The organism is Halococcus agarilyticus (genome assembly GCF_000334895.1).
In the GTDB taxonomy this organism is placed as follows: Archaea; Halobacteriota; Halobacteria; order Halobacteriales; family Halococcaceae; genus Halococcus; species Halococcus agarilyticus.
This window is the reverse complement of record NZ_BAFM01000003.1, coordinates 165,005-221,756: the sequence shown is the minus strand read 5'-3', so window position 1 is coordinate 221,756 and position 56,752 is coordinate 165,005. Positions and strand designations below refer to the sequence as shown.

At 66.9% G+C, this 56,752-nt stretch carries 50 protein-coding genes, 1 tRNA gene and 1 pseudogene (2 of these 52 cut by a window edge); 24 read left to right on the top strand and 28 right to left on the bottom strand.

Annotated elements, in window-relative coordinates:
• Both TX76_RS04070 and TX76_RS04065 read right to left on the bottom strand, forming a co-directional pair.
• Positions 1-1,902, bottom strand: the 5' portion of a protein-coding gene (locus tag TX76_RS04070; protein WP_049899414.1) for an ATP-dependent helicase. Its footprint begins 867 nt before the window's first position; only the first 1,902 of its 2,769 coding nucleotides appear in the window; it begins with the start codon at positions 1,900-1,902; the stop codon falls past the left edge of the window.
• Between the two features lie 80 nt (positions 1,903-1,982).
• On the bottom strand, positions 1,983-3,491 hold the full coding sequence (locus tag TX76_RS04065) for a hypothetical protein (protein ID WP_049899349.1): 1,509 nt from the start codon (positions 3,489-3,491) through the stop codon (positions 1,983-1,985).
• 97 nt (positions 3,492-3,588) lie between these two features.
• Between TX76_RS04065 and TX76_RS04060 the strand changes: the two genes are divergently transcribed.
• Positions 3,589-4,380, top strand: coding sequence for an MBL fold metallo-hydrolase (locus TX76_RS04060; protein WP_049899347.1), 792 nt, complete (start codon positions 3,589-3,591; stop codon positions 4,378-4,380).
• Positions 4,381-4,390: 10 nt separating this feature from the next.
• On the opposite strand, the gene TX76_RS04055 is transcribed toward TX76_RS04060, so the two are convergent.
• Both TX76_RS04055 and TX76_RS04050 read right to left on the bottom strand, forming a co-directional pair.
• On the bottom strand, positions 4,391-5,461 hold the full coding sequence (locus TX76_RS04055) for an mRNA surveillance protein pelota (protein ID WP_049899345.1): 1,071 nt from the start codon (positions 5,459-5,461) through the stop codon (positions 4,391-4,393).
• A gap of 114 nt (positions 5,462-5,575) precedes the next feature.
• A complete protein-coding gene (locus TX76_RS04050; RefSeq protein ID WP_049899344.1) occupies positions 5,576-6,289 on the bottom strand; it encodes a DUF4013 domain-containing protein in 714 nt (237 codons plus the stop codon).
• 200 nt (positions 6,290-6,489) lie between these two features.
• Here TX76_RS04050 and TX76_RS18260 point away from each other — a divergent pair, with 200 nt between their 5' ends.
• Positions 6,490-7,011: a zinc ribbon domain-containing protein gene (locus TX76_RS18260; protein ID WP_228842297.1), complete on the top strand. Its 522-nt coding sequence runs from the start codon at positions 6,490-6,492 to the stop codon at positions 7,009-7,011.
• Entirely contained in the window at positions 7,001-7,741 is a 741-nt protein-coding gene (locus tag TX76_RS04040; protein ID WP_049899342.1) for an SHOCT domain-containing protein, read from the top strand. The genes TX76_RS18260 and TX76_RS04040 overlap by 11 nt, the downstream gene beginning before the upstream one ends.
• A gap of 28 nt (positions 7,742-7,769) precedes the next feature.
• On the opposite strand, the gene rqcH is transcribed toward TX76_RS04040, so the two are convergent.
• The 6 genes from rqcH to TX76_RS04010 all read right to left on the bottom strand — a co-directional run bounded on the left by rqcH (position 7,770) and on the right by TX76_RS04010 (position 16,150).
• Positions 7,770-9,872, bottom strand: a complete 2,103-nt coding sequence (rqcH, locus tag TX76_RS04035) for a ribosome rescue protein RqcH (RefSeq protein ID WP_049899340.1) — start codon at positions 9,870-9,872, stop codon at positions 7,770-7,772.
• 77 nt (positions 9,873-9,949) lie between these two features.
• A complete protein-coding gene (locus tag TX76_RS04030) occupies positions 9,950-10,312 on the bottom strand; it encodes a DUF4383 domain-containing protein (RefSeq protein ID WP_228842296.1) in 363 nt (120 codons plus the stop codon).
• 228 nt (positions 10,313-10,540) lie between these two features.
• Positions 10,541-11,602 (bottom strand): NAD(P)/FAD-dependent oxidoreductase, encoded by a 1,062-nt coding sequence (locus TX76_RS04025; protein WP_049899336.1) that lies wholly within the window; start codon positions 11,600-11,602, stop codon positions 10,541-10,543.
• A gap of 343 nt (positions 11,603-11,945) precedes the next feature.
• Complete coding sequence (locus TX76_RS04020) at positions 11,946-13,598, bottom strand: tRNA uridine(34) 5-carboxymethylaminomethyl modification radical SAM/GNAT enzyme Elp3 (protein WP_049899334.1); 1,653 nt, start codon at positions 13,596-13,598, stop codon at positions 11,946-11,948.
• A gap of 87 nt (positions 13,599-13,685) precedes the next feature.
• A complete protein-coding gene (locus tag TX76_RS04015) occupies positions 13,686-15,209 on the bottom strand; it encodes a glutamate--cysteine ligase family protein (protein ID WP_049899332.1) in 1,524 nt (507 codons plus the stop codon).
• A 152-nt stretch (positions 15,210-15,361) separates the two neighbouring features.
• On the bottom strand, positions 15,362-16,150 hold the full coding sequence (locus TX76_RS04010) for a PAS domain S-box protein (RefSeq protein WP_049899330.1): 789 nt from the start codon (positions 16,148-16,150) through the stop codon (positions 15,362-15,364).
• Between the two features lie 150 nt (positions 16,151-16,300).
• On the opposite strand from TX76_RS04010, the gene TX76_RS04005 reads away from it, so the two are divergent.
• The gene (locus tag TX76_RS04005) at positions 16,301-17,293 is read left to right on the top strand and encodes a hypothetical protein (protein ID WP_049899328.1); all 993 of its coding nucleotides are present in this window, start codon (positions 16,301-16,303) and stop codon (positions 17,291-17,293) included.
• On the opposite strand, the gene TX76_RS04000 is transcribed toward TX76_RS04005, so the two are convergent.
• Positions 17,290-18,393: a DNA topoisomerase IV subunit A gene (locus TX76_RS04000; protein WP_049899327.1), complete on the bottom strand. Its 1,104-nt coding sequence runs from the start codon at positions 18,391-18,393 to the stop codon at positions 17,290-17,292. The genes TX76_RS04005 and TX76_RS04000 overlap by 4 nt on opposite strands.
• A gap of 22 nt (positions 18,394-18,415) precedes the next feature.
• Positions 18,416-20,815 carry a DNA topoisomerase VI subunit B gene (locus TX76_RS03995; protein ID WP_049899325.1) on the bottom strand — a complete coding sequence of 800 codons (2,400 nt, stop codon included), beginning with the start codon at positions 20,813-20,815 and terminating at the stop codon, positions 18,416-18,418.
• A gap of 199 nt (positions 20,816-21,014) precedes the next feature.
• On the opposite strand from TX76_RS03995, the gene gyrB reads away from it, so the two are divergent.
• The 3 genes from gyrB to glmM all read left to right on the top strand — a co-directional run bounded on the left by gyrB (position 21,015) and on the right by glmM (position 27,488).
• Positions 21,015-22,943: a DNA topoisomerase (ATP-hydrolyzing) subunit B gene (gyrB, locus tag TX76_RS03990; RefSeq protein WP_049899323.1), complete on the top strand. Its 1,929-nt coding sequence runs from the start codon at positions 21,015-21,017 to the stop codon at positions 22,941-22,943.
• A 331-nt stretch (positions 22,944-23,274) separates the two neighbouring features.
• Entirely contained in the window at positions 23,275-25,728 is a 2,454-nt protein-coding gene (gyrA, locus tag TX76_RS03985; RefSeq protein WP_195155990.1) for a DNA gyrase subunit A, read from the top strand.
• A gap of 395 nt (positions 25,729-26,123) precedes the next feature.
• Complete coding sequence (gene glmM / locus TX76_RS03980; RefSeq protein WP_049899321.1) at positions 26,124-27,488, top strand: phosphoglucosamine mutase; 1,365 nt, start codon at positions 26,124-26,126, stop codon at positions 27,486-27,488.
• Between the two features lie 39 nt (positions 27,489-27,527).
• On the opposite strand, the gene TX76_RS03975 is transcribed toward glmM, so the two are convergent.
• Both TX76_RS03975 and hisI read right to left on the bottom strand, forming a co-directional pair.
• Positions 27,528-28,661, bottom strand: a complete 1,134-nt coding sequence (locus tag TX76_RS03975) for a DUF7118 family protein (protein ID WP_049899319.1) — start codon at positions 28,659-28,661, stop codon at positions 27,528-27,530.
• Positions 28,654-29,037 carry a phosphoribosyl-AMP cyclohydrolase gene (hisI, locus tag TX76_RS03970; protein WP_049899317.1) on the bottom strand — a complete coding sequence of 128 codons (384 nt, stop codon included), beginning with the start codon at positions 29,035-29,037 and terminating at the stop codon, positions 28,654-28,656. Before hisI ends, TX76_RS03975 begins: the two co-directional genes overlap by 8 nt.
• A gap of 270 nt (positions 29,038-29,307) precedes the next feature.
• On the opposite strand from hisI, the gene TX76_RS03965 reads away from it, so the two are divergent.
• Positions 29,308-30,453, top strand: coding sequence for an inorganic phosphate transporter (locus tag TX76_RS03965; protein ID WP_049899407.1), 1,146 nt, complete (start codon positions 29,308-29,310; stop codon positions 30,451-30,453).
• A 40-nt stretch (positions 30,454-30,493) separates the two neighbouring features.
• On the opposite strand, the gene TX76_RS03960 is transcribed toward TX76_RS03965, so the two are convergent.
• Both TX76_RS03960 and TX76_RS03955 read right to left on the bottom strand, forming a co-directional pair.
• Positions 30,494-32,341, bottom strand: a complete 1,848-nt coding sequence (locus tag TX76_RS03960) for a carbon starvation CstA family protein (RefSeq protein WP_049899315.1) — start codon at positions 32,339-32,341, stop codon at positions 30,494-30,496.
• Between the two features lie 522 nt (positions 32,342-32,863).
• Positions 32,864-32,935: transfer RNA gene (locus TX76_RS03955), tRNA-His, on the bottom strand.
• A gap of 119 nt (positions 32,936-33,054) precedes the next feature.
• Between TX76_RS03955 and TX76_RS03950 the strand changes: the two genes are divergently transcribed.
• On the top strand, positions 33,055-33,507 hold the full coding sequence (locus TX76_RS03950; protein ID WP_049899313.1) for a DUF5814 domain-containing protein: 453 nt from the start codon (positions 33,055-33,057) through the stop codon (positions 33,505-33,507).
• On the opposite strand, the gene TX76_RS03945 is transcribed toward TX76_RS03950, so the two are convergent.
• The 5 genes and pseudogenes from TX76_RS03945 to TX76_RS03930 all read right to left on the bottom strand — a co-directional run bounded on the left by TX76_RS03945 (position 33,504) and on the right by TX76_RS03930 (position 36,521).
• Complete coding sequence (locus TX76_RS03945) at positions 33,504-33,920, bottom strand: CopG family transcriptional regulator (protein ID WP_049899311.1); 417 nt, start codon at positions 33,918-33,920, stop codon at positions 33,504-33,506. The two genes, TX76_RS03950 and TX76_RS03945, sit on opposite strands and share 4 nt — an antisense overlap.
• A 96-nt stretch (positions 33,921-34,016) precedes the next feature.
• Positions 34,017-34,610: an RPA family protein gene (locus TX76_RS03940; RefSeq protein WP_049899309.1), complete on the bottom strand. Its 594-nt coding sequence runs from the start codon at positions 34,608-34,610 to the stop codon at positions 34,017-34,019.
• Positions 34,610-35,515 (bottom strand): replication protein A, encoded by a 906-nt coding sequence (locus tag TX76_RS03935; RefSeq protein ID WP_228842301.1) that lies wholly within the window; start codon positions 35,513-35,515, stop codon positions 34,610-34,612. The genes TX76_RS03940 and TX76_RS03935 overlap by 1 nt, the downstream gene beginning before the upstream one ends.
• 150 nt (positions 35,516-35,665) lie before the next feature.
• A pseudogene (locus TX76_RS18625) lies at positions 35,666-35,848 on the bottom strand (replication protein A); the annotation flags it as partial.
• Between the two features lie 103 nt (positions 35,849-35,951).
• Entirely contained in the window at positions 35,952-36,521 is a 570-nt protein-coding gene (locus TX76_RS03930; RefSeq protein ID WP_049899405.1) for a GNAT family N-acetyltransferase, read from the bottom strand.
• Between the two features lie 214 nt (positions 36,522-36,735).
• Between TX76_RS03930 and TX76_RS03925 the strand changes: the two genes are divergently transcribed.
• A complete protein-coding gene (locus TX76_RS03925; RefSeq protein ID WP_049899305.1) occupies positions 36,736-37,008 on the top strand; it encodes a DUF7091 family protein in 273 nt (90 codons plus the stop codon).
• A 36-nt stretch (positions 37,009-37,044) separates the two neighbouring features.
• On the opposite strand, the gene TX76_RS03920 is transcribed toward TX76_RS03925, so the two are convergent.
• Both TX76_RS03920 and ilvD read right to left on the bottom strand, forming a co-directional pair.
• Entirely contained in the window at positions 37,045-37,515 is a 471-nt protein-coding gene (locus tag TX76_RS03920) for a TRAM domain-containing protein (protein ID WP_049899303.1), read from the bottom strand.
• A gap of 344 nt (positions 37,516-37,859) precedes the next feature.
• On the bottom strand, positions 37,860-39,626 hold the full coding sequence (gene ilvD, locus TX76_RS03915) for a dihydroxy-acid dehydratase (protein ID WP_049899301.1): 1,767 nt from the start codon (positions 39,624-39,626) through the stop codon (positions 37,860-37,862).
• A 240-nt stretch (positions 39,627-39,866) separates the two neighbouring features.
• Between ilvD and TX76_RS03910 the strand changes: the two genes are divergently transcribed.
• Together TX76_RS03910 and TX76_RS03905 are read left to right on the top strand one after the other, a co-directional pair.
• Positions 39,867-40,832 carry a glycosyltransferase gene (locus tag TX76_RS03910; RefSeq protein WP_049899298.1) on the top strand — a complete coding sequence of 322 codons (966 nt, stop codon included), beginning with the start codon at positions 39,867-39,869 and terminating at the stop codon, positions 40,830-40,832.
• A gap of 31 nt (positions 40,833-40,863) precedes the next feature.
• Positions 40,864-41,838, top strand: a complete 975-nt coding sequence (locus TX76_RS03905) for a beta-ribofuranosylaminobenzene 5'-phosphate synthase family protein (RefSeq protein ID WP_049899296.1) — start codon at positions 40,864-40,866, stop codon at positions 41,836-41,838.
• A gap of 41 nt (positions 41,839-41,879) precedes the next feature.
• Here TX76_RS03905 and TX76_RS03900 read toward each other — a convergent pair whose 3' ends face one another.
• Complete coding sequence (locus tag TX76_RS03900) at positions 41,880-42,362, bottom strand: YciE/YciF ferroxidase family protein (protein WP_049899294.1); 483 nt, start codon at positions 42,360-42,362, stop codon at positions 41,880-41,882.
• 303 nt (positions 42,363-42,665) lie between these two features.
• Between TX76_RS03900 and TX76_RS03895 the strand changes: the two genes are divergently transcribed.
• From TX76_RS03895 to TX76_RS03860, 8 genes are all read left to right on the top strand, one after another.
• A complete protein-coding gene (locus TX76_RS03895; RefSeq protein ID WP_049899292.1) occupies positions 42,666-43,451 on the top strand; it encodes a YihY/virulence factor BrkB family protein in 786 nt (261 codons plus the stop codon).
• Positions 43,452-43,543: 92 nt separating this feature from the next.
• A complete protein-coding gene (locus TX76_RS03890) occupies positions 43,544-44,863 on the top strand; it encodes an aminotransferase family protein (RefSeq protein ID WP_049899290.1) in 1,320 nt (439 codons plus the stop codon).
• The gene (locus tag TX76_RS03885) at positions 44,847-45,866 is read left to right on the top strand and encodes an ornithine cyclodeaminase family protein (protein ID WP_049899288.1); all 1,020 of its coding nucleotides are present in this window, start codon (positions 44,847-44,849) and stop codon (positions 45,864-45,866) included. The genes TX76_RS03890 and TX76_RS03885 overlap by 17 nt, the downstream gene beginning before the upstream one ends.
• Before the next feature lie 249 nt (positions 45,867-46,115).
• Positions 46,116-47,345, top strand: a complete 1,230-nt coding sequence (locus tag TX76_RS03880) for a Zn-dependent hydrolase (protein WP_049899286.1) — start codon at positions 46,116-46,118, stop codon at positions 47,343-47,345.
• A 125-nt stretch (positions 47,346-47,470) separates the two neighbouring features.
• Entirely contained in the window at positions 47,471-47,746 is a 276-nt protein-coding gene (locus TX76_RS03875) for a hypothetical protein (RefSeq protein WP_049899284.1), read from the top strand.
• Entirely contained in the window at positions 47,746-49,293 is a 1,548-nt protein-coding gene (locus TX76_RS03870) for a sodium:solute symporter family protein (RefSeq protein ID WP_049899282.1), read from the top strand. Before TX76_RS03875 ends, TX76_RS03870 begins: the two co-directional genes overlap by 1 nt.
• Positions 49,294-49,632: 339 nt before the next feature.
• Positions 49,633-51,078: an amidase gene (locus tag TX76_RS03865; RefSeq protein WP_049899281.1), complete on the top strand. Its 1,446-nt coding sequence runs from the start codon at positions 49,633-49,635 to the stop codon at positions 51,076-51,078.
• 88 nt (positions 51,079-51,166) lie between these two features.
• Entirely contained in the window at positions 51,167-52,261 is a 1,095-nt protein-coding gene (locus TX76_RS03860; RefSeq protein WP_049899279.1) for an arginase family protein, read from the top strand.
• A 50-nt stretch (positions 52,262-52,311) separates the two neighbouring features.
• Here the strand turns inward: TX76_RS03860 and TX76_RS03855 are convergent, their stop codons facing one another.
• A complete protein-coding gene (locus tag TX76_RS03855) occupies positions 52,312-52,809 on the bottom strand; it encodes an Lrp/AsnC family transcriptional regulator (RefSeq protein ID WP_049899403.1) in 498 nt (165 codons plus the stop codon).
• Between the two features lie 231 nt (positions 52,810-53,040).
• Between TX76_RS03855 and TX76_RS03850 the strand changes: the two genes are divergently transcribed.
• The 3 genes from TX76_RS03850 (at position 53,041) to TX76_RS17465 (ending at position 53,779) form a co-directional block, all read left to right on the top strand.
• The gene (locus TX76_RS03850) at positions 53,041-53,361 is read left to right on the top strand and encodes a transcription factor S (RefSeq protein ID WP_049899277.1); all 321 of its coding nucleotides are present in this window, start codon (positions 53,041-53,043) and stop codon (positions 53,359-53,361) included.
• 104 nt (positions 53,362-53,465) lie between these two features.
• Positions 53,466-53,633, top strand: coding sequence for a hypothetical protein (locus TX76_RS17470; protein WP_154018993.1), 168 nt, complete (start codon positions 53,466-53,468; stop codon positions 53,631-53,633).
• On the top strand, positions 53,630-53,779 hold the full coding sequence (locus TX76_RS17465) for a hypothetical protein (protein ID WP_154018992.1): 150 nt from the start codon (positions 53,630-53,632) through the stop codon (positions 53,777-53,779). Before TX76_RS17470 ends, TX76_RS17465 begins: the two co-directional genes overlap by 4 nt.
• Positions 53,780-53,896: 117 nt before the next feature.
• Here the strand turns inward: TX76_RS17465 and TX76_RS03845 are convergent, their stop codons facing one another.
• Positions 53,897-54,712 (bottom strand): aldo/keto reductase, encoded by an 816-nt coding sequence (locus TX76_RS03845; RefSeq protein ID WP_049899275.1) that lies wholly within the window; start codon positions 54,710-54,712, stop codon positions 53,897-53,899.
• A gap of 162 nt (positions 54,713-54,874) precedes the next feature.
• On the opposite strand from TX76_RS03845, the gene TX76_RS03840 reads away from it, so the two are divergent.
• Positions 54,875-55,381, top strand: a complete 507-nt coding sequence (locus TX76_RS03840) for a YkgJ family cysteine cluster protein (RefSeq protein WP_154018990.1) — start codon at positions 54,875-54,877, stop codon at positions 55,379-55,381.
• 54 nt (positions 55,382-55,435) lie between these two features.
• On the opposite strand, the gene TX76_RS03835 is transcribed toward TX76_RS03840, so the two are convergent.
• Positions 55,436-55,912 (bottom strand): redoxin domain-containing protein, encoded by a 477-nt coding sequence (locus TX76_RS03835; RefSeq protein ID WP_049899271.1) that lies wholly within the window; start codon positions 55,910-55,912, stop codon positions 55,436-55,438.
• Between the two features lie 206 nt (positions 55,913-56,118).
• Positions 56,119-56,752: the 3' portion of a helix-turn-helix domain-containing protein gene (locus TX76_RS03830; RefSeq protein WP_049899269.1), read on the bottom strand. 11 nt of this gene lie beyond the right edge of the window; only the last 634 of its 645 coding nucleotides appear in the window; its start codon lies beyond the right edge, outside the window; its stop codon occupies positions 56,119-56,121.

The window sequence follows — 56,752 nt, the reverse complement described above, 5'->3', positions numbered from 1 at the left end:
GCGACCGAGATCGTAGGAGAGGGGGAGACGCTCGGCGAACCACGAGGGAACCGTGGGCCGTGCGCCAGTCGGATCGACGTACACCTTCGAGCCACGTCGGTAGCGGTACTCGTACCGGCTTCCACCGAGCACGAACACGTCGCCGGTGTCGAGCGTATCGAGGTAGTTCTCGTCGAGCTGGCCCACCCGCTCGTCGTCGCCGCGAACCACGACGTCACACGAGAAGCTGTCGGGGATCGTCCCGATGTTGGTCATGTAGATCACCCGCGCGAGCCGGCCGCGTTTACCGATCAGCGGCTCGCCTACCGGGAAGTCGGCGTAGTGATGCTCGCCGTCCGGCGAATCGTTCGTGTCCCGCCAGATCTTCGCGTAGACGTTGCGATCCTCCATTCCGGCGTACCCGGCGGTGAGGTAGCGCATCAGCGTCTCCCACTCCTCGTCGGTGTAGTTTCGATACGGGTACGCACGCCCGAGGATTCCTCGAATCTCGTCTTCGGGTCGCGGTCCGGCGATCGCCATCCCGTACACCTGCTGGGCCGCGACGTCGTGGGCGCGCTCCGGTACAAAGACCCGGTCGACGAAGTTCTGTTCGGCCTTCCGGAGCATCACGGCACACTCCACGAGCTCGTCCCGATCGAGCGCGAACACCCGCCCTTTGACCTCGCGGCCGAGTCGGTGGCCCGCGCGACCGACGCGCTGGAGGAGGGCGGCGACCGACTTGGGCGAGCCGACCTGAACGACGAGATCGACGTGAGGCATGTCGATGCCGAGTTCGAGGCTGGTGGAGGTCGTGACCACCGAGAGGTCGCCGGCTTTGAGCCCTGCCTCGACCGCCTGGCGACGCTCGGCCGACAGGCTGCCGTGGTGACAGCCCGAGTCCGACTCGTCGTAGCCGTACCCCTCGCGGAGGGTGTGAAGGACGCGCTCGGCCCCCGATCGGGTGTTGGTGAACACCAGCGTGTTGGTGTGCTCGTCGATCAGTCCGTCGAGCGCGTCGTAAAAGCGGCCCTGGACCTCGCCGCGGGGCGTGTCGATGAGGTCGTCGGTCGGACACCGGAGTTCGAGGTCGAACTCCCGGGCGAACCGTGCGTCGACGATCTCGTACTCGCGACTCTCGCCGCTCGCCCGTCGACCGACGAGGAACTCCGCGATGGTGTCGAGCGGCTCGACGGTCGCCGAACAGCCGATCCGCGTCGGCGATCCCTCGGCGAGCGCTTCGAGACGCTCCAACGAAACCGCGAGGTGAGTGCCGCGTTTTCCCCCCGCGATGCTGTGGATCTCGTCGACGATCACGTACTCGACAGTCGCAAGTTTCTCCCGGAACTTCGGCGCGTCGAGCAGAATGGCGAGCGTCTCGGGGGTGGTGTTTAGGATGTGCGGGGTTTCGTCGAGCATCCGCTGGCGGTCGGTGCTGCTGGTGTCGCCGTGGCGGATCGCGTGGCGAACCTCGCACTCTTCGCCGCGAGCTTCGAGCCGCTGGGTGATCGCCGAAAGCGGCACGTCGAGGTTGCGGTGGATGTCGTTGGCGAGCGATTTGAGGGGTGAGACGTAGAGACAGTACACCGAGTTGTCGAGACCGTCGTCGCCTCCTCCGTTCGGGGCTTCGCCAGCTCGCTCACGGCGGAACAGATCATCGAGGATCGCGGTGAAGCTCGCGAGCGTCTTCCCCGATCCCGTGGGCGCGCAGACGAGCGCGTTCCGGCCCTCGTGGATGTGGGGGATCGCCTCCTTCTGCGGTGGCGTAAAGAACCCCCCGTTCTCGGGGACGAACGCGCCGAACTGCTCGACCCACCACTTCCGTACGACGGGATCGAGCGAATCGAGCACGTCGCCGTCGGTGATATCGACCGTCTCGGGGTCGAAATCGGCGTCGACCTCGGCCAACAGCTCGCGCCCGTCCATCGACTCTCCCTCGAACCCGCGACGGGAAGTGGGTTCGGCCACCGGAGCGAAAGTGAACCCCTCCTGACGATGGGTGGCCGTCAGCTGCGGTTGCGTTCGACGATCGTCCCGTCGGTGCCGACCGCGACGTCCGGACGATCAGGCCCACCGGCACCGACGAGAACACCCCGGAGATCGGCGTCGGTCGACGTCTCGACAGACGTCCATCCGCCGTCGGCACGCTCGAAGACCCCTCCGGCGTCGCCGGCCGCGAGACCCGTCTCGTTCGTGAGGTCGATGGCCCGAAGCGCGGTTTCACCGGCGCGGAGCGTCGTCCAGACCGAGCCGTCGTAGCGAAAGACCGTGCCGTCGCCACCCGCCACGACGAGTTCGGTGTCGGTGGCCGCGAGCGCGGCGAAGTCGGTGTTCGCGTCATCGATCCCGATCGTCTCGTAGCTCGCGCCGTCGGTCGTCGCGTAGACGCCCTGGCTGCTGTCACAGGCGTACCCGGTGTCGGCGTCGAACGCGAGATCGGTGATGCTGGAGCCGCTGCCTGGTTTGTGGATCTCGCCCCAGTCGACCTCGCCGTCGTCGTACGCCCCCTGAAGCATTTCGCCGGAGCCGTTCGCGAGGTGGACGTGCTCCTCGCCCGCCCGTCCGACGACCGCGACCGCGGTCCACGTGCTCGTTTGGTCTTTCGGCGCGGAGTGGTCGGTGAGACGGTCCTCCTCGACGTCGTAGCGCCCGAGCGCGCCGCCGTCGCCCGCGAACCACACGACCTGGCCGTCGTCGGTGGCGTCGATACCGCGGAGCGACTCCCCGTCGGCGCTCGGCCCGTCTTCGAGCGCGAGTTCCCAGCCATCGGTCCCGCGGGCGAGCACGACGCCGTTCTCGCCGACCGCGAACGCGCCACCGTGGGTCGCGACGACGCCCGTGAGAGGGTCGTCGGTCGGAGACTCGACTGTGTGCCAGCCATCGCCTGCCTCGTCACCCTCCGAGTCGATGTCGTCCGCGAGCGTTCCCGTATCCTCCGGCGGTTCCGCCGGATCACCATCGGAACCGGCGTCGTCCTCGGGTTCCGGGTCGGCTTCGGTCGTTGGCGACGCTTCGTCGTCCCCGCCGATGTCGCGGTTCGCACCGGTCTCGGCGTCGGCCGACGACGGATCGACGCCCTCGTGCTCGTCGTCGGGATCGTTTCCCGTGGCTGATTCGGTCGGCTGGGACGCTCCCGAGACGCTCTGGCTCTCCGACGGCTCCGTGGATTCGGAGAGCTCTGTCGTTTTTTCGGATCCCGTCGATGCTGCCGTCGTCGATCGCTCCGATCCCGGCGACGAGCGTTCGCGTTCTCGCTCACGCCCGTCAGTGCCCCGGTTCTCGTGGTCTTCGTCACCGACGACCGAGGGAACGCGCTCGCCTTCGCCCGTGAAGTAGAGGAACACCGGCGGGAGGACGTAGACCGCGATCGCCAGCACCACGAACCGCGGGTCGTAGACGGAGGCGAGCAAGCCGAACGCCGTGAGCGCCGCCGCGCTCGCCGCGTGGACGCCGGAGCGAGCGTACTCCCGGTAGTACGCGAAGAAGCCGCGGGACTCGGCCGACGAGGGACTCATTGGCGGACGATGGGCCGTTGACGCTCATGAGGGTTCGGCTTGAAAGCGACGACTCGCGGCGAACAACGCTTTTCACCGCCCCTCCCCCGGTTTCGCCATGCGCGTGACCTTCCTCGGAACCGGCGCGGCGATGCCGACCGGCCGGCGAGCGCAGACCGGACTTCTCGTCGAATCTAGTGACGACCGTGTGCTCGTCGACTGTGGCAGCGGCGTCCTCAACGCGCTCGCGCGGACCGACGCGGGCTACGAGGACGTCTCGACGGTGTTGCTGACCCACCACCACCTCGATCACGTCGCCGATCTCCTGCCCCTGATGAAAGCACGGTGGCTCGCTGGCGAGGAGCATCTCGAAGTCGTCGGTCCCCAGGGAACCAAGGAGCTCCTCGACGGCCTGCTCTCGGTCCACGAGTACATGGACGGTCGGATCGACCTCCGGGTGCGCGAGATCGGCCCCGAGTCGTACTCGCTCGCGAGGTTTTCGGTCGACGCGACCGAGACCCGTCACTCGATGTACTGTCTCGCCTATCGGTTCACGCACGAAAGCGGGGCCGAAGGCGAGAGCACGGAGGACCGTGACGGCGATCCGCCGACCTTTACGTTCGGAGCCGACAGCGAGGCGTTCGAGGGGCTGGCGAACTTCGCCGACGGCTCCGCGGTACTCGCTCACGACTGCTCGTTTCCCGACGAGGTCGACGTTTCGAACCACCCGACCCCGAGCCAGTTGGGTGAGACGCTCGCCGACTCGGGGGCCGAATTCGGCCGGGTCTACCTCACCCATCTCTATCCGCACACCGAGGGTCGCCACGAGGAGATGCTCGAATCCGTCGGCGAGCGCTACGACGGCGACGTTCGATTCGCGCGCGACGGGCTGACCGTCGAGATCGAGTGACTCGCCGAACTCACTCCAGCCGATACCGCAACAGCGCCGCGATTCCGCCCAGCGCATCCAACTGATCGCCGGGCGCGAACTCGCTCGAAAAGACCGTAACGGAACCGCCCTGCTGTTCGACCGACTCGATGACGTCGTTCACGTCAATCGTCCACTCACCCTCGCCCGAACGCTCCTCGCGGAGCCGATCGTCGAGCACCAGTAGCTCCTCGATCGCGCCGTAGTCGGCGGCCTCGGCGACCGCCTCGATGCCGTAGGTCGCTGCGCCGTCCTGAGCGATCCGTGAGGTGAGTTCGTCGATTCTCTCGGCTTCCTCGGCGATCCGGGTCTCGGCCTGGACCTCCTCGACCGCGCCGCGTTTGAGCACCTCGTGAACGCCGCGGTCACCGATCGCGCTGGTGTCGACGGTCGCGCCGAGCGTGGCCGCGACGTCTGGATCGTTCTCCTCGATGTACTTCCGGGCGTCTTCCTTCGTGAAGCCCGGCCCCGCCAACAGGATGGCGTCGACATCGAGATGGCCGAGTGCGCTCGCGAGCTCCCCGAACAGTTCGGACCGTTCGCGGGCGTACTCGCCCTTTCCGGTGGGGCCGGTGATGGAGGCGTATTCCTCGGTCCCGTACTGCGCGACGGTGTGGATCGAGGCCGCGCCCTCCTCGACGGTGGCGATCGCGACGTCGGCGTTCTCGGTGGCCTCGACGGCCTCCTCGATGCGCTCGCGCTGGTCGGGCTGCCAGATCTTCTCGATCTCGATCTCCTCGCGCTCCTCGACATTGAGAGTGTGGTGGTGGCCCACCTGGTCCTCGCGCGAGGCCGACTCGATGGTGCCCGACACCCGGAGCCGGTTGGCGAACTTGTGGAACTCGCTGTCGTCAGCGGCGATGGTCACCGACATGGGTTCGCGCTCGCCGCCGGTGTCGCGCATCCGGTCGTCGTCGCGCTGGATACGTCTGGTAGTATCGCCGGAAACGAGATCGCCGGGTTCGAGCACGTAGGAGAGATGCCAGAGGTCGTCGAGGCTCTCGGGCACGAGCGTCCAGCGCTCGCGTTCGCCCTCGACGCGGGTGCGGCCGTCGATGCGCATAGTACGAGTGAACGCTCGGGGGGTAAGTGCGCTGTCGTTCTCGGGCTGGCGTCCGATTCGAGTCGGGAACGTCGATTCGGTCGAAAAACGAGTGGTGGGGGTGGTTCGGGGTACTCAGACCGCGGGCTGTTCGTCGGTGACCTCGCGGGTCTCGACGGGTCGGAGGTTCCTCCATGTGCGGCCGATGAGGTAGTACGCCGCCACCGTGGCGTAGAAGCTCACGAACAGGCCCGGCACCGCGCCGAGGATCGGGATCACGGCGTTGAACGCCCCGGCGACGATCCCGCCGAGAACGATCACGCCGAGTGCGAGGAGCCAGCCGGTCGCGTACGCTCCACTGAACAGGACCGGGCGGAGCGTCCCGAAGTCGAATCCGGCGGCGAACGTCCCGCGCTCGGCGAAGTTCGCCGTCGCGGCGGGGATGACGTACCACGCCGCGAGCCCGAGGACGAACGTGATCGCCAGGCTCACGAGGAGGCCGACGATACCCGCGCCGAGCGCGGCCGAGCCGCCGTCGACGGAGCCACCGGTGGCGATGGCGACCACGGAGCCGCCGATCAGCACCGCGCCGACGACGAGGGGCACGAGCCCGTAGACGAGCGCGATGACGGTGGCTTTCAGGCCCTCGATCCCCATCCGTCCCCAGTCGTCGAAGACCGGTGCGGTCTCGTCGCCCGCGGCGGTCCGCCGGAGAACGCGGACGAAGTACCCGTTCACGAAGAGGACGGGGACGAGGAGGAAGCCGAACACGGACAGCAGTCCCCCGATGAGGACGGTGACGAGCGCGTCGTCGCTGTTTCTGAGGTAGTTGAGTGCGTCGCTGATCATTGGTGTCTCCGAGACCGCTACTCGCCGCTGGCGGTGGGATCTCTACCCGTAGATACGATCGGCGAGGAGATATACGTATCGGTGGCTTCGGGCTCTGAGAAGCCACTTTTCGATAGCCCACTCGGACCGCTGAGGCCACGGGACACAGAAAGGCGAAACAAGAGTTATGCCGGTGCGAACTGATTCACGGATGACAGCCGATGGACGGCACAACGAACTCGAACGCCGATCGCTCACTCGCGTCGGACGGCGGTGAGCCGGGAGCCGATGTGGGTGAGTCGACCCTCGAAGCGGACGCGACGAACGAGCGATCGCGAGAGGCTGCGCCGGGCGAACGATCGATCGATGGGGCGACAACGAAACAACCACTCGGCTCGGACGAAGTTTACTGTTGGAGCTGTGGCGTCCCGATCAAATCGGCGGCGGAGATCTGCCCGGAGTGTGGCGTCAGACAGCGCCCGCCACCGTCGACCAGTCAGGAGAAAAGCCCCGGTCTCGCGGCGCTCGCCTCGGCAGTCTGGACCGGAGCCGGCCAGATCTACAACGGCGAGATCGGCAAGGGCATCGGGCTGATGGTGCTCATGTTTTTCTCCGTGCTCGCGATGTTCGTCCTGATCGGACTCCTCACCACGCCGCTCATCTGGGGGTACAGCATCTACGACGCCTACCGCACCGCAGAACGAACCAACCAGGAATCAACCCAGTCGGCCCATGAGTTCTGAACGCGAACGCAACCCCGACGAAGTGTTCTGCCGCCACTGTGGCGAGGCGATCAAGGTGCGGGCGGAGGTCTGCCCGCACTGTGGCGTCCGCAACGAGCAGTACAACCGCTCGATGGGTGGCACGATCGATTCAACCGACAGGTTCGGCCGGCCGTCGAACTCGACGACCCGCACGACCGGCGGCACCGGCCTGGAGTCGAACGTCGCGGCCGCACTCTCGTACGTTCTCGGATTCGTCTCCGGGATCGTGCTCTACCTGATTGAGGACGACGATCGGTTCGTTCGATTTCACGCCGCACAAAGCATCGCGGTCTTCGGTGGGCTCGCCGTCGCGGATCTCGTGGCGAGTGTGGCGTTCGTCGCCGTCGGTTTGGATCCGATCGCCGGGTTGCTGAACGGGCTCCTCTCGCTGGTGACGATCGGGCTCTGGGCGTTCCTGATCCTCACGGCCTACCAGGGTAAAACCAACCGAATCCCGGTCGCAGCCGACGTCGCCGACGAGCTCGTTTCCAGCTCCGGTGGTGCGAGTCGAACGCCATCGAGCAGTCGGTCCGTGGGAACGGAGAAAGACACGGCTGAAACGGACGCGCTGGCGGCGCTTCGCGAGCGCTACGCCCGTGGGGAGATCGGCGAGGCGGAGTTCGAACGCCGGCTCGAACGCCTGCTCGAAAGCGAAGGCGTCGAAGGGAACCACTGGCGCGAGCCGGCCGAGACCGAACGATCGCGCTGAGTCCTAGCGACGGCGCGCCCCTCGCCAGTCACTCCTCGACCGTCCGGCTGCCACCGGGTGGCAGGAACTCAGCGATCAGGTCCGGACTCGCGACCTTCCGGACGAACGACGTGTCCGCGAACCGTTCGCGGAACTCCCGATAGAGGCGCTTCGCGGCGTCGTTCTGGGCGTACTGGCCCGGCTCGACGGCGATCGACGTTTCGGCGCGCGGCTCGATCGCCGCCGGCGGTCCACCGATCACGCGGGTCTCGGGCTCGCAGACGATCCCGATCGCGACGCCCACGGGGGTGTCCTCGAAGTACGTGCGATCGCCCCGCACCGCGAACCCTCCCTTTTCGAGGTATTCGCCGCTCTCGGGCGTCTTCGAGACCTGATCCGGGCTCGCCATGTACGCGTCGCCAGCGAACCGTCCGTTCTTCCAGACCGACGAGTACGAGACCGCGAACTGGGCAGTCTCTTCGAGCGTCGATTCGGGGAAGTCGATCTCTTTCGTGGGCTCGCTCGGTCCCGTCGCCTTCAACACCGTGACCGGGCCGCCGCGGGCCTGGGTGTGGAAGAAGCGATCGCCGCGTTCGAGGTACTTCTTCACGAGATCCTCGTTCTGATCGGCGTTGCGCCCGCCGAGCACGAGGAAGTCGTCGCTCGTGCGGCACCACCGGAACCGCTCGTACCACTGCTCGTTCTGTCTGACCGGGATCGATCGACGGGTGAGCCAGTCGATGTTCTCCTGCTCCTCGTCGGTGTCGCCCGATTCGGTCTCTCCCTCGTCGTCGGATTCCCACTGGTCGCGGCGGCGTTCGAGCGCTTCGAGCTCTTCGCGAGTCTCGGCGACTGCCTCCTCCGCGCCCTCCTTCTTGCCCACGACGCGCTTTGCCTCCTTGTAGAGGCGGTCCGCGTTCTGCTCGACGCCGTTTCGTGGATCGAGTTCGACCGACCGACCGTCGATTTTCACAGTTACAGTCCCCTCGCTCGGCGTGACGCCCGAAACGGCCTCAGCCGCCGCGATCCCGCGATCGGCCCCCTCCGCAAATCGGTCCTCGATGTCCTCCCAGCCGGTGCCCTGCTCGCGTGCGTTTCGGACGGTCGAGAGGATCTCGTCGACGAGATCGTAGTGGGCGTACAGCGACTCGGCCTTCGCGCGCTCCGTGTCGGCCTGGTCCTCGAAGTCCTCGATCGCGTTCTCCTGCTGTTGGATGATCCGTTCTTGCCGTTCGATGTCGTCCTCGAAATCGGGACGCTCCCGGCCACCGCCCTCCTCGTCCTCGGTGGTGTCGAGCGCCACGAAGTACGCGTCGAGCGCCGCGGTGAACGAGTCGAATCCGTCACTACTGAGGTCGGCGCGTTCCTCCAGCGGGAACGGCGTCACGTCCACAGGTTGGTCGTCCTCATGATAGAGTCGGGGCTCGAACGCGCCGCTCGACAGCTGGTCGGCGAGGCGCTCGGTCGCCTCGTAGAGCGCCGAAAACTCCGCCTCGTCCGCGTCCTCGATCGCAAGTTCCTTCTCGACGCCCGCGCGGGTACACAGCTCCTCGGCGTACAGCCCGCCGAAGTTGAGCTGGGTGGCGAGCGTCCGCACGAGGTCGGTGTTCGACTCGACCATCCGCGCGGCGAACCCGTCACGATCGACCGCGAACGGATCGAAGCGTGAGGAGGGAAACTCGTAGGTCGCGCCGGGCGCGACCGTCCGCGACTGGAGGCGAACGGTGTTGAGGCAGTCGACCACCTCGTCGTTCGCGTCGAGCACCGCGACGTTGCCCTCGCCGAACAGTTCGGCGACGATCGTCGTGTTCTGGTCCTCGCGCTCGAACTCGAACGTGAGCACGCGATCGAAGCCGAACTGCGAGACGCCCGCGAAGTCAGCGCCGGAGAGTCGGTTCCGGAGCATCTTCGCGAAGCCTGGCGGGCGGCCGGGCGCGTCGGGGACGTTGTCGGGATCGACGACGTGAGCGCGCTTGGTCTCGCCGACCTCGATCAAAAGCTCGACACGACCGCGGTCGAAGTCCCGGAGCTTCAATCGGAGAAGGTCGTCGCCGTAGAGATAGGCCTTGTCGAGCTTCGCGCCCGCGTACGTCCCGAGTTCGGTGACGAGGGCGGCGAGGTCGACGCTGGTGAGCTCGCGCTTCGGGTCCATACCCGGCCTCCGGACGGCCCAGAAAAATGGGTGTCGCTACGTGCGGGACGTCGGTGCCGGCATCGATCCGCCAATTCTCACTCGCTGTCGCTGCGGAACGCCCGGAACGAGACGAGCGCCACCACCAACTGGACGGCGGTCGTCCGGCGGTCCGCGTTGAACAGGTCGCGGAACCACTCCTTCGTCCACGGCAGAACTCCGAGCACGACCTCGGCGAAGAGGGCGACGGCGACGAAACCCGCATACGCCCGTCCGCGCCGGGACGCCCCCGCGGCGATCCCCCCGACGCCGACCGCGATGTGTTCGACCGCGTGCAGTCGGTTCATTCCCACGAGGCCGAGGACGCGCTCGCGCGAGAGCCCCCGGACGCCGACGGCCGTGAGAAAGAGTCCGAGCCTGGTCGCGAACCGATCCTGTCGAGTCGGTGTCTCTTCGGTCATCGCTTCGACCATGCGCGCCAGTGGCATAACCCCATCGGCGGTGGCGCGCGGGAGCGCGAAGCGCGACTCGTGCGAGGGATGAGCGGAGCGAACGGAGTGAGCGGAGCGAATCGGCTGGGGAGGGTGTGGCCTGCGGTTCTCATTCGTGACGGGATTCGTCGGAAACGGATCAGCCGTCGTCACCGAACTTCGTGAAGGAAGCCGACTCGGTGTGCCAATAATCAGAGACTACGATTCCAGCCGATCGGCGATCCGCTCGCCGGTGTCGAGCCCGTTCCGGAGCGCGAGATGGACTCGCCCCTCGCCCGCGACCCAGTCGCCAGCGAAGAAGAGGTCGTGGCCTTTGGCGCGGTCGAGCGGTTCGGACGCGACCGTGTCGCCTGGCTGGGCGTAGCGCCACCCCTGAAAGTCGGTCCAGTCCGGATCGGCGAGTCGATCGTCGTTGAGCAGATCGGCGGTGAGATCGGCCGCGTCGGTCGTGACGCCCTCGGGCGGATCGTCGATCCGGTCGGCCGACCAGTCAGCCCCCAGCTGGACGATCAGCAGGCTCTCGCCGTCGGGGACGTGGCCTGGTTTGCACTCCTCGCGCGAGCACCAGCCGATCTCGTGGTCCTTGTCGGTGTTCACCAGCGCGTAGTACGGCCGATCGAGTTCGAAGGGGTAGTGCAGGACCGCAGTGATGGTCGGCCGGAAGGACACGTCCCGAACGGCGGTTTCGAGGTCGTTGCGGAGATCGTCGTTCCACTCGGTGGCCGCGAGCAGGTCGGCGGTCTGCGGTGCTGGCGGGGTGAGGAGCAACGAATCGAACCGGCCGAGATCAGTGCCGTCGGTGTCCGCAAGCGTCCAGCCCCCGTCGACGTGCTCGATACCGCCGACGCGAGTCGATTTCTCGATCGTGGCATCCGTCCGGTCGAACAGCCGTTTCGCGAGCTGGGTGATCCCCGCGCGGTAGGTCCACTTGTGGTCGTCGGCGTCGCGGCCCTCGCTGATGGTTCCGTCGGCGTCGAACGTCCAGACCGGTCCCTCGGCCTCCGCTAGGCCCTCGGTGTCGAGGTCCTCCGTGACGAGTTCGGTTACTCGGGCGTCTTCGTCTTTGAAGTAGTTCGCGCCATGGTCGTACCGACAGCCGTGTTTGCGGCGGGTGGCGGCGCGGCCGCAGACTCCACGACTCTTCTCGAAGACGGTGACGTCGATCGCGGTGTCTCGCAGTGCGTACGCCGCCCCCGCACCCGCCGCACCCGCGCCGACGATGGCGACCGCCTCGTCTCGCCCGTTCCCGTGATCGGTCATCGACTCACCTACGAACTCGGATCGCTTAACTTGCCGTCGTCGGGGGATCGTGATCGATCAGCGATCGCTATAGACCGTACAGAATCAACGTCCGAAACGCGAAACCGACTCCGCACCACGGGGTTGCGGTCCGTTGCGTGGCATCACCCATATGACCTCGCCCCACTACCGTCCTCTTGCGCCACCATAATAAATGAATTGGCCGATTCCGGGTATGTATACCGCTCGCACGACCGTTTCGACCGGCGACCGCTCCGCCGTCGGTCGGTTCATCCGGTGATCGGTCCGTGACCCGGTCCGCCTCGTCGAGCAGTTCGAACGTACCGAGCGCGGTCGGGACCGCTCACACCTGCTTGGAGACGTAGGGACCGTCCTGATGATAGCCTCGATCACGGTAGTACTCGCGCGCGCCGATACCGCTGATGACGCTGAGTTTGTCGAACCCGGCGTCGGCGGCCATCGACTCGGCGTGACCGAGGAGTTTGCCGCCGTAGCCGTTGTGCTGCCAGTCCGCACTCGACCCACCCACTTCGACCATCGGACCGTAGACGTGGAGTTCGCGCACGATCGCCGCGTTCCGTAGCTCACGTCGGACGGGGTCGTTCGGGAAGCGGAGCCGACAGAACCCCACGAGGAGGTCGCGGTCGGGATCCTCGTAACTGATGAACTGTTCCGTACCGCCACCGGACTCGTAGGTCAGAACGTCGCGCTCGACGTTCTGTGGGGGTTCGTCGTTCATCCCGACCTCGCGACACCGGATACAGTCACACGTCCAGCCGTGGTCGGCCATCCGCTGGCGCGCGAGCTGGCGGAGGTTCGACTTCCAGACACCCGCGTCGATGAAGTCCGCCGGAATGTCGCGCTGGACCCGCTGGAGCCGGACGTACTTCGGAATCATCGACTTGATCTCGGCGACCAGCTCGGCGGCTTCTTCATTTCCGAGCGGCTCGAAGTCGTCGCGTCGCCACATGTCGTAGGTCGCCGTGCCGCGAACGATCAGCATCGGGTAGATCTTGAGGTAGTCCGGCCGCCATTCGGACTCCTCGAACAGCCGTCTGAAATCCTCGATGCACATCTCCCGGTCCATCCCGGGCTGGCCGGGCATCATGTGGAAGCCGACTTTGAACCCCGCGTCCCGGAGTCTGCGGTTGGCGTCGACGGAGGCCTGCGTGCCGTGACCCCGGTGCATCGCCCGATTGATCTCGTCGTAGGTCGTCTGGACCCCGACCTCGACCTTCGTCCCGCCGAGGTCGAGCATCCGGTCGATCTGCTCGGGGTCACACCAGTCGGGTTTGGTCTCGAACGTCGTCCCGATGTTCCTGACTCGCCCGCGCTCGTTTTCGGCGATCACGTCTTCGAGGTACTCGAAGTCGTACTCCTCGGGGTCCTGGGCGAAGCTCTCGGTCTCGGAGGGATGGGGTTCGGCGTCGGGATCGAAGTCGTTCATCGCCTCCAGTGCGCGCTTGACGAACCACTCCTGGTAGTCGTGGCTCCGCGCAGTCATCGTTCCGCCCATCAGGATCAACTCCACTTTGTCGACGGGATGGCCGATCTCGCGGAGCTGGTTGAGCCGGAGCGTGACCTGGCCGTAGGGATCGTACTCGTTCTGGACGCCGCGCGCCGCGGCGGGCTCGTGGCCGGTGTAGCTCTGCGAGCTCGAGAACTCCGAGTCGGGACCGCCGGGACAGTAGAGACACTTGCCGTGGGGACAGCCCTGCGGCGAGGTCATGATCGCCACCGGCGAAACCCCGGAAGCGGTCCGAACGGGTTTTCGTCGGAGCACCTTCTCTAACTCCTCGCGGCGGCCCTCGGGCGCACGATCGAGGATCTCGGAGTTCTTCGGCACCTTCGGCGAGGAGAACTCCGCACATGCCTCGCGCTTTGCGGCCTCGACGCCGTCGCGTTCGAGGTCGCCCTCCAGCACCCGCTCGATCAGCGCCTCACAGGTCCGCTCGAACGCCTCGCTTTCGGTCGGATCGGTCGTCTCGGTGCTCATCGGGTCGTTGGAAGAGATCGCCGCGTCGCGCGAATAAGCCTGTTGTTCGGGTGGCTGTCCGCTCCGGAGCGGTTTCGCCGACCGCCCTCAGTCGTCGAGCCAGTCGGCGAAACTGCTGTCGCCGATGACGGTGTCGGCCTGGCGATCGATGTACGCGCGCTGCATCCCGTGGACCGCCGCCGCGAACTCGTCGCCGTCGGCGAGCCGTTCCTGGACCTCGCGGCGCTTCCAGTCGGCCGGCGTGGTCCGGCGGCGCGCGCGCTGGCGCAGCGGCCAGAGGTACTTCGCGGCCTCGTCCTCGGAGAGTCCACGGGAGGAGAGCCCGTCCTTCGCGTGGTCGAAGATGTCGGCGTAGATCTCGTCGTATGAGTGGGTCTCGCGCCCGTCGTTCGTGACCCACGTCAGCTCGGCGTCGAGGCCGTCGTGCATCGCGGCGTAGAAGTTCTCGTGGGCGTCCTGCCAGTCGAGGCTCGCTACCGGGTGTTCGCGGCGCGTCAGGCTCTCCATCAGGCCGGCGAAGACGGCCTGGAAGGCGATGGCGTCTCTGACTGTGGGCTGGCCCGCGATCGGGCGGAACTCGATCCGGGCGTTCGCGGCGGATTTGCTCGCGCCCTCGAACACCGGCCGGACCCACCGCCAGTAGGTGCCGTGTTTCTGCCGGAAGGTGGCGAAGGCGTCGTCGAACCGGTTCGATTCCTCGATCGGCATCGGGACGATGGTGTCGTCGGCCGCGATCCGATCGGCCGCCTCCTCGACCGAGTCGAGATCACGGGGGAACCGGACCTTCCCGGTGCCGCCGTCGGGATTGAGGATCGCCTCGAAGACGTGGATCCGGTGGCTCATCCAGCCGTCATCCAGGATCCGCTCGGCGGGCGCGTCGTCGTAGAGATCCGGCGGGAAGAACGGGGAGTTGACGCCGAGCGCGAGCAGCGGGCCCGCGATCCGGAGCGCGTACTGGAAGTACTCGGGCAGGTCGTCGGCGTGGGGGACCTGATAGTGGGGCTGGATCGAGGTGATGAGGCTCTCGGGCATCACGGTGTCGGCCGACAGCGAGACGTGGGGCGCGCCGACGTTCATCCCGACCGCGTCCGCGCCCGCGGTGTTCGCCATCGCGTGGTATCTCACCGAATCGCTCATGTTCGAGGCGATCCGAACCCCACGATCCTCGACGCTCCGTCCGAGATACTGGCCCGTGGGTTCGCCTTCGGGAGGGATGGTCCACATCCCGTCGCTGACCAGCCGGAGGCCGGAGGAACGAACGCAGTCGAGCGCGGTCCGGAGCCTGGCGTTGACCTCGGCCTCCTGGGCGGCGAGCCCGTAGGCGTTGAGCGGCTGGGGGCTGGTGCACATCTCGGCGTTGTGGAGTCCGAGCTCCTTCTCGAACCCGATGAACTCCAGCAGGCGGCGTGGGACGCGCGCGAGGGCGCTGGTCTCGCGGTCGACGGCGTAGAACTCGTATTCGAGCCCCACGATCGCCTGGGGGTTGTCGAACGTCCCCGCGTCGAGTTCCTCCTTGATGACCGCGGCTTCGTCCTCGGCGCGGCTCCGGAAGTCGCCCGCGTCGACCGCGAGCACGTCCTCGACCGCCGCCGCGAGATCCGAGCCTGACATGCCTCGCCGTGTGCGAGCGAGCGTCTTTAACCCCGCGGCTCACCCCGTGGCGGGGCTGGACGGCTCCCGCGTCGCTGGACGGTCGGCCACCCGTCCGACCGGCGTCGGTCCCGACGGCACTGTCGCTTCTCGAACCGGTCAGCGCACCCGCCTCATCCACCTCGATCGCGTTCGTGGTCGGGTTCGCGCCGCTCGCGCCCGGAGACGTCACGAACGACGCCAGCCACACCGGCGTACTCCCCGGCGTCGGTCTGCAACACCAGATGATCCTCACACGGGATCACCTCGCCCGCCGCGGTCCGGAGGTCGAACTCGACGTACGCCTCGTTCCGGTCGTCGCGCAGCATCCGCCGAACACACTCCTCGAACCGCTCGACGGTCTCGTCGTCCTTCAGCACCGAGACGTCGTTCCCGACGAGCGACGAGCGGTCGTAGCCCGTCAGCGCCACGAACGAGTCGTTGACCGCGGTGAACCGGCCCTCGGCGTCGACCGTGTAGAGCCCGTCGTCGACGGACTCGATCATCGTCTCGTACCGATCGAGGCGTTCGGTGGCGCGGCGTGCGGCGACGGCGTTCTCGATCCGGTTCGCGAGCACCTCGTACTGCTCGGTGCCGGTCTCCTTCTGGAGGTAGTCGGTGACGCCGAGCGAGATGGCCTCGCTCGCGACCTCCTCCGATCCCTTCCCGGTGAACAGGATGAACGGTGTCTCGGTGTCCCGCTCGGCGACCGCCTCGAACAGCGCGAGCCCGTCCATCCCGGGCATGTCGTAGTCGCTGACGACGCAGTCGATCCCGTTCTCCTCGAACCGATCGAGCGCCGCCGTCGGGTTCGTCGCGGTCGTGGTCGTGAGCGATCCGTTCGCCCGCTCGACGAACGCGGCCGCGGTCTCGGCGACGCCTGGCTCGTCGTCCACCAGCAGCACGGTCGCCGTGGCTTCCATGCCGTCCGTTGTCGACGCGGGTTATTATAAGCTCGGCATGGCGTGACATATGTGCGGCAGTTCGGTGAACGCCCGGCACGGGGCTCGGATCGGGCATGACGGGGTCCGATCGAACCAAAAGCACTTGCCGATCCGACAGGAGAGTGATGTATGCATCGCCGCGCCCTCCTCGCGGGACTCGTCGGGGTGACGGCCGGCTGTGCCGGCGGACGCTCGGGCGGCCAGGCGTCGAGCACGGATCAACGGACGACGACGATAGCGAACGGATCACCGCCGGCAACGGACCCGTCCACGCGCTCGACAGCGACCGCACCGGGAGACACACCGACGACCACGCCGGACGGCGACGCCACCGGCTACCGTATCGAGAACCTCGCCGTCTCGCAGGAAACCGACGGTCCCGACCACCGGTACGTGCTCGCAGTGCGGTCGTCCTATTCCGAGGCCGCCGTCGAGCGCGAAGAGGAGCGCACCGGACGGGAGCTCACCGTCCGGACGATCGACGAGGTGGAACCGGAGCCCGTCCGTGAGGCCGTCGAGACCGCTATCCAGACCGGCGAGTGGCGTGCCGATACGCTCCCCGACGGGCTCCGCGAAACGCTCGACGGGGTGGACCTCTTCACCGGCTTCTCGACGGACGACGTCGCGACACACCGTGGACTCAGACTCTACGAACAGGATCCGGACGCACCGCCGGCCGTCGAGTTCGGGGCGCGGGTGCTCGATGCCGCGGTGACGCCCGACGATCCCGGCGCGCTCGAACTCTCGTTGACCAACGGCGGGTCCGAAAGACAAGCGGTGTTCGCGGGAACGGTTCCGCCGTTCGGGGCGGTCTTCGTCGGGGCGGTCGACACCGACGAGCGATTCCTGCTCTGGCGACCCTACGAGGAGGAGGGCTGCATCAGCTTCGAGGGGAACGAAATGAGGGTGTGTGCCATCGGTCGACAGGTCACGATCGAACCGGGCGAGACGGTCGCCCGACAGTACGAGGTGCTCTCGCCGACGACCGACACCCATCCGTCCCACACCGCACCGCCGAGTCCGGGAACGTACCGTTACACGGAGACGTTCGAACACACCGCCGAGACGGGGGGTCCGGAATCGGAGCTCTCGTGTGAACTCCGCTTCGACCTGTCGGCTTAGAGCACGCCCATCGCGTCGAGGCGCTCGGGCAGGTAGGTGTCGGTGACGAAGTCCAACCCACGAGCGGCGAGCGACTGCTGTTCGGCCTTCTTCCCGATGTCGAGCTGGAGTTCGATCTGCTCGCGCCAGTAGTCGGTCTGGAACCGTGGATCGGTGAGCTCGCTTTCGAGGGCATTGATATCCGAGTCGCTGAGCGGGTCCGTCGGGAGGTCATACTCCACGATGTCGCTGGGTTGGATTCCGATAAACTGGGCCTCCGGCGTGGCGAGATAGTCCGAGAGATGCGCGGACTTGATCGAGCCGTAGGCCACCGACCCGTAGATCCGATAGCTCCACGGGTCGCCGTCAGTGAACACCACCACGGGAAGATCGAGTTCGTCGTGGAGGCGTTTGGTGATGCGTCTGGTCGCGCGCGCCGGCTGACCCTTGAGGTGGACGACGATCGTCCCGTAGTCGTCGTCGAACCCGTTTTCGACGAGCCGATCGCGCATCCCACCCGTCTCGACACAGAGCACGAACTCGGCGTCGTGATCGAGGAACTCGATGGTGTCGGGGTTGTTCGGGATCTGGTAACCCCCCTCGCCGACGTCCTCCTGACAGTGGATGTCGCGCTCGCCCCGGCGAGTTTGCTCGCGGAGGTGGAGCGGTCCCATCAGGGTCGCACCGGATTCCTCCGGGCGCATGTGGAAGTCCTCGCGGGTCACCTCCGAGACGATTTCCAAGTCCTCGACCAGCTGATTCGACTCGTCCTGATCGTTGAACTGGGCCTCCTCCTCGTCCCAGCTTTCCGAGAGGTAGTAGAGTTCCCGCAGGGTCGACGAGCGATCTTCGTCGAGCTGGTCGGCGAGGAACTCGATGGTGTAGATCGCCTTCAGCAGCTTGCGCGCGCCGCGGACCGAGTTCGCGCTCCGGGTGCTCTGGCGGTCGCCGTACACCCAGACGTCGCTCTCCTCGTCGTACTCGATGTTCGATTTCGTCCGCGTCGGGATCTCCATTTCGGGGATCTCGCCCGCGGCGAACTGGTCGTAGAAGTCGGCGGCGAGGTCGATCAGCCGCTCGCGCGCCGATTCGTCGATATCGGGTGGTGTATCGGTGCTCATGAGAGTGGTGATATCAGTGTTTTCAGGCGTTGTTCGTGAGTTTCTCGCTCTCGACGCCGGTGACGTCGAGATCGAAGCTGGCGTCGCCGTCGATCTCGTATTCGAGGACGGTCTCGTCGTCGCTTCCCACCTCGGGCGACCACTTGATGAACCACTCGCCGTCCATCTCGACCACGCGCGCGCCGTCCGAGACCGCCGACGGTTCCGCCGAGACGATCTCGGTCACGTCGGGTGATTCGTTGGTTCCGGAGTGGTTCTCGACGACGAGCTTTACCCTACTGTCCTCGACGTGGCGCTCGACGAGCACGTTGTTCATGATCCGCGCGAGCGAGTCGTCGATCTCCAACTGCTCGCGTTCGGTAACGTCAGCGAGTTTTTCGGCCATCTCCGGCAGGACCGTCGAGAGCACGTCCTGTTTCTCTCGGCGTTGCTGCATCGACTGGCGTTTGTTGAGGTAGCTCTTCAGCTCGCGGGCGGCCTCCCTGACCGCGAGCTCGATCTCGTCTTCGATTTCGGGGACGTTCGCGATCGCGTCCTTCGACTCCGAAGTGAAGGGCACGTTCGTCGAGGCGACGTGGATCATGACGACGGCGGGACCGTTGGGAAGACCCGAGCCGCCTGGCTGATCCAACCCGTAGTTCCGCCAGCCGATCCCCTTCAGCACGTCGGTGGTCGCACACGCCCCGCGCTGGTAGACCAGCGGGACGCGGTTCGCAAAGCGCAGCAGTTCGACGCCACCCTCCGCGGCGAGCTCGCCGCCGTAGGCGATCCCCGCTTCGACGATGAACGGGTCGCCGCCGTGAACGCCGGCGTCCCGCGTCGCGGATGCGTAGAAGTCGGCGTCGAACTCCTTTTCGAGCCCCGATCGGACGAGGTCCGCCGTGATGGGCGAGAGACAGTCCGTCGGCGGCGCGATGATGTCGGTCTCGCGCATCGCGTCGAGCAACGCGCTCGCGATATCGCGATCGTCGGCGATCGCTTGCACGTTCGGTGGCTCGTCCGGCACGGTGCGACAGACGTCCCAGATCGCGTCGACCACGTTCTCGCGTGCAGTCCCGCCGAAGGAGACATCGTCGCGCTCGGCGGTCATATCCGCAGCCCGGTCGACGTATCCCCGGAGGGTGTCGCGGGTCAGACGGTCCCGTTCCCTACTTCCGTCCCCGTCGCTGCTGTCGAATTTCGCACTCAACCGCTCGGCGAACGACTCGATGACAGCATCGTCTTTCCGCGTGCTCGTCGCGTCGTCGACCAGCGCGTAGAGATCGGCGTTCAGGTCGGTTCGGACCGTGTTCCAGGCTGCGCCGACGGCCTTCCCCTGTACCGTGTCCCCGAAGGCGGTCCCCGTGTCGGCTTCGGCAGCGTCGGCAGCGGCCGCGACGAGTTCGGTGAGTTCGTGGTGAGCGAGCCGATCGTGCTCGGCGACGCTTTCGGCCACGTGGCTCGCGAACGCGTCGGTCGCCTCGCGCCCCTTGTTCGCCACCGCGTCCGCGACGGCGGCTTCGACATCGGCGACGTCGTGGGATTTCGGGGTTTGCCACGCCATCTCGCGGCCGTAGTGGTGATCGTTGAACCGCTCGATCACGCCCGTCGCCGTTTTTCCCCCGACGCGGGTGAACTCCCCCTGGAGGAACCCCGAAACGCTGTACGAGTCGGTCGAATCGAGCATCTTGAGCAGGGTGCCGAGCTCCACACCGTGGGGATGCGGGCGGATCTCTTCGGTTTCGGCGGGAAGCTGGTCGGTCGCGCGCTCGGCCTTGAACTCGCCGTTCGGCTCGCGGAGCTCGATCCGGGCGTGGGGGTTCACGACCGCGGTGTGCTTGACGTAATCCCGGAGCTGGGAGCGCGCGCGCATGTTCGCCTCCATTTCGAGCTCGATCCGTGTGCCGTGCGGCCGATCCCACGTCGTCGTCTCGTCGACCGAGACCTCGGGCTCGTTGGTGTCGGTGTCGATGATGAGCTCGAAGTATTTGGCGTCCTCGCTGCCCTGTGTCCGGCTCGTGATCTTCGCGGGCTTGCCGCTGGTGAGCTGGGAGTAAAGCACCGCCGCCGAAATGCCGATCCCCTGCTGGCCCCGAGCCTGTTCGCGCTTGTGGAACCGGGAGCCATAGAGGAGTTTGCCGAACACCTTCGGGAGTTCGTCGGCGGTGATCCCTGGCCCGTTGTCCTCGACCACCAGACGATAGTAGTCGCCGACCTCTTCGATCTCGATGTAGATGTCGGGGAGGTGGCCGGCCTCCTCGGCGGCGTCGAGGGCGTTGTCGACGGCCTCCTTGACGGCGGTGACGAGGCCCCGGGCTCCGCTGTCGAACCCGAGCATGTGCTTGTTCTTCTCGAAGAACTCGGCGATGGAGATCGCGCGCTGGCCCTCCGCGAGCTCGGCGGCGACCCCCTCCTCGTCGAGCGTCGACTGGAGCGAGGGCATTGTACCTCTTCTGCGGGCCGGGCGAGGTAAAACCCCGCGATAGCTCCCCGGAAGTGAAAGTATCCGTCCCCGCTCGGTAGTGTCGCCGGGGGCCACATCGCACTATCGAGCGGCGAAAACCGAGTGACGGCGGCAGCGTGCGCGCTCGCGCGCGTGCGAGGGTTTTATTGTTCCTGGAGACCTACCGACGGTAGATTCAATGTCTCACGACGAGTACGGAGCCGGACAGATTCAGGTACTCGAAGGGCTCCAAGCAGTTCGAAAGCGCCCGGCGATGTACATCGGCTCGACCGACGCTCGCGGTCTCCATCATCTGGTCTACGAGGTGGTCGACAACGCCATCGACGAGGCGCTCGCCGGCCACTGCGACTCGATCGAGGTCACGATCCACGACGACGAGGACCCGTCGGTCAGCGTCACCGACGACGGTCGTGGCATCCCGGTCGACGAGCACGAGGACGGCAAGTCCGCCCTCGAAGTCATCATGACCGTGCTCCACGCCGGTGGGAAGTTCGACAAGGAGTCCTATCAGGTCTCCGGCGGCCTCCACGGCGTCGGCGTCTCGGTGGTGAACGCGCTCTCGAAGTGGGTCGAAGTGACGGTCAAGCGCGACGGCGCGGTCTGGAAACAGCGCTTCGACCACGGCGCACCCGAGGGCGAGATCGAGCGCGTCCGTGACCTCGACGAGGACGAAGAGACCGGCACCGAGCTCCAGTTCTGGCCGGACGACGCCATCTTCTCCACCACGGCGTTCGACGCCTCGACGCTCGCGAACCGGCTCCGCGAGCTCGCCTTCCTCAACTCCGGCGTCGAGATCGAACTCCACGACGAGCGCGACGAATCGCGCGAACGGTTCCGGTACGACGGCGGGATCCGGGAGTTCGTGGTCTACTTGAACGAGTCCAAAAGCGCGCTCCACGAGGACGTCATCTACTTCGAGGACGCCGCCGCGGTCGAGGACGGCGAGGTCGCGGTCGAGGTGGCGATGCAGACCACCGACGAACTCCAAGGGTCGATACACGCCTTCGCCAACAACATCAACACTCGTGAAGGCGGCACTCACCTCACCGGGTTCAAGACCGCGCTGACGCGGGTCGTCAACGACTACGCCGGCGACAACGGTCTTCTCAAACCGCTCGACGGCGAGAATCTCAAGGGAAGCGATATCCGCGAGGGGCTCACTGCCGTCATCTCGGTCAAACATCCCGATCCGCAGTTCGAGGGCCAGACCAAGACCAAGCTCGGCAACGGCGAGGTCCGGGGGATCGTCGAGAGCGCGGTCCACGAACACCTCGACACCTACTTCGAGGAACACCCCGACACCGCGAAGGCAGCCATCAGCAAGGCGGTCGAAGCTGCGAAGGCCCGCCGGGCGGCGAAGAAGGCCGAGGAACTCACCCGCCGGAAGTCGGCGCTCGAATCCACCGCCCTCCCAGGCAAGCTCGCCGACTGTCAGACCCGCGATCCCGAAGAAGCCGAACTGTTCATCGTCGAGGGCGATTCGGCAGGCGGGAGCGCGAAACAGGGCCGCAATCGGGAGTTCCAGGCGATCCTCCCACTCTTCGGCAAAGTTCTCAACGTCGAGAAACACCGATTGGATCGGATCCTCGAAAACGACAAGATCCGGAACCTCATCACCGCGATCGGCGCTGGCGTCGGCGAGGAGTTCGACATCGAGGACGTGCGGTATCAGAAGATCGTCATCATGACCGACGCCGACGTCGACGGCGCGCACATCCGGACGCTCTACCTCACCCTGCTCTATCGCTACCTCACGCCGCTGATCGAGGCCGGCTACGTCTACGCCGCTCAGCCACCCCTCTATCGGGTGCGCAACGGTGGCGAGACCTACGACGCGATGACCGAGGCCGAGCGCGATCGGATCGTCGAGGAGGTCTGTGGCGGGACGCCGGACCAGGTCCAGCGGTTCAAGGGCCTCGGCGAGATGAACCCCGACCAGCTCTGGGAGACCACGATGAACCCCGAGAACCGCATTCTCAAGCAGATCACCCTCGAAGACGCCGCCGCCGCCGACAAGATGTTCTCGGTGCTGATGGGCGACTCCGTCGAACCCCGCCGGGAGTTCATCAAGAGCCACGCGACCGACGCCGACTGGGTGGACATATGACCACTTTTTGCTGCGCTCAGTCGCTCGCTAGCGCTCGCTCCTTCGCTGGCAAAAACTTGGGGAAAAAGCCTGCGTCCCTCCCTACGGTCGGTCCTTGGCCCGCTCGCTCCCTGCGGTCGCTCGCGGTAGGGCTGCTGGCGCTTTCCGCAACCGCACAGCACCGCCGAAGCCCTCGCCGCGCGCTCCCTTCGGTCGCTACTCACTCGGCCTCTGGCCTCGTTCGCGCGCCTCGCCCTTCATCCGCCAGGCCCGCACCGCGACCGCCACGCCGCCGCGCGGCGGCTGGCTCGCCACAACCACCCGTTTCGAAACTTCCCCTGAAAACTGACTCATGAGCTCAGACATCCCCCAATCCAATCCGGACGCAGCCGCGGACATCGAGGCCGTCCGGATCGAGGACGAGATGGAACAGTCGTACATCGACTACGCGATGAGCGTCATCGCCGGACGCGCGCTCCCGGACGTCCGCGACGGCCTCAAACCCGTCCACCGGCGCATCCTCTACGCGATGCACGAGGAGGGCGTCACCAGCGGCTCCGGCCACCGGAAGTCCTCCTCCGTCGTCGGCGACACGATGGGCGACTACCACCCCCACGGCGACAGCGCGATCTACGACGCGCTCGCGCGGATGGCCCAGGACTTCTCGATGCGCGCGCCCCTGGTCGATGGCCAGGGCAACTTCGGCTCCGTCGACGGCGATCCGCCCGCCGCGATGCGATACACCGAGGCCCGGATGAGTCCGATTTCGGAGGAACTGCTCGCGGACCTCGGCAAGGACACCGTCGACTTCCAGTCGAACTACGACGACCGCCTCGAAGAGCCAGGCGTCCTCCCCGCCGCGTACCCGAACCTCCTCGTCAACGGCTCGTCGGGCATCGCCGTCGGAATGAGCACGAACGTCCCACCGCACAATCTGGGCGAGGTGATCGACGCCACGATCCATCTCATCGAGAACCCCGACTGCGAGGTCGAGGACCTGATGGAGTACGTCAAGGGCCCGGACTTCCCGACCGGTGCCGAAATCGTCGGGCGCGAGGCGATCCACTCGGCGTACACCACCGGTCGCGGCCGGGTTCGAATGCGCGCGAGCTACGAGATCGAGGAGATGGGAGATCGGGAGCGGATCGTCATCACCGAACTCCCCTACCAGCAGAACAAGGCCAAGCTCGTCGAGCACGTCGCCGATCTCGTCAACGACGGCACGCTCGAAGGAGTCTCGGACCTTCGCGACGAATCCGACCGGGATGGCATCCGGATCGTGGTCGAACTCAAGCGGGGCGCACTGACCGATGTCGTCGAAAACCAGCTGCTCGAACACTGCCTCGAAAAGACCTTCGGCGTCATCAACCTCGCGCTGGTCGACGGCGAGCCCCAGGTGCTCGACCTGAAGGAACTCCTCGGCCACTACCTCGACCACCGCCGTGAGGTCGTCCGGCGACGCTCCGAACACGATCTCAATGAGGCCGAGGAGCGCGCCCACATCCTGGAGGGGCGGCTGACCGCGCTCGAACACGCCGAGGACGTCGTCGAACGAATCCGTGACGCCGAGGACCGCGACGCGGCGAAGGCGGCGCTCCGCGAGGCCTACCAGTTCTCCGAGCGCCAGGCCGACCACATCGTGCGGATGCAGTTGGGGAGTCTGACCGCGCTCGAAGCCGAGGAGATCGAGGACGAGCACGAGGCCGTCGAGGCCGAGATCGAGCGCCTCGAAACGATTCTCGCGAGCGACGCCGAGCTCGATCGGGTCATCACCGAGGAGCTCCGCGAGGTCCGAGACGAATACGCCGACGACCGCCGGACCCGGATCGTCGAGGACTACGGGACCGTGACCCGCGAGGACCTCATCCCCGACGAGGAGGTCATCGTGGTGATGACCGAGAACGACTACATCAAGCGGATGCCCGCGAGCGAGTTCGACGCCCAGGGCCGGGGCGGGAAGGGGATCATCGGGACGAAGCTGAAGGAGGGCGATCGGGTCTCGACGGTGTTCCGGGCGAACACCCACGACTACCTGCTCGCGTTCACCAACCAGGGGTACGTCTACCGGCTGAAGGTGTACGAGGTGCCCGAGATGGGCCGGACCGCCCGCGGGAAGTCGGCGATCAACCTCGTCGATCTCGACGACGGCGAGGACATCACCGCGGTGGTGGCGACCGACGACCTCGGCGCGGAGGAGTGCCTCACGATGGTCACGCGCGAGGGCTACGTCAAACGCACCTGCGCGACCGACTTCGACAACATCCACTCGAACGGGCTGATCGCCACCCGGTTGGAGGAGGGCGACGAACTCGTCGACGTCGAGGTCACCGCGAAGAACGGCGACGACGACGATCTCCTGATCGCCACCCGGCAGGGGATGGCGATCAGGTTCCCGAAGGGAGAAGCGAGGGAGATGGGCCGGAGCGCGCGCGGCGTGAACGCGATCAAGCTCACGGGCGACGACGCGGCCGTGGGCGTGGTCGCCGCGAGCGACGACGCCGACCTGCTGACCGTCACCGAGAACGGCTACGGCAAGCGAACGCCGATGGGCGAGTACCGCACCCAGTCACGCTACGGCAAGGGGCTGAAGGACATCAAGACCAACGATCGGAACGGCCGTGTGACGGCGATCGAGGCCGCGACGGCCGACGACGATCTCGTGGTGATGAGCGAGGGCGGCCAGATCATGCGCACGAGGGTCGGCGACATCTCGACCGTGGGCCGGAACACGATGGGCGTCACAGTCATGAAGCTCGACGACGGCGACCACGTGGCCTGCGTGGACGTTCTCTCCGGCAGCGACTGATCACCTGACGGGTTCCCGATCCGCCAAGCAGCGGTTTTTCGTGTCTCGATGGGCGGCGTGAGTGGCTGCGCCGTCAGGCGGCTGTGGTGCGGACCTGGCGTCCTGCGGTCGCTCCGCGACCACAGGGCTCAGGAGAGCGTTGCTCTCCTGGCGGATCGAGGGCGAGGCACGACCGGAGGGAGTGTCGAGGGCTCGGGCGGTGCTGTGCGGTGGCGGAGCGGTTTGCGGTAGTCGCCAGTAGTTCTACCGCGAGCGACCGCAGGGAGCGAGCGGAGGTTTTTGATCCACATTTTTGCAAGTGGGGGGGTCGCGCGAGCGCAGCGAGCGCGATCCCCCCGCAGTAAAAAGGTGGGGTCCGGAAGCGATTTGTAACTCGGGTCCGGAACGCCGACCGAATGGAACTGTTCGGGTCGAGTGGGATCCGCGGGGTCGCGAACGAGACGGTGACGCCGGAGTTCTGTCTCCGGGTGGGAATGGCGGTCGGCACGGTCGTCGGCGGTGAGCGAGTCGCGGTGGGTCGCGATACGCGCGCGACCGGCGAGATGTTCGCGAACGCCGTCGTGAGCGGGTTACAGAGCGTCGGCTGTGACGTCGATCGGCTGGGTGTGCTCCCGACGCCGGCGGTCCAGCTGTACGCCGAGGACGAAGTCGTCCCGGCGGTGATGATCACCGCCTCGCACAACCCGGCGGAGTACAACGGGATCAAACTCGTCGGCGAGGACGGGATCGAACTCCCGGTCGAGGAGTTAGAGCGCGTCGAGACGGCGCTCGACGAGGACGGGTTCGCCCGCGCACGGTGGGACGGGACCGGCGACGCGCGAACGGTAGATGGATATCGGGAGTCCTACATCGAGGAAGTGGTGGACGCCGTCGACCGCGGCCGGATCGCGGGCGCGGACCTGACGGTGGCGCTCGATCCGGGCCACGGCGCTGGCGCGCTGACCAGCCCTGCGATCTTCCGCGAGCTCGGGTGTTCGGTCGTCACGGTGAACGCCCAGCCCGACAGCCGGTTCCCGGGCCGAGACCCCGAGCCGGTGCCCGAGAACCTCGCCGGCCTCGGTCGCCTGGTGCGCGCCGCCGACGCCGACGTGGGGATCGCCCACGACGGCGACGCCGATCGGGCGATCTTCTTCGACGAGCACGGCGAGTACGTCGAGGGCGACGCCACGTTCGCGGTGCTCGCCGCCGGCGTGCTCGACAGCGACGCCACGACCGTCTCGGCGGTCACGGCCTCCCAGCGCCTCGTCGACGTGGCCGATAAGGCGGGCGCGACGCTCGAACGCACCCCGGTCGGGAGCACGCAGATCATCTCTCGGGTGCGCGATCTCGAAAGCGAGGGGCAGTCGGTACCGGTCGCGGGCGAGGGCAACGGCGGCGTGCTCTTCCCAGCATACCGACTCGCCCGCGACGGCGCATACACCGCCGCCCGCTTCCTCGAACTCATCGCCGAGCGACCGGCGAGCGAGGTGGTCGCCGACGTCGGCGGCTACCACAACGTTCGGACCACGGTCGGCTACGGATCGGACGCCGAGCGCGAGGCGCTGCTCGCCGCGGTCGCTCGCCACGCCGAAGCGAACTCCGGCGATCTCGATACGACCGACGGCTACCGCCTCGACTTCGGCGACGCGTGGGTGCTCGCCCGCGAGAGCGGCACCGAGCCGGTCGTGCGGATCTACGCCGAGGCGCGCGAGGCCGACCGCGCACACGAGCTCGCCGACGATCTCGAAACGGCGCTCGACGCCGCACTGGCCGACGCGTAATCCTTTGTCGAGCTGTCGCGTCAAAAGACGAATCGCGCGTCAGAGCGGTGGATGGTCGTCGAGCGCCGCGGCGAGCCGGTCGCGTTCCGCACGCGCCTCGTCGAGTTCGCGATCGAGCGCGCCGCTCGACAGCCGCTCGCGCTCGTCGGCCGTGAGTTCGGCGCGCGCCCGCGCGGCGTTGCGGAGGCGTTCGTATCGGTCTTCGCGCGCGAGCGTCCGTATCTCGCGGAGCGCCGCGACCGTCTCCTCGCCGGCGAACCGACCGACGACCGCGACGAGCTCGCGGGCCCGCCACCGGAGGTCGTCGGCTGACGGCGGCGGCCACCCGATTTCGAGCGGCTCGCTGTCGATGCGTTCGAGGTAGCTCCGGTGGACGGCGACGTGACGTTTGAGCTCCTGCGGATCGTCGACGTAGTGCGCGAGCTTCGAGGGGGAGTAATCGGCGTACTCGATCAGCGTCGGAACGGGTTCGCTTCCCACCGCAGTGGTTTCGACGTACTCGCGGAGCTCCGCGGGCGGCGAAGCGAACGCCACGAGAGGATACCGTTCGGTCGTGGCGATCAGTCCGAGGAACTCGCGCGCGCTCGCCTCGCGCTCGAACGTCGCGAACGCCTCGGCGACGCGGTCGTCGTACGCGGCGATCGGCTCGCGAAGATCGGCCACGGGCGCGTCGAGATCGGCGTCGCCGAGTTTGTGGATGCGTTCCAGTTCGTCGAGACGGTCGTCGAGCGTCGCGAGCCGGTCGTCGACCGCCCGGCGGGCGTCGCGGTATGTCTCGGCGCGTGCGTCGCGCTCGGCGAGCAGGTCCGCGAGATCGCCGGCGGGCGCGAGCGTCTCGCGGGCGGCCGCGAAATCGCTCTCGGAGAGCCGGCGCTTGTCGAAGCGCTCGGCGGTCGTCTCGAACGCGTCGCGGTGTGGGAGATCGTCGTCGAGGTCGTCGACGAACGACTCGTAGGCTTCCTGGAACTCGATGAACGCCTCGAAGTCGCCCGTTCCGGTGGCGCGACCGTCGTACCGATCGAGCAACGTCGTCGCCCGGTCGTGGGCCGCCGCGACCGCTCGGACCTCGCTCTCGCCGTGGTCTGTGATGTGGTCGGCGGTCTCTTCGTAGGCCGCGTGGGCGGCTTCGAGATCGGCGACCACGTCGTCGGATGCGGCGACGGTCTCACTCATAGACGTCGTCGGGATCGAACACACGGTCGCCGACGTGCTCGCCGTCGAGCGTGCGGTAGAAACAGCTCCGGTGGCCGGTATGGCAGGCTCCACCCTCCTGTTCGACGAGGTAGAGCAGCGCGTCGCCGTCGCAGTCGACCCGCACTTCCGTGACGTTCTGGACGTGACCGCTGGTCGCACCTTTCTGCCAGAGCTCCTCGCGGCTGCGCGAGTAGTAGTGGGCCAGCCCGGTCTCGCGGGTGCGTTCGACCGCTTCGGGGGAGGCGTAGGCCAGCATCAGGATCTCGCGGCTGTCGCTGTCCTGGGCAACGACCGGAACCAACCCGTCTGCACCGAAATCGAGTTCGGGGGCGGCGGCCGAATCCGTCCGACTCATAGCGGAGATGGCCGCCTCGCGTCCATAGGCTTTTTGTGTCGAACGCCGAGCGCGACGGCGACTGCGTCGATCGGTCGCCAGCCGCAAGCGACAGTTCTTTCGTTCGGCATGCACATCGTTCACAATCATGGAACGGTCGTACGATGACCGGTTGGTCGCGCCGCTCGACGACGATCACCACCGGGGTGAGCGGTAGTGGTGTTCGCCCCCGTGCTGCAGACCTCCGCACCGCTGCTCGTGGTGGTCGTGGCGGTGATCGCGAGTCTCGGGATGGCGTGGGCGCTCGGTGCGTCGTCGAACTCGCCACCCTTCGCCCCCGCGGTCGGCGCGAACGCGCTCCCGACGATGCGTGCGGCCTTCTTCATCGGTGTGTTCGCCGCGCTCGGCGCGGTCGCTCAGGGTGGGAGCATCTCCGAGACGGTCGGTCAGGACCTCATCAACGGCGTCTCGATCACGCCGCTCGCGGCCGCCGCCGGCCTCCTCACCGCGGCGGCGTTCATCGCGGTCGGCGTCCAGACCGGCTACCCGATCCCGGCGGCGTTCGCCACGACCGGCGCGATCGTCGGCGCGGGGCTGGGGCTCGGCGGCGACCCCGCCTTCGGCACCTACCAGCGCCTCGGGACGTTCTGGATCGCGGTGCCGTTCGTCTCGGCCTCGATCGCCTACGGGACCGCGACCCTGCTGCGCCGTGACGACGTGCCCGAGGAGATCGGGGTGTCGGCGCTCGCCGGGATCGTCGGGGTCGTGCTCGCGAACGTCCGGCTCGCGATCTTCCCCGCCCCCGACGGCCAGGGCACGCTCGCGGGGTTCGTCTCTCGGCAGACGGGCGGCGGGATCGACCTCGTCGGGACGTACGACCTCGTGGGCCTGGTCGCGAGCCTCGTGTTCGGCGCGCTGGTCTTCCTCGCCGTCCGCCGGCAGATGCGACGGTCGGTCGATGCCGGCATCCGACAGTTCCTGATCGGGCTCGGCGCGATCGTGGCGTTTTCGAGCGGCGGGAGCCAGGTCGGGCTCGCGACCGGCCCGCTCGAACCCCTGTTCGACTCGCTCGGCACCCCGGGGATCTTCCTGCTCGGCCTCGGCGCGACCGGGATCCTGCTCGGGGCGTGGATGGGGTCGCCACGCCTCCTCCAGGCGGTCTCGCGCGAGTACTCGCAGCTGGGTGTCCGGCGGTCGATCGCCGCGCTGATCCCTGGCTTTCTCATCGCCCAGGCGGCGATCGCGCTCGGGATCCCGATCTCGTTCAACAACATCATCATCTCGAGCGTGATCGGGAGCGGCCTCGTCGTGGGTTCCACGGGGGTATCGAGTCGGAAGATCGGCGTGACGGTCGCGGCGTGGCTGGCGACGCTCGTCGGTTCGACCGCCGTCGGCTTCGGGTTCTACCGCCTGCTCGCGATCGTGACCGGCGCGTAGTACGCTCCGTTCGTGGAGAAGGGAGTCGTCGCTTCGACCGTCAGTCGTCGCTCGGCTCACCCCCGTCGGCGACAGCCCCAGTGCCGGCACCGCCACGGACGTTGCGGACGTTGGTGATGCCGAGATAGAGGAGTCCGATCGTCAGCCCCACCAACACGATGGCGATCACGCTCTGGAGTGCGAGCGAAACTGCTGCGATCGTCCCCTCGTAGTTGCCCGCAAGGATGTCCCCTGGATTGCGTATCACGCCGATCCACAGCAGCGCGACGATAGTGACCCCGATCATGAACACGAGCGGAACGCCCGTGCTGATCAGCTGCTTGCTGTCGCTCCAGTTGGCGAGCCAGACCGTCGCCACCAGCAGCGCGAGCGCGGCGAGGGTCTGGTTCGCGGCTCCGAACAGTGGCCAGATGTTCGACCACGTGCCGCTCGCCACGAGGAAGTACCCACCGACCGAGAGGATACCGGTACTGACGTACCGGTTGACCGCGATCTCCTGGGTCGACGTCTCGGGCGTGCCGACGATCTCTTCGAGCATGTAGCGGCCGAGCCGCGCGGCGGTGTCGGTGCTCGTCAGCAGGAAACTCGCGAACACCAGGCCGATAAAGGCCGCCGCAGCGAGCATCGGGATCCCGAGAGCGGTGAGCAGCGCGCCGCCGCCCGCCGGGAAGGTCACGAGCGCGGCACTCAGCGACTCGGTGGTGGTGGCGATGATCGAGACCGCGACCACCGCCGTCACCGCGAGCAGCCCCTCACCGAGCATCGAGCCGTAACCGATGAGTCGCGCGTCGCTTTCGTTGTCGAGCTGTTTCGCGGTCGTCCCCGAGGAGACCAACGAGTGAAAGCCGCTGATCGTCCCACAGGCGATGGTGACGAACAGGAACGGGAAGATCGGGCCGAGATCCGAGTGGACGAGTCCGGTGAACGGTTCGATCTGGGTCGTGAGCGAACTCACCGTGACGTCGATCCCCGCCGAGGGAACCACGACGTCGACCGTGGTGAAGCCGACGAGCGACCCGACGACGATCGCGAGCAGCATGCCGCCGACGCCGGTGTAGAGCAGGCTCGACGTCAGGAAGTCACGCGGCTGGAGCAACACCCACACCGGGAGGACGCTCGCCGCGAACGCGTAGAGCACGGTGACGAGGATCCACGCCGCCACGTTCGGGTTGATCGACGCCGCGAGCGGCAGCCAGTCGAGCGCGCTCCCGAACAGCACGATCGTTCCCTCGGGGAGCTCCTCGCGCGCGGCCAGCGCGATCGGGTACTGGAGACCGACCCAGACCCCGGCGAACACCGCCGCGACGAACCCGACCGCACCGGGAAGGAAGGGGAGATCGAACTGGTAGAGATACACCCCAAAGAGCACCGCGAGCGCGATGTAGATCACCGACGCGGTGGCGGCCTGAGGGAACGCGTCGAAGATGCTCCCGATCAGGAAGGCGAAGGCCGCGATCACGAGGATGATCGTGAGGAAGGCGAACCACAGCAGCATGTCCTTCCCGCGTTCGCCGACGTACTCGCCGATGATGTATCCGATCGACTTGCCCTCGTGACGCATGCTGGAGGACAGCGACATGAAGTCGTGCACCGCCCCGAAGAGTGGGTTGCCGATCGCGATCCAGAGGATCGCCGGGAGCCAGCCGAACGCCGCCGCGGCGGTGATCGGTCCCGCGATCGGCGCACCGCCCGCGATCGAGGAGTAGTGGTGGCCGAGCAGCACCGACCGCCGCGAGGGGACGTACTCCTGTCCGTCACGATACTTGTGTGCCGGCGTCTCGCGCTCGTCGTCGAGTTCGACGAACCGTGCGAGATACCGCGAGTAACCGAGGTATCCCACGCTGAACGTGATGAGCGCCGCCACGACGAGCCAGAGTACCTGTACCATGGTGAACTCTCTCAGGACATAGCGAGAAGACTGTATTAAAAGTTGTTCCTATACTCGACGGACACACGCTGGAACCGTGGTTTCGGCGACACTCAAACAGTTCTGGCTTCCGTCCCTGGCCCGCCCCGGTATCCCGACCTGAACGCGTTCATCCATCGGACCGCCTCGCAAAAGTGGCAACGGGCACGAACTTCACACAAAACTTATTACAACGTGCGATAGGTTCTCAGATAGGATCAACGATGGGCGGTCCGTTGCGTGGCATCACCTTGTAACCGCCGCCCCGTTGATCCACCCTCCCCCCTTTGGCGTCAGCTACCGATTGGCTACGCGTCGGTGAGTGCGCAGAATCCGGCGGATAGGCCGATGTACTGTACGGGTGGGTTAGCTGAAGGAATATGAGAAGATTGTCATAGTCCGGGTGCGAGAATCGAACCACGGTCGTTCCACTCGTAGTCGCTCGCTTCGCTCCCTGATTCGATCTCGCCGTCCGGCTTTCTTCGCCACTACGTTCCGCAGAAAGTCCGGGTGCGAGAATCGAACCCGCGTCTCAGCCTCCACAAGGCTGAAGGATGACCACTACCCCAACCCGGACACGCAAATAGCAGTTCTCCCCAGCGAATAAAGTACGTTACGACTCGGGCCGCCGGGCCGTCGAACTCCGAGCGGTTCCGCGACGCTTTTGCCGGTCTCGTCCGTACGACATCACACGCGTGGCCATCACGGACAAGATCTACGTCAAGAACCACCGCCGGATCGGGTCCCAGCTCGAAACCCGGATCCCGCGGAGCGCGTTCAGCGGCGCGACCCTCGATCTGCTCTACTCCGGCGAGGGGCTCTCGAAGCTCGACGACGCAACACAAGAACGGGTGCTCGACTTCGCCGAGGACTTCCTCGACTGTGACTGCGAGTCGAACCCCTACTGTGGCCACCCCGAGCGGAAGTTCATGCGGTATCTGCTCGACCTTCGCGCCCAGGGGCTCGGCCCGGATGCCATCGTCGACGTGATGGGCGACGAGTATCTCGTGACGGCCTATCCGGGCGACGTGCTCTCCTTTCTCGACAGCTCGGTCCGCACGCTCGAAGCGATGGAGGACCTCGCGAACGTCGAGCACGACCGCGACATGCAGCAACGAGTGAGCGAACGAAAGCGCGACCTGCTCTAACCCAGTCTGAAGGGTTCCTCGCCGTCGGCCTCGTCGTCGAGCTCTTCGAGCTGGATCACGTCCTCGCCGTCCTCCTCCTCTTCGAGACGCTGGCTCAACTGGGTGACGTACCGCCGGTGCTCGTCGAGCTGGTCGCGGAGGTGCTCGGCTTCGAGTTCGAGCCGCTCGTGCTCTCGAACGTAGCTCTTCGGTACCTCGACTTTCGGCGGGAAGCTCGACCCGCTCTCTGTGGATTCGTCGTCGACCTCGTGCTCGGGGACGACCTGGACCTGACCGTCGTGGGCAACCAGCATGTCGACGTAGTTCCGAAAGACCGCCGACAGCGAGATGTCGCGCTCCTCGGCGATCTCGCGGAGCGTCTCGAAGGCGTCCTCGTTCACCCGAAACGAGATCGTCTTGTTCTTGTTGCCCATCTGGAGTCGTCCGTTGTGGCCCTGCGGACTTAATCCTTTGTCAGACGCTGGCACTGGCGGATCCGTCGTATCGAAAAGCGGTGAATCGGAGTCGCGTCAGTCGGCGTCGATCGCGACCTCGTCGGCCTCTTCGAGGCTTTCGAGCGCCGACACCGCCGCGCGCCGGTAGTTCTCGACTGGCAGATCGTAGCGCTCGGCCGCCATTCGGGCGTACTCGTTGGTATCGTCGTCGAACGCCTGGATCCGCTCGATCGTCCGCTCGGCGGCCTCGACCACCCAGCGGTCGCGGGCGTCGGCGTCGACCACGGTGATCGATTCGGGGCGAACCGCGACGTTGGTCTCGCCGTCGTCGGTCTCGAACGTTCGGGGCTTGCCCGCCACTGCGACGTACTCCGGGGGTTCGATCTCCCGAAGCGCGCTCGCGGCCTCGGGCTGGTACTGGCCGGCGTAGACGTAGAACGTCCCGGTGGGATCGACCACGCGGCCCTGCCAGTACTCCGAATCCGAGCCGACGTCTTCGGTCTCGGTCAGCGTGCCCACGAAGAAGATCCGGTTCGCGCGCTCGCCCGTCGGCAGCAGGAGGTAGACCGGCGCGCGCTCCTCGTCGCTCTCCTTGAACGTCTCGCTGCCGTCGTTGAACTCCCTCGCGAACACGCGCTGGGCGACCTCGCGGGTGGGTGCGCCACTCATTACAGCGACCTCGCTTTGATGAGCGTTTCCTCGGCGTCCGTCGGCCCGCCGAGCCGCTCGAAGTCGTTCGCGAGCACGTACCGGCCGAGAGTGGGGCCCTCGACGCGGTAGTACCCGCCGAGGACTCCCTCGCGGATCTCGTCGGCCACCACAGTAGTATCGAGCGCGTCCATCGCCATCTCCTTCGCCTCGTCGAGCGAGATGCCGGCGAGTTCTTCGGTCGCCTCCCGATCGAAGATGGTTTCGTGGACCGCGTTGCCGTCGTCGATCACGGCCTTCACCCGGAGGTCGAACTCGCCCTCGACCTCGCCGTGCTCCGAACAGCGCCCGTTCTGGAGGACGCGCGTACACCGCTCCTCGGGACACCGCTTGATGAGGCCGCTACCGCGCTGGATGTCGACCAGCGCGCCCTCCACGGTGATGGCGTCGTCACCGACCTCCATCTCCTCGTCGAGCTCCTCGATCGTGGTCGTCCGATTGAGCTTGACCGAGAAATCCCCCTCGTACTCGTCGGTCACCACGTTTTCGAGCCGGTACACCGACCCCTCTTCGAGTTCGGGCAGGTCCGACTTCGCCCACTTGGTGAACTTGAGCGTGCCGGAGGGATCGCCCAGTAGGCCGACCTGGCCGACCGACTCGCTGCGTGGCTCCCAGAGCTGGGTGATCTTCGCGGTGACGTTCACCCACTCCTCGGGCGCGTCGATCGAACCGACCTCGCGGTCCTCGCTGTCGCCACCCGACTCGGGCACGTCGAGCTCCTCGTCGAGCTCCTCGATCGTGGTCGTCCGGTTGAGCTTTACTGAAAAGCGGCCCTCGTACTCGTCGGTGACGACGTTTTCGAGCCGGTAGACCGCTCCCTCTTCGAGCTCGGGCAGGTCGGAGGTCGCCCACGCCGTGAACTTGATCGTGCTCGTCTCGTCGCCCAGCAGCCCCACCTGGGCGATCGACTCGCTTCGTGGCTCCCAGAGCTGGAGGACCTTCACCGTGAGATCGACCCACTCCTCGGGCGCGGCGATCGTTTCGAGGGTGCGTTCCTCGCTCTCGCCGCCGAGTTCGTCCCTGTTCATCCCGGCCTCGTCGAGGTAGCTGCTGGTGACGCTCCGGCGGGCCTCCTCCGCGGGGACCTTGTACTCGTTCACCAGGGTGTCGAGGCGTTCCTCGACGTCCGCGACGGTGATGTCTAACTCGTCCGAAAACTGGTCGTGGATCTGCTCCGCGTGCTGTTGTACGTCCGTCATTGGTGTTCCTGTCTCCGCTTTGTTTTCGGTGGGAGACGTACACCGCTTGGCTCCCGACGGTATAAAAAGTTCCGCGAGCGGGGTGAAAGTGAATCTGCAGACGCTACGGAGCCGACCTCGTTTCGTCGTGTTGCTCGCGTCTTTCGCGCCACTCGGTTTCGAGCAGGCCGTACTGCTCCTCGTCGACGTGCTCACCCTCGGCGAACGCCGACTCGCGTTTCGTCCCCTCGTGGGTGAAGCCGAGGCGTTCGAGTACCCGTCGCGAGGCGGCGTTCGGAGCCATCGTCACCGCCGAGATGCGATGGAGTCGAAGCTCCTCGAAGCCGTACGCGACGACGAGCTCGCACGCCTCCGTCGCGTAACCGTCGTTCTGGTGTTCGGGGTCGATCCAGTACGCGAGGTTCGCCGTGCCGCGGCCGTCGTCGACGGGATACAACTGAACGGAGCCGACCCGCTCGCCGTCGGCGCAGACGAGGAGGCTCGCCCCGTTCTCGCTGCTATCGACGTTCTCGAAGACCTCGTCGTAACGCTCTCCGTTCTGTGGTGTTCGAAACGCCGAGATGTACCGGCGGATCGCGGGATGGTTCACGCCGCGGGTGAGGAACTCGATATCCTCCTCTTCGACGGTTCTGAGTTCGATCCGTTCGCCCTCGATGAAGACCGGTCCTGGCATGGATTTTGTCTGGTCTGTCGCCTGATCGTCGGTCGAAAACGGTGCGTGCGCGAACCGGACCGATCGCCGTCGGGCGGGTGACACCACCCACCGATGGGCCCGGTCAGAAACGAGTATGGGAGGTCATCGGCTACCGTCGGCAACCATCACGCCGTGGATAGTAAGGCTTCCGGGAAGCCGACGGGCCTTTGTAGCGCGCCACGCAATCGAACCCATGAGCGACGAGCGGCGCAGAGGGTTTCTCGGGGCGACCGCGCGCGCAGCGGGTCGCCGGTTCGCGGCGGCGAAGCGCGCCTACAGCCAAGGCCAGGAACGCGCCGACGCCGAGGGTCCCTACGACGAGCACGCCCGGATCGTCTGTCGCCGCCACGCCCAGAAGCGCACCGTGGTCCTCGACGGCTACGTTCCCGACTGCTTCGAGGCTGGCCATCCCGACTGCGAGGGCTGTCTCGAAGACGTTCGCGACGGCACCGTCGAGACGTGGTGATCGAAAAGTAGCTGTCCACTCGGTCGTCGACCCGCCCTACCCGCCCCAGAAGTTCTCCCGACTACCCAGCCGCTCGCGGCGTTTCGGCCTGCCATCGCGCTCGTTTCCGTCGCCATCGTCTCCGTCGGTTTCGCCGTCCGCTGCGTCGCCCGCGTCGCCTTCGTCCTCGTCGTCCATCGGCAGGCGTTCGAGCTCGTCGGCCCTCGCGTGGTTCGAGCGGACTTTGGTGACTTTCACTCGGGCGCGTGCGTCGGGGAGCACGCCGTCGACGAAGACGATGAATCCATCCTCAGTCCGGCCGACGCCGGCCCCGCTCTCGTGGATGTCCGTCACGTCGACGATCAGCTCCTCGCCGATCTGCACGGGCTGGGACTTGAGCTCGCGGATCGGCTGGCTGTAGTGGTTGCACCACTCAGCGCCGCCCCGGTTGCCGTAGTGTTGACACCCCATCCCGGCGACCCGCTCGGAGAAACTCGGGCATTCGTCGGCGAGTGGACAGTCCGCCATGCTCGCGGTAGCGTACCCGCCCGCTAAACCTTTGCGACTCCCCACCCACCTTTTTACTTCGTCGGGTGCGCTCGCTCGTTACACTCGCTTGCCCACCGCTCTCTGCTCGCGGGCCGAAGCCCGCTCGCACGGTACGAGGGACGCTCCGCGTCCCTCGCTACTCGCAAAAATCTGGACCAAAAACACCCGCTCGCTCGGCTTCGCCTCGCTCACGGTACGACTGCTGTGCTTTCCGCACCGCAACCACGACCGCCGAAGCCCTCAACCACTCACTCCGTTCGTGGTCTCGCCCTTCATCCACCAGGACCGCAACTGCACCGCCGCCGCAACCGCACCACCCCCCGCTATTCCCGCTTCGCACTGGGGTTCGTCACCGCACCGTCGGCCGCTGAACCGAACATCGCCCCGTACTTCGCGAGCACGCCCGAAGTGTAGTCGGGATCGGGCCGCTCGCGCTCGGCCAGGCGGGACTCGATCTCGGCGTCGGTGAGGTCGACTTCGAGAGTCCGTTCGGCGACGTCGATCGTCACGCGGTCGCCGTCCTCCAGCGCGGCGATCGGCCCGTCGGCGAACGCCTCGGGTGCGACGTGACCGATCGAGAACCCGCGAGTCGCCCCCGAGAACCGCCCATCGGTGAAGAGCGCGACGTCCTCCGCGTGACCCTGGCCCGCGACCGCGGAGGTCACGCCGAGCATCTCGCGCATCCCGGGTCCACCCTTCGGCCCCTCGTTGCGAATGCAGAGCACGTCGCCGGAGTCGACGTGACCCTCCTGGACGTACTCCATCGCGCCCTCCTCGCGTTCGAACACTCGAACCGGACCCTCGTGGCGGAGGCCCTCCTCGCCAGTGACCTTGATGACCGCGCCGTCGGGTGCGAGGTTCCCCGTCAGGATCCGGATCGCGCCCTCCTCGTAGAACGGGTCCGAGACGGGCCGAAGGAAGTCGGCGTCGATCGACTCGTCGTCGGGAAGGTCGAGTTCGTTGAGCTCCTCGGCGATCGTGCGCCCGGTGACGGTCATCGCGTCGCCGTCCATGTAGCCACCCTCGACGAGCCGGCGAACCACGACCGGCACGCCCCCGGCGTCGTGGAGGTCCTTCATGACGCGCGTGCCGCCGGGCTGGAGGTTCGCGATCTTCGGCGTCCGCCGGGAGATCTCGTCGAAGGTCTCGATGTCGAGGTCGATGCCCGCCTCGGCGGCCATCGCCAGCAGGTGGAGCACGGCGTTCGTGGAGCCACCCATCGCGACCTGAAGCGCGATCGCGTTCTCGAAGCTCGCACGCGTTAGGATGTCCGACGGTTTGCGGTCCTCCGCGACCGCGTCAAGCGCGATCTCACCCGCTTCCCGGGCGACTACCCGGCGCTCGTCGCTTTCTGCGGGTGGGCTCGCACTCCCGAGCGGTGCGAGGCCGATCGCCTCCGCGATCGACGCCATCGTGTTCGCGGTGAACATCCCACCGCACGAGCCCGCACCGGGGCAGGCGCTGCGTTCGAGGTCGTCGAGCTCCTCGCGGCTCATCTCACCCTCGGCGTACGTGCCGACGCCTTCGAAGACGTCCTGGACGGTGACTTCCCGGCCCCCGTGCTCGCCAGGCAGGATCGACCCGCCGTAGCAAAACACCGACGGTAGATCGGTCCGAATCGCGGCCATCATCATCCCGGGGAGGTTCTTGTCACAGCCCGCGACGGTGACGAGGGCGTCCATGCGCTCGCCGAAGGCCACCAGCTCCACGGAGTCGGCGATCACCTCCCGACTCACGAGCGAGGCCTTCATTCCTTCAGTACCCATCGAGATCGCATCCGAGATCGTGATCGTGCCGAACTCGATCGGCATCCCCTCCGCCTCGTCGACGCCCTCGATGGCGCTCTCGGCGACCGAATCGAGGTGGACGTTACACGGCGTGATGTCGGCGGCGGGGTTCGCGATGCCGACCATCGGCGAGTCGAGGTCCGCGTCGTCGAACCCCATCGCGCGGAACATCGCTCGATGGGGCGCGCGCTCGGGGCCGTCCGTGACTTCGCGGCTCCGGAGACCCTCGGGCGATCCGGCTTCACCTCGATCCCTCGACCCGCCCTCGTGGTCCGCCTCGGGCGATTTCGGCTGCTGACTCATACCCCCGCCTCGGCGGCCAGCGGTTTATACTGTCGGTCGGCGGTAGATATGCGGTGCCGGCAGGGATCGGGTCGCCGGCTCGTGGATTTCGCCCGATCGTTCGCCCCCCGTACGTTCGATCGATCGTCCGTCGTGATCGGTTTGGGTGCTGATTCGGGGCCGTAACGGTTTGTTGCTCCGTCACGTTCGGGTGGAACCGAGTCGAACAGGTTTTGTGGCCGCCGGTGGCAGGGAGGGGCAATGGCACCCACTGTGGCCGTCGCCCACTACCCCGAGGGAGCGGGGCACGCGACCAGGATGCTGGCGGTCGCGCGCGCCCTCGAAGCCCGCGGCGCGACGGTCACGCTCGCCGGCGGCGGCCACGGTGCGCGCTTCATCGAGTTCAACGGGTACGAGCAGTTCGAACCCGCCGCCGTCGACTTCATCGGCGACTACCAGGGCGGCTCGCTCGCGCGCGTGCTCGCCAACAGCCTTCCCAACAGCGCCCACCGGGTGGCGGACTACGTGGGCTGGCTCCGACGCGAGCAGCCCGACGCGCTCGTGACCGACGACATGTTCGCCGCGATGGCGGCCGAGTTCGCCGACACGCGGCTGTTCGTCTGCACCCACAACGCCTCGTCGTACTACGACGCGGTCATCGAACAGGGCTTCACCTGGCTGCTCAACCGTCACCAGCAGTTCGCCGCGGAGGACTTCCTCTACCCATCGATCTGGCCGGCCGATCCCGGCGATCCTCCCGGTGTAACGCGTGTTCCGCCGATCGCGCTCGACGTGACGGACGGCGACGAGGGGCGACCACCCGTCGAGACCGACGTCCTCGTGGTGCCGAGCGCGTACTCGAACGGGTTCGACGAGCTCACGGATCGGCTTCGCACTGCGGGCCACGACGTGACGTTCGTCGGCAGCCCGGACTGGGAGTGCGTGCCCGCGTTGCTTCCCCATCTGCGTGCCGCCGATCGGGTGGTGTGTTCCGGCTACTCGACCGTGATGGAGGCCGCGGTCGCCGGCACGCCCTGTGTGATCTATCCGTTCACCGACGAACAACACGGCGTCTCGCGGGTCATCGAGCGCACGGGGGTCGAGGGGTTCCAGGTCGAGCACTCGATCTCCCACGTCGTCCGGGCAGTCGGCCAACCCCTCGACCCGCCGGCGTACGAGAACGGCGCGGACCACGCGGCGGCGCACGTCCTCGGCGAGCGACCGTAACCGATTTTCGCGAACGGGTCGAGCGTTCCCCATGGCGCGGGTCACGGCGGGCGCGCGGCTCCACTTCGGGTTCCAGAGCCTCGCACTCGCACGCGAACGGCTCTACGGCGGCGTCGGGTGCGCGCTCGCCGAACCCCGGCTCGTCGTCGACGCCCGGCCCGCCGAAACAGTACACGCGGACGACCCTCGGACTGGCGAGTACGCCGACCGCGCGGTCGAACTGCTCGGCGTCTCGGGTGCCGAGGTCGCGGTCCGTGAGCGACTCCCCCGCCACGTCGGCCTCGGCAGCGGCACCCAGCTCGCCCTCGCCGTGCTCGCGGCGGTCGCGCGGGCACACGATCGCGAGCCACGAGTGCGAGAGCGCGCGCCGGCGCTGGGTCGCGGGGGACGCAGCGGCGTCGGCTGTGCAGCGTTCGAACGGGGCGGGTTCGTCGTCGACGCGGGTCACCGGACCGAGCGGTTCACCGCCGACCCGCCGGCAGAGGGCGAGTGGACGGTGCCCGAACCGATCGCCCGCCACGCGCTCCCCGAGGCGTGGCGGTTCGTCCTCGTGCTCCCCGACCTCGCGGCGGGCCGGAGCGGCGAGGGCGAGGAACGGAGTCTCGAACGCGTCGCGGCCCACGCCGACCCCGCGATCACCGACGAGATCGCGAAACTGGTCGCGCGGCGGCTGCTGCCGGCGGCAGCCGAGGGATCGCTGAAGCCGTTCGGGAGCGCGATCGCCGAACTCGGTCGCCTCAACGGCGCGTGGTACGCCGACGAGCAGGGCGGCGTCTACCGCCCGCCGCTTGGCGACCTGATCGACGACCTCGGTGCGTCGGCGGCGATCGCGGGCGCGGGCCAGTCGTCGTGGGGCCCCGCGGTGTACGGCCTGACCGACGACGCACACGCCGAGGAAGCCCGCACGGCGGCCCGCGACGCGCTCGCGTCGGCGGGCGTCGACGGCAACGTCGTGGTCTGTGAACCCCGAAACGAGGGTGCGCGGATCGAGACGAACGGCAACTGAACCGGAAGGAGGCGTGGTCGTGGTGTGAGCGGACGCGAGCCTTACGAGAGCGCGTCGTAGTCGTCGACCATCTCGCCGAGTTCGTCGAGCGTTGCCTCGTCCTCCGCCAAGTTCTCACGGAGGAGGTCGGCGGCCTCGGAGCGGCCCTCGTGCTCGGCGAGGCCGACGAGGCTCTCGTAGGCCGACTGTTCGTAGCGTTCGGTCTTGACCGCCGTGACGAGGTTGTAGTAATCGAGCAGCGGCCCGCTCTCGGCCTCGTCGAGGAACCCCTCCCACTCGGTGAGCAGCCCCTCGATACCCTCGCACTCCTCGGTCTGTGGCGGTTCGTCGGTCTGCTCGAAGACCTCGACGAGCCGCTCGATGTGGTCGGCGGTCTCGTCGACGTGCTCCTCGAAGAACGCCTGGATCTCGTCGTCCGCGGTGTGTTCGGCCATCCGTTCGTACGCCGACGTGAGCTCGTGTTCGGCGAAGTAGATGTCCTGTAGCTCGTGCTCGAACAGGTCGCGGGTGTTCTGGACAGACATCGATAGGTCGTACCTCGGACGCGATCAAGACAGTTGGGGCTGTATTCGCATGCTCGCTCTCGTCCGCGAACGGAGCGACTCGGCGGCCGACCCGCGAGTGCGGACCGCACCGGGTGCGCCTGGCGTGACGCCGACGCAACCGCCCGGACGAGTCGTCGAAGCGGTTCGGTGTCGCTCGCCGGCCGAGCCATCGAAGGCCGTGGATATATTCCGCCGCTCGTCGTACCCGAACCCAGTGAGACCGGGAGACGCGGGTCGTCGATCGCGCAGCGGTGATTCCACCGTCCCGTCGAGACACCGAACATGAACGATCGCATCGCCACGCTGCCAACGATCGTCCGCCGGATCACGCGCCACGTGACCGGGAACTACGTGCCCTTTCTCGCCGGGAGCCTCGCGTACCACGTGTTCGTCGCGCTCGTCCCGGTGTCGTTGCTCTCGCTCGTCGCGGTCTCGGCGGTCGGCGGCGAGGCCGGCGTCGGCTACATGAACGAGGTGACACAGCCGTATCTCACGCCGCAGGCGCGGGCGCTGCTCGCGGACGCGATCACGGGCGCGGCGGATCGCACCGGTCTCGTGGTACTGGGTGCCGCCGCGCTGGTCTGGAGCCTCCTCAGGATCTTCCGCGGGCTCGACATCGCCTTCGCGACGATCTACGACGCGCCGACCCACGAGTCGCTCCGGCGACAGTTCGGTGACGGCGTCGTGGCCGTGCTCGCCGTGGGGGTCGGGCTGTTCGCGTCGGTGATCGTGGGTACGATCGTCGCGGTAGTTCCACTGGGACCGCTCGTGCGACTCGCCAACCCGCTGCTGTTCGTGGTCGTGCTCGCGGTCGTGTTCTTCCCGCTGTACTACGTGTTCCCGAACGTCGACGTGACTCCCCAGGAGGTGCTCCCGGGGGCAGTGGTGGCCGCGGTCGGCTGGGCGCTGTTTCACGTCGCCTTCCAGCTCTACGCCACCTACGCGATCACCCAGGAGGCATACGAGGTGCTCGGCGTCGTGCTCTCGGTGCTGATCTGGGTGTACGCGAGCATGTTCATCCTCCTCACCGGAGCGGCGGTGAACGCCGTGCTGGCGGGCCACGGCTGAGTCGCGGACCCGAAGAACGGAGTTTCGCGGAGTGAGAGGTTTTTGGATACAGTCCAAGAAAGCCTTATTATGATGGACTGCAACCACCGACCATGTCACAGCAGGCACCGGCTGCACGGAGCGACGGGACGAGCATCCCCCACTGGTACGATCCCACCGGCGACGTGCTCACGATCACCGAGGGGTCGGGCGTCACCGTCACGGACGACGCGGGGAAGGAGTACCTCGACTTCTGCTCGCAGCTGTACTGCGCCAACCTCGGCCACGACCAGGAGTCGGTGGTCGAGGCGATGGCCGACCAGGCGAGGCAGATTCCGTACGTCTCCTCGGCGAAGAGCACGCCGATCCGTGAGGAGTTGGCCGAACGACTCGCCGAGATCGCGCCGGGCGACCTCTCGCACACGTTCCTCTCGATCTCGGGGAGCGAGGCCAACGAGGTCGCGGTCCAGCTCGCCCGGGAGTACCACGACGCGCCGAAGGTGCTCACCAGGTGGCGCTCGTACCACGGCGGCACCTACGGGGCGGGGAGCCTGACGGGCGATCCCGACACCCGCGCGACGCTCGAAAACCACGCGGCGACCACCGGTGCGGCGAAGTTCCTGCCGCCGATCCCGCGGGCGTTCGACACCGACGATCCCGACGAGCTCGCGCGGCTCGCGGCCGACCACCTCGAGTTCGTGATCCGCAACGAGGACCCCGACTCGATCGCCGCGATCCTCACCGAGCCAGTAGCCGGCACCAGCGGCGGGTTCCCCGCTCCACCAGGGTACTTCGAGCGCGTCCGGGAGCTCTGTGACGAGTACGACATCTCCCTGATCGCCGACGAGGTCATCGCGGGGTTCGGCCGGTGTGGCGACTGGTTCGGGATGGACACCGAACCCGTGGATCCGGACATGATCACGTTCGCGAAGGGCGTCACGGGCGCGTACGCGCCGCTCGCGGGCGTCATCGCGGGCCCCGACGTGGGGTCGTACGTCGAGCGCGAGGGGTTCGATCTCGGCCAGACGTTCGGCGGCCATCCGGTGGCCTGCGCCGCCGGCGTCGCCGCGATCGACGCCTACACCGAGGGGCCGATCGAGAACGTCGGGGAGCTCGAACCCGTGCTCCGCGAGGGACTCGAAGACCTCGAAGCCACTCACGACGTCGTCCACGACGTTCACGGTCGGGGGTTCCTCTGGACGGTCGAGTTCGCCGATCCCGAGACCGGCGAGCCGTTCCACGATCCCCGGGTGGACGACGGTGACAACCCGGTGATGGACGTGCTCGGGGCCGCCCGCGAGGACGGCGTGCTCTTCGGCGGCGGTCGGCCGTCGTTCCAGATCATGGTGACGCCCCCGCTGATCACGAGTGACGACCAGCTGGATCGTGCGGTGAGCGTCCTCGACGGAGCCATCGATGACGTCTTCAACTAGTCACACCGCAGCGCTCGACGGCCAGGTGCCGGACGGCACCCGGATCATCAGTGCCGCCGACGTTCGCGAGTACGCGGACATGCCTGCCATCATCGACGGCCTCCAGAGCGCGTTCCGGTCGTACGAGGGCGGCGACGCGACGATGCCGCCGAAGTCGTACGTCGATCTCCCCGAGGTCAACGGCGACTTCCGCTCGATGCCGGCCCAGGTCGGCGAAGGGGCCGGCGTCAAGTGGGTCAACGTCCACCCCGACAACCCCGATCGGTTCGGGCTCCCGACCGTGATGGGGCTCGTGGTGTACAGCGATCCCGAATCGGCGTACCCGCTCGCGGTGATCGACGGCACCGAGCTCACCCGCTTTCGGACCGGGGCCGCCGCTGGCGTCGCGACCCGTCACCTCGCTCCGCCCGATACCGACTCGCTGGGGCTGCTCGGTGCCGGCGTTCAGGCCCGCACCCAGCTCGCGGCGATCGCGACCGAGTTCGACCTCGCCGAAGTCGTGGTCTCGGATCTCGACGAGAGCGCCATCGAGGCGTTCGTCGACAAGGAGTCCCACCGCGACTGCGAGATCGTCGGCGGCACCCCCGCAGAGCTCGGCCGGTGTGACGTGATCTCGACGACGACACCCTCCCGCGACCCGATCCTCGACGCCGAGTGGATCGGCGAGGGGACCCACATCAACGCGATGGGGGCCGACGCACCGGGCAAGCAGGAGCTCGATCCCGCGATCCTCGACAGCGCGGCGGTCGTCGTCGACGACTGGGAGCAGTGCTCGCACAGCGGCGAGATCAATGTCCCCGTGGCCGATGGAACGTTCACCCGGGCGGACGTGGCGGCGACGGTCGGCGAGGTCGTCACCGAGGACCGGTCGTCGCTCCGGACGGCGACGACGGTGTTCGACTCGACCGGGCTCGCGATCCAGGACATCGCCACCGCCGAACAGCTCTACACCGCCGCCGAGGACGTCGGCGCGGGCGAGATGATCGACATCGTGTCGTCGTAGCGACCGGACATCGGACGACTGCCCCGTTTGGGGCTGCTGTGGTTTCGGTCGGCCCGTGAAGCGAACGACCGACCACAGCTCGGGAGGACAATACGGACTCATGACAAACGAGAGTATTATCGGAACTTCACCGGAATCACGAACGAGCTGTCGACCAGGCCACCACGATCGATCGTTCAGCCCACCTCGAACGTCTCCCAGGAGCTTTCGTCGCTCTGGTTCGAGCGAACATCGGGTCGGTAGATACCCATGGTGACGATCGATGCGGAACGGTTTCGGGACTCGTTCGAAACGTACTCCGCGATCGGTGCCACCGAGCAGGGTGGTCTCCATCGTCTTGCGCTCACCGATGCGGATCGGAAAGCGCGCGACCGGTTCGTCGCCGACCTTCGGGAGATCGGTCTCGACGTTCGGATCGATGCGATCGGCAATGTCTTCGCGAGGCGTGACGGGACGAACGCGGATGCGGCTCCCGTTCTGATCGGATCACACCTCGACACACAGCCTCGTGGCGGGCGATTCGACGGACAGCTCGGGGTGCTTGCGGCACTGGAGACGCTTCGAACCCTCGAAGAGGAGGACATCGAAACCGAACGTCCGATCGAAATCGTCGACTGGACCAACGAGGAGGGCTCTCGGTTCCAGCACGCCATGCTCGGGAGCGCGGTTTTCGTCGGCGAACTCGGTCTCGAAACGGCGCTCGCCATGACGGATGCGGATGGGACGCGTCTCGGCGACGCACTCGAACGCATCGGCTACGACGGCGAGCACCCAGTTCGGTCACACGACCACCACGCCTACCTCGAACTCCACGTGGAGCAGGGACCGAAACTGGCGGAGCACGGAGCCTCGGTCGGCGTCGTCGACGGTGTGTTCGGGATCCGATGGCTCGAAGCAACGATTCACGGTGAGACGGATCACGCTGGCCCGACGCCGATGCACGCCCGTCACGATGCGGTGGCGACGGCGGCGGACGCCGTGAGCGAGATCAACGCCCTCCCGAACCGGCTCTCGACCGACGCGGTGACGACTGTCGGCCGGATACGAGCCGAACCGGACTCGATCAACGTCGTCCCCGACCGCGCCGAGTTCACCATCGATGTCCGTTCCGCGGACGACGATGTCGTCCAGACGGCCGCCGAGCGCGTCGCGGCCGAGCTCGCGGCGGCGTGCGAACGACATCGGACGACGTACGAGCTCGACACGGTTTGGGAAACCTCCGTCACGGAGTTCGCGCCGGAACTCCGCGAAGCGGTCGGTGACGCTGCTGCGACGCTTGACGTCGCGCACGAGCGGGTCGTGAGCGGTGCTGGACACGATGCGAAATATCTCTCCCGAATCATGCCTGCTGGAATGGTGTTTGTCCCGTCCGTTGGCGGGACGACACACAACGAAGCCGAGTTCACCGAGTGGGACGACTGTGTCGCGGGGGCCAATGTGTACGCAAACGCCGCGCTCTCGCTTGCCGGCGACGTGTGACCCAAGTCCGAACCAGGATACGGTTCGTTCGCGACGATACTGTCTCAAATCCCACTTTGTGGATTTCAGTGGGACCAAGTCCTATTTATCGACGCATATTTATATCGTAGAGTCATGGTGTTGGTATGGCATCGCGAAGCACGGATCAGGCGTCGGCCAACACGCTCGTACAGTGGGTGAGAAGACCGCGGCGGCGCACGGTCGTTCTCGCGTTCGGCGCGTACTTTCTCCTGTTGTTCCTCACCATGATGCCGCCGTTCTTTTCGATCGTCAACCGGGCAGAGCCGTACGTCTTCGGTCTGTCGTTCGTGTTGTTCTGGACGCTGTTGATCAGCCTACTGATGTCGCTCGGCTTGTCGGTGCTGTACTGGGTCGAGCTCAAGCGGGGTGAGGTGGTCTGATGGCGCTGAACGATCTCCTTCCTGCGATCCTCATCCTCGGCTACATCGGGCTACTGGGAGTGGTCGTCCTCGTCTGGGGGCGAATGCGCGACAACACCATGGAGGAGTACGCGGTCGCCGGTCGGTCGTACCCGTGGTGGATGATGATCTTCACGATCCTCGCGACGTGGATCGTCGCCAGCGCCTACACCAGCTGGTTCGCCCTGGCCGGCTCCGGCGGTACCATCGCCTTCTATCTCGTCGTGTACACCATCGCCGGGCTGGTGGTGTACTACGCCATCGCCCCCCGTATCTGGAAGTGGGGGAAGCTCCACGACCTCTACAACATGCCCGACTTCATCCGCCTCCGGTTCAATTCGCCGGCACTGTCGGTGCTCGTGGCCGTTGCGGCGATCGTCATCGGCGCGCCGTGGCAGGTGTTGAGCATCAAGACGTTCGGGCTCCTGATGAGCGAGGCGACGAACGGTACCATCTCGTTCGACGTCGGCATGGGGATCATCACGGCGGTGATCCTCGTGTACATCGTCTTCGCGGGGATGCGAAGCGTCGTCGTCACTGACTTCATCCAGGGAATCATTTCGACGATCGTGCTGTTCGTCGGTCTCGTGTGGATCGCCAACAGCCTGTTCGGCGGCTACGGACCGATGTTGGAACAGATCGCACGGCAAAACCCCGAGCTGCTCGTCGTCAATGGCGGGAGCGGCTACTGGGCGTCGATCATCCTCACCGGGGCGCTCGGCGGCTACGCGTGGCTCGAGATCTTCAACCGAATCTTTCTCGCAAAGAACGTTCGAGAAGTGAAAAAAGTCGCCGTCGGGGCACCGATCATCGCGGTCCTCGCCACGTTCTTGCTGTTGCTTCTCGGATTGGGGATCAGCCTCGTCCCGCAGGCAGCGTCAGCGGGCGAGAGCGCCTTCTTCGTCATGGCCCGGATGGCCGGTGGGCCGCTGTTGCTCGCGGGTGTCGGGATCGTCGTGCTCGCCGCCGGCATGTCGAGCATCGACTCCCAGCTCACGACGGTCGGCGTCGTTACGGCGTGGAACATCGTCAAAGAGCTCAAACCGGACATCCCGACCGGGCGTGCGGTCAACATATCCCGAGTCGTCATCGTCGCGTGGGTGGCGATGGCGTTCTACATCGCGACGTTCGATCTCCCCCTGTTGGCCCGGATCGCGATCTGGACCTACGAGGCCCTCGTCCACATCGTCCCACCGATCTTCCTCGGACTGTTCTGGCGAAAGGGGAACAAGTACGGCGCGTTCGCGGGCATCGCCGTCGGGCTCGCCGTGACCTTCGGTATCAACCTCACGCTGGCGCTCGGCGTCGGTGGCCCGGTTCCCGCTCTCGGTGGGTTCACCGGCGCTATCATCGGGCTTCCGGTGAACGTCGCCATCTACGTCGCCGCGGCGTATCTCGGGCCCGAAGTCGACTACGTCGACGAACTCTTCGAGGAGGTCCGCGAGTTCGACGACGAGACGCTCGATGTCGCGAGCCGCGAGGCGGTCCTCGACGATTACGATCCGCTCTCACCGGGCGAAAACGACTGATGGCGATGGCACTCGCCAACCACGACGATCACGTCGCCGGAACGTCGTTCCCAGGAACCGCTCTCACGACCGAAACGCGCCGGATGTGCCGCACAGCGAGCACTGGTGATAGCGACGCATGCAGCGAAGAATCAGGCTACACCCCAAGCGTCCCACCTCCGACCGCACCGCGATGACCGTGATGGCGACGGTCCGTCGTCTGCTCACGGCGAAGCGACGATATGGCTCACGACGGCGCGTGACTGTGTTGGTCACGAGCGGGCGGCGTCGATCACGAACACATAGAACCCAGTACCGGAACGAAACCAGCGCTTACGCACACCCACAAACCCACACGAGATGACCACGGAGACAACCCACGTATCGGCAACGCAACTGGCGGCCGAGATCAGACGCGGCGAACGATCGCCGATCGACGCGGTCGACGCCGTGTTCGAGCGTATCGAGCGAAACGACGACCTGAACGCCTTCGTCCAGCTGCGCGAGGCGGAGGCACGGGAGGAAGCGGCCGAGGCTGCCCAGGCGATCGAAAACGGCGAGCCGGTGGGACCGCTCCACGGCGTGCCCATCGCGCTGAAGGACCTCGATTCGTTCATCGAGGGAATGCCCTGTACGTACGGGTCGAAGCCGTTCGCGGACCACGTTCCGGACAGAACGACTGTTATCGTCGAGCGGCTGCTCGATGCGGGGGCGATCGTCGTGGGATCGACGAACACGCCGGAGTTCGGACACAAGGGCGATACCACGAACCCGCTGTTCGGCGCGACGGGCAACCCCTTCGATCCCTCGAAAACGGCGGGCGGCTCGTCGGGCGGCAGCGCCGCCGCGGTCGCCGCGGGCATGGTGCCGATCGCGCTCGGCTCCGATGCCGGCGGGTCGATCCGCATCCCGGCGAGCGCCTGTGGCGTCTACGGACTGAAGCCGACGGCCGGGCTCGTGCCGGAGGATTCCCGCCCCGACGCGCTCGAATCCGCCGCCCCGTTCATCTGTCTCGGTGGACTCACCACGACCGTCGCCGACACCGCGCTGCTCCTCGATATCGTCGCTGGCGACCACCCTCGGGACCCGCTCAGTGTACCGGACGAGCGGCTGGACTACCTGGCGGCGACGAACCGCGCGATCGACGACCTCTCGATCGCCTACAGTCCGGATTTCGGCGTGTTCCCGCTCGAAGACGAGGTCGCAGCGCGCGTCGACACCGTGGTCGACACGCTCGAACGTGCGGGCGCGACCGTCGAGCGCACCGACCCCGATTTCGAACCCTCCTTCGACGAGATGATGGAGGCGGAGTACGTCACCTTCGAGACGGTGCTGGCGTCCACGGCCGAGAGCCTCGAGCGCCGCGAGGGCGTCGACCTCCTCCCCGACCATCGCGAGGACCTCTCCCCGAAGCTGGTCCAACTCATGGAGAACGGGTACGATCACAGCGCCGTCGCGTTCAAGCAGGCGGACGTCGTGCGAACGGCGACGTACGACGCGATCCAGAACGTGCTCGACGACCACGACCTCCTGCTCACCGCCACGCTCGGCGTGCCGCCGTTCGAGAAGGGGAGACTCGGACCGGAGACGGTGAACGGCGAGCCGATCGATCCGCACATGGAGTGGTTGCTCACGTGGCCGCTGAACCTGACTGGCCAGCCCGCGGCGTCGGTGCCGGCCGGCCTCTCGGACGACGGTCTGCCCATCGGTGCCCAGTTGGTCGGCCCACGGTTCGGCGAGGAGGAGCTACTGGCAGCGAGCGCAGCGATCGAACGCCGCCAGCCGTGGGTCGACGATCTCCCATGATCGCTGCCGCACGCCACAGGATCGCTGTCGTCCGTCACGGGGTCGTTCAGGACGACCAGTGCCCATCCCCCGTCCTGATGGAGAACTGATGGGGGAACTCACCGTCTTCTGGGACGAGAGCTTCCTCGACCACGAGCCGCCGGCAGGCGAGTTCGAGACCGAGTGGACCGGCCGCCTCGCGGTCCGAGAACCCCACCCCGACCGCGCGGCCCGCGTTCGCAACGTCAGGCACATCGTCGAACACGCGCTCGCCGAACACGTCGAGTGGGCCGCCGTCGATCCGATCACCGACGAGCAGCTCCACCGGGTTCACGACCCCGAATACGTCACGGAGTTCGAGACGTTCTGCGAGGCGGGCGGCGGCCGACTCACCACGGAAACGGGCGCGAACGAAGCCACTCCCGAGGCCGCGCGACACGCCGCCGGAGCCGCGCGCCTGGCGGCCGAAGCGGCGTTCGACAGCGACAGGACGCCGTACGCGCTCGTCAGGCCGAGCGGCCACCACGCCCAGCCGGCACAGGCCGACGGGTTCTGTTTCTACAACAACGTCGCCGTCGCCGCCGAACACCTCCTCGTGACGGGGCGGGCGGAGCGGGTCGCGATCCTCGACTGGGACGTCCACCACGGCAACGGCACCCAGGAGGTGTTCTACGACCGCGACGACGTGCTGTTCGTGAGCCTCCACAACGACCACTGGTCGTGGGATCCAGCGGCCCATCCTCAGTCGGGCGACGTCGACGAACGCGGGATCGGCGACGGGGACGGCTACAACCGCAACGTGCCGCTCCCGCCCGGCACCGGCAACGCCGGCTACGCGTACGCCTTCGAGCAGATCGTCGAGCCAGCCATCGCGGCGTTCGATCCGGACGTCCTCCTCGTCAGCGCGGGTCAGGATCCGGGGACGATGGACCCGCTCGGACGGAACGTCGTGACGAAGGCGGGGTTCGAGGAGATGGGGCGGCGTGCCCGTGAGCTGGCGACGCGGTACGCCGACGGCCGCCTCGCGCTCGTCCAGGAGGGCGGCTACCAGATCAGTCACCTCGCGTACGCCACGCTCGGGGTGCTCGAAGGCGCTCTCGACGTTCACACTGGAGTCGACGACCCGTTCGCGTGGCTCGACGAGGACGAACAGTCCGCACGGCGGGCGATCGACCGCATCGCGGACGCGTTCGCCGACGAGTAGCGGAGCTACGTCGGGTATGCCCGACACACGCGGCGATGTCGGTCCCGGCGTCAGGTGTCGCCCGACTCCCCGAGGAGGTCGACCAGGGTCTCGGTCTCGTAGTCGGCGATCGGGTCCGACTCGTCTTTCACGGTGGTGATGACGAACTTCGAGCTGGTGCGCTCGACCGCGGGGATGCCCTCGAACGCCTCGACGAGGCGCTCGACCTCCTGGCGGGAGGCGAGATGTGCGATGACGACGAAATCGGTGTCGCCGAGCGTGAAGTAGACCTGGTTCACGCCCTCGATCTCGGCGAGTTCGTCGCCGACGGTCTCGTGATACCCCTCCTCGAACTCGGCCCGCACCTCCGAGAAGAGAGTGATCGAGAGACCGACCGCTTCGAGGTCCACATCGAACAGGTCGTTCTCGATCACGTCCGCCTCCTTGAGCTGCTGGATCCGGTAGTGGACGGTCGATTTCGGGATCCCCGTGCTCTCGGCGATCCGATCCGGACTGCCGGTCTTTTGCTTCGCGATCGCGCTCAGGATGCGGAGGCTCTTCTCGTCGATGGACACGGTTCGATCACCTCTCTCTACTTCGGCTCACGGCAAAAAACGGTCGCTACCGCGTCGATCGGCTCGAACGCTCGCCGCCGTCGAGGATGCGTTCGATCGCCGGCGGCCCCGCGAGCCGGAGCCGTTCCCGGTCGACGATCCCGGCTGAAACGTCGCGTCGCCGTCCGCGGTGCGGACCGAACCGACCGAGTAGCTCTTTTGATCGTCGATCCCCTCGCCCCGGTCATGCAGTTCTGTGACGAGTGCGGGTCGATGATGCACGGGGACGGCGACGAGATGGTGTGTGCCGACTGCGGTGAGCGCGTGCCGAAGGATACCGAACGTGCAGCGTCGTTCGTGAGCACCGAGTCCCAGACCGACGACGACGTGATCGAGACCAGCGAGGACGCCGCCGACGAGGGCAAACCCACCGCCGAGGTCGACTGCGACGAGTGCGGGAACGATCGCGCGTGGTACACCATCAAGCAGACCGGCTCCGCCGACGAGCCACCGACGCGATTCTTCAAGTGCACCGAGTGTGGTCACCGCTGGCGGGGATACAGCTGACAGATTGCTCGCTATCGATGCCTCCGTCCCCGATGGTGGCGATCGGTTTCACTTTCGGGCTGCACACGGATCGGCGTTTTAGTACCTGCCCTCGAGTAGTGAACATGGAAACACGTCCGATGAGCTGTCCGGACTGCGGCGAGCTCTGTGTCGCCAGCACCACGGAGTCCGGCGAGCTCTACCGAGTCGGGTCCTCCGACTGCCCCGGTTGTGGCGGACGAAACCTCGGCGACGTCGAGGACTCGATGAACGGCGAGATCCCGACCGCATGATCGACGCCCTCTTTCTCGCCGGTGTCACCACCGGTGTCGGGATCGGCGCAGTCGTGTTCACAGCCGCACGACACCTCGACGACGTCATCGGGGCGGGTCGATCGGTGTCCCTGACAGAAGACCCCGACCGGGAGTTCGAGTTCTGAGAAGCGATACGAGGCCGGTGACGATCAACGCTACGCCATCGCTCGATTCCCTCGATCCCGGCAGCCCGTATCGTTCGTCGTCCGTGCCGACACCGATCGGCTCTCGCTGCGGATCGCCTACACCCCGAGCTTCGCGGCGAGATCGTCGTCGAGATCGCCACCGACGGCGAACAGGTCGCGCATCTCGTCGGCCGAGAGCTCGAAGTCGAACACGTCGGCGTTCGCCCGGACGTGCTCGGGGTTCGACGATCTCGGGATCGGCGACACCAGCGGTTGTTGGAGCAGCCACCGGAGCGCGACCTGGGCAGGCGTCCGGTCGTGGTCGTCGGCGATCCCCACGAGCGTCTCGTCGTCGAGACAATCGCCGACCCCGAGCGGGCTGTACGCGGTGAGCATCACGTCCTCGTCGAGACAGAGCGAGAGCAGGTCGTCCCGGCGCTCGTGGACGTTGTACTCCACCTGGTTCGTGAGGAGCGGCTCGTCGGAGTGCTCGATCGCCGCACGGGTCTCCTCGACCGAGAAGTTCGAGACGCCGACGTTCTCCACCGCACCCTCGTCGACCAGTTCGTTCATCGCGTCGAGAGTCTCCTCGTGAGTCACCTCCTGATCGGGCGAGTGGATCAGCAGGAGATCGACGTACTCGGTATCGAGCCGATCGAGGCTGTCACGGGTCGACTCGATCACCGCGTCGTGGGCGCGGTTCTCGCCCAACAGCTTCGTGGTGACGAACACCTCCTCGCGATCGACGTCGGCGTCGCGGATCGCGTCGCCGACCGCGGACTCGCTGTCGTACATCTGTGCGGTGTCGATATGGCGGTAGCCCGCGTCGAGCGCGGCCGAGATCGCCCGGTAGCGCTCGTCGTCGGTGTCCATCCCCGACGTGCCGAAGCCGAGTGCGGGCACCGTCGTGCCACCCACGGTGATCTGTTGCATATCGATAGACGTGTTCGCGACCGGGCTTCAAGATTCGGTTGCCGGCGATGGCGTGCCCGCCTTGCCACCGACGACGAGGGCCCGGTTCTCGGCGAAACGGTCGCGAGCGACCGAAGTGACGCCGATCGAAAGCCTTTGTCCGCTCCGTCACGGAGTCCGCGTGTGAACGAGCCACGCCGCGTCGAGGTCCACCCCGGCTGTGAGGCGGTCGTGGCGTTCGATCCCGCCCTCACCTTCGAGTGTGTCGACTCGTGTACGTGGTGCTGTCACCACGGCGTGTTGCTCTACGATCACGACCTCCTCGGCCTCGCCCAGCGCGCGTCCCTCAACGACGCCACCACGACCGCCCACGGCGAGCAGTTCGTCCGCCGCGAGGAAAAGGACAGAGACGACCACACTGGCGACGACGGCGCGGCGTGTTACTTCCTCGGCGAGGACGGCCTGTGTGCGCTCCACGCCGAGCACGACTGGAAGCCCGCGCGGTGTTCGGTGTTCCCACTCGAAGTCCACTACGAGGACGGCGAGATCCGCGTGACGGTGCGCGACGAGGCCGAAGAGCACTGCGAGGGTCTCGACGTGAGCGAGCGCCGCGTGATCGACAACCTCGACGCCTTCCTCCCCGAAGTCCTCTGGTCGCTCGACAACCCCGAGACGAAGATCGAGCTGTAGCTACGCGCGTATTTCAACAAGAACCGAGGCTCGTGTTCCGGAATTCGTGGGGGCTTACGCTGCCGACTCGGCAGCCCGGTGAACCTCGTCGTAGTCCGGTTCGTTGGTCGGGTCGTCGGCGACCCACGAGTACGTGATCTCGCCGTCACCGTTGACGACGAAGATCGCGCGCTCGGCCACGCCCTGGAGGCCGAGGTCGTCGATGTCGAGGTTCACGTCGTAGGCGTCGATGGCGTCCCGATCCATGTCGCTCACGAGGTCGAACTCGAGACCGTGCTCGTCCCGGAACGCGGCCTGGGAGAACGGCGAGTCGGCGCTGATCCCGTACAGCGTCGCCCCGGTTTCGCGGAGGGCGTCGAGATCGTCCTGAAAGGCGACCATCTCGTTCGTACACGGTGGCGTGAACGCGCCGGGGAAGAAGGCGAGCACGAGCGGAGCCTCGCCGAACTGTTCCGAGAGGGTGAATTCTGCCGGCTCGTCGCCGGCGAGCTTTGCGGTGAAGTCGGGAGCGGCGTCACCTGTTTCGGGCATCGCCAGCCGTACGTGCGCCGAAACCAAGAACGTACGGCTATTCGGTTGCGAGGCTGTCACCTCCGGTGAAGGGGACACCGAGAACGGGAACGTCGGAGCGGGGAATCGAGTATGCGATGCCACGCAACGGACCCACCCCGGGGCGTCCCCGGCCGCCGCTACGGAGTCGGCGAGCTAAACGGTTAGCCATTAGTTATCAGGCGACACTACCCGAACAGGTTGCCGACGAGGCGTGCGCAGCCGCGTCGGAGCCGTTCGGAGACCGCCTGGTTCGAGACGCCCAGCTCGTCCGCGAGATCCCCGAGGGTCGCGTCCCGGGGGACGTCGAAGTAGCCCCGCTCGTGGGCCAGCTGCAGGGTTTCACGCTGGCAGGACGTGAGTCCGTCCCGTGGCGATCCGTCGCTGGCGTCGGCGTCGTACAGCCGGTCGAGCCGGAAGTCGAGGTCGTGATCGGCACAGAACTCGGTGAACGCGCTCAGGGTCTCCCGATCGGGAAAGCGCATTCTGGCGTGCCACCGGCCATCGGCGTAGCGCATCTCGAGCCGTGCGGCACCTTGCTCGACCCACGCATCGTAGGTCACGACGGCGGCCGCGCCGGTCAGTCGCATCCGGTAGAGTCGCCGGTCGCCCGGATCGCTCAGCCGCTCGACGTCGGTGACGGTCTCGTCGCGCTCCAGCCCGTGTTCGAAGGCAGCGAGATCCCCGCCGCGCGCCCAGCAGAACACCACGGGCATCGCCGACCGAGTGCCGTACTCGCGCTCGATCTCGAACTCGACCGACGGCGCAGCCGAGAGCGCCGTCGCGAACGAGAGCTTTCCCGGCGCGAGGCTGAACTCGGCG

What these genes read in the sequence shown, in the direction of transcription:
- TX76_RS04065 (WP_049899349.1), bottom strand. Translation starts at nt 3,491, where the DNA reads ATGAGTCCCTCGTCGGCCGAGTCCCGCGGCTTCTTCGCGTACTACCGG.
- TX76_RS04060 (WP_049899347.1), top strand. Translation starts at nt 3,589, where the DNA reads ATGCGCGTGACCTTCCTCGGAACCGGCGCGGCGATGCCGACCGGCCGG.
- TX76_RS04055 (WP_049899345.1), bottom strand. Translation starts at nt 5,461, where the DNA reads ATGCGCATCGACGGCCGCACCCGCGTCGAGGGCGAACGCGAGCGCTGG.
- TX76_RS04050 (WP_049899344.1), bottom strand. Translation starts at nt 6,289, where the DNA reads ATGATCAGCGACGCACTCAACTACCTCAGAAACAGCGACGACGCGCTC.
- TX76_RS18260 (WP_228842297.1), top strand. Translation starts at nt 6,490, where the DNA reads ATGGACGGCACAACGAACTCGAACGCCGATCGCTCACTCGCGTCGGAC.
- TX76_RS04040 (WP_049899342.1), top strand. Translation starts at nt 7,001, where the DNA reads ATGAGTTCTGAACGCGAACGCAACCCCGACGAAGTGTTCTGCCGCCAC.
- rqcH (WP_049899340.1), bottom strand. Translation starts at nt 9,872, where the DNA reads ATGGACCCGAAGCGCGAGCTCACCAGCGTCGACCTCGCCGCCCTCGTC.
- TX76_RS04030 (WP_228842296.1), bottom strand. Translation starts at nt 10,312, where the DNA reads ATGACCGAAGAGACACCGACTCGACAGGATCGGTTCGCGACCAGGCTC.
- TX76_RS04025 (WP_049899336.1), bottom strand. Translation starts at nt 11,602, where the DNA reads ATGACCGATCACGGGAACGGGCGAGACGAGGCGGTCGCCATCGTCGGC.
- TX76_RS04020 (WP_049899334.1), bottom strand. Translation starts at nt 13,598, where the DNA reads ATGAGCACCGAGACGACCGATCCGACCGAAAGCGAGGCGTTCGAGCGG.
- TX76_RS04015 (WP_049899332.1), bottom strand. Translation starts at nt 15,209, where the DNA reads ATGTCAGGCTCGGATCTCGCGGCGGCGGTCGAGGACGTGCTCGCGGTC.
- TX76_RS04010 (WP_049899330.1), bottom strand. Translation starts at nt 16,150, where the DNA reads ATGGAAGCCACGGCGACCGTGCTGCTGGTGGACGACGAGCCAGGCGTC.
- TX76_RS04005 (WP_049899328.1), top strand. Translation starts at nt 16,301, where the DNA reads ATGCATCGCCGCGCCCTCCTCGCGGGACTCGTCGGGGTGACGGCCGGC.
- TX76_RS04000 (WP_049899327.1), bottom strand. Translation starts at nt 18,393, where the DNA reads ATGAGCACCGATACACCACCCGATATCGACGAATCGGCGCGCGAGCGG.
- TX76_RS03995 (WP_049899325.1), bottom strand. Translation starts at nt 20,815, where the DNA reads ATGCCCTCGCTCCAGTCGACGCTCGACGAGGAGGGGGTCGCCGCCGAG.
- gyrB (WP_049899323.1), top strand. Translation starts at nt 21,015, where the DNA reads ATGTCTCACGACGAGTACGGAGCCGGACAGATTCAGGTACTCGAAGGG.
- gyrA (WP_195155990.1), top strand. Translation starts at nt 23,275, where the DNA reads ATGAGCTCAGACATCCCCCAATCCAATCCGGACGCAGCCGCGGACATC.
- glmM (WP_049899321.1), top strand. Translation starts at nt 26,124, where the DNA reads ATGGAACTGTTCGGGTCGAGTGGGATCCGCGGGGTCGCGAACGAGACG.
- TX76_RS03975 (WP_049899319.1), bottom strand. Translation starts at nt 28,661, where the DNA reads ATGAGTGAGACCGTCGCCGCATCCGACGACGTGGTCGCCGATCTCGAA.
- hisI (WP_049899317.1), bottom strand. Translation starts at nt 29,037, where the DNA reads ATGAGTCGGACGGATTCGGCCGCCGCCCCCGAACTCGATTTCGGTGCA.
- TX76_RS03965 (WP_049899407.1), top strand. Translation starts at nt 29,308, where the DNA reads ATGGCGTGGGCGCTCGGTGCGTCGTCGAACTCGCCACCCTTCGCCCCC.
- TX76_RS03960 (WP_049899315.1), bottom strand. Translation starts at nt 32,341, where the DNA reads ATGGTACAGGTACTCTGGCTCGTCGTGGCGGCGCTCATCACGTTCAGC.
- TX76_RS03945 (WP_049899311.1), bottom strand. Translation starts at nt 33,920, where the DNA reads ATGGGCAACAAGAACAAGACGATCTCGTTTCGGGTGAACGAGGACGCC.
- TX76_RS03940 (WP_049899309.1), bottom strand. Translation starts at nt 34,610, where the DNA reads ATGAGTGGCGCACCCACCCGCGAGGTCGCCCAGCGCGTGTTCGCGAGG.
- TX76_RS03930 (WP_049899405.1), bottom strand. Translation starts at nt 36,521, where the DNA reads ATGCCAGGACCGGTCTTCATCGAGGGCGAACGGATCGAACTCAGAACC.
- TX76_RS03925 (WP_049899305.1), top strand. Translation starts at nt 36,736, where the DNA reads ATGAGCGACGAGCGGCGCAGAGGGTTTCTCGGGGCGACCGCGCGCGCA.
- TX76_RS03920 (WP_049899303.1), bottom strand. Translation starts at nt 37,515, where the DNA reads ATGGCGGACTGTCCACTCGCCGACGAATGCCCGAGTTTCTCCGAGCGG.
- ilvD (WP_049899301.1), bottom strand. Translation starts at nt 39,626, where the DNA reads ATGAGTCAGCAGCCGAAATCGCCCGAGGCGGACCACGAGGGCGGGTCG.
- TX76_RS03910 (WP_049899298.1), top strand. Translation starts at nt 39,867, where the DNA reads ATGGCACCCACTGTGGCCGTCGCCCACTACCCCGAGGGAGCGGGGCAC.
- TX76_RS03905 (WP_049899296.1), top strand. Translation starts at nt 40,864, where the DNA reads ATGGCGCGGGTCACGGCGGGCGCGCGGCTCCACTTCGGGTTCCAGAGC.
- TX76_RS03900 (WP_049899294.1), bottom strand. Translation starts at nt 42,362, where the DNA reads ATGTCTGTCCAGAACACCCGCGACCTGTTCGAGCACGAGCTACAGGAC.
- TX76_RS03895 (WP_049899292.1), top strand. Translation starts at nt 42,666, where the DNA reads ATGAACGATCGCATCGCCACGCTGCCAACGATCGTCCGCCGGATCACG.
- TX76_RS03890 (WP_049899290.1), top strand. Translation starts at nt 43,544, where the DNA reads ATGTCACAGCAGGCACCGGCTGCACGGAGCGACGGGACGAGCATCCCC.
- TX76_RS03885 (WP_049899288.1), top strand. Translation starts at nt 44,847, where the DNA reads ATGACGTCTTCAACTAGTCACACCGCAGCGCTCGACGGCCAGGTGCCG.
- TX76_RS03880 (WP_049899286.1), top strand. Translation starts at nt 46,116, where the DNA reads ATGGTGACGATCGATGCGGAACGGTTTCGGGACTCGTTCGAAACGTAC.
- TX76_RS03875 (WP_049899284.1), top strand. Translation starts at nt 47,471, where the DNA reads ATGGCATCGCGAAGCACGGATCAGGCGTCGGCCAACACGCTCGTACAG.
- TX76_RS03870 (WP_049899282.1), top strand. Translation starts at nt 47,746, where the DNA reads ATGGCGCTGAACGATCTCCTTCCTGCGATCCTCATCCTCGGCTACATC.
- TX76_RS03865 (WP_049899281.1), top strand. Translation starts at nt 49,633, where the DNA reads ATGACCACGGAGACAACCCACGTATCGGCAACGCAACTGGCGGCCGAG.
- TX76_RS03860 (WP_049899279.1), top strand. Translation starts at nt 51,167, where the DNA reads ATGGGGGAACTCACCGTCTTCTGGGACGAGAGCTTCCTCGACCACGAG.
- TX76_RS03850 (WP_049899277.1), top strand. Translation starts at nt 53,041, where the DNA reads ATGCAGTTCTGTGACGAGTGCGGGTCGATGATGCACGGGGACGGCGAC.
- TX76_RS17470 (WP_154018993.1), top strand. Translation starts at nt 53,466, where the DNA reads ATGGAAACACGTCCGATGAGCTGTCCGGACTGCGGCGAGCTCTGTGTC.
- TX76_RS17465 (WP_154018992.1), top strand. Translation starts at nt 53,630, where the DNA reads ATGATCGACGCCCTCTTTCTCGCCGGTGTCACCACCGGTGTCGGGATC.
- TX76_RS03845 (WP_049899275.1), bottom strand. Translation starts at nt 54,712, where the DNA reads ATGCAACAGATCACCGTGGGTGGCACGACGGTGCCCGCACTCGGCTTC.
- TX76_RS03835 (WP_049899271.1), bottom strand. Translation starts at nt 55,912, where the DNA reads ATGCCCGAAACAGGTGACGCCGCTCCCGACTTCACCGCAAAGCTCGCC.